A 57,671-nucleotide genomic window follows, 5' to 3' on the forward strand; every position below is an offset into this window, starting at 1 on the left:
AGCAGACCTGGCTGGCGGACCTGGCCAGCGGCCAGACCATCGGCTGCTTCTGCCTGACCGAGCCCCAGGCCGGTTCCGAAGCACACAACCTGCGCACCCGCGCCGAACTGCGCGACGGCCAGTGGGTGATCAACGGCGCCAAGCAATTCGTCAGCAATGGCAAACGGGCGAAACTGGCCATCGTGTTCGCCGTGACCGACCCGGACCTGGGCAAGCGCGGCATCTCGGCGTTCCTGGTACCCACCGACACCCCCGGCTTCATCGTCGACCGCACCGAACACAAGATGGGCATCCGCGCCTCGGACACCTGCGCCGTCACCCTGAACAACTGCACCATTGCCGAAGGCAACCTGCTGGGTGAGCGCGGCAAAGGCCTGGCCATCGCCCTGTCCAACCTTGAAGGCGGCCGTATCGGCATCGCCGCCCAGGCGCTGGGCATTGCCCGTGCGGCATTCGAAGCGGCACTGGCCTACTCCCGCGATCGCGTGCAGTTCGCCAAGCCGATCATCGAACACCAGAGCATCGCCAACCTGCTGGCGGACATGCACATGCAGATCAACGCCGCACGGCTGATGATCCTCCACGCCGCCCGCCTGCGCAGCGCCGGCAAGCCCTGCTTGTCGGAAGCGTCCCAGGCCAAGCTGTTTGCCTCGGAAATGGCGGAAAAGGTCTGCTCGTCGGCCATCCAGATTCATGGCGGCTATGGGTATCTGGAAGATTATCCGGTCGAGAAGTACTACCGGGATGCGCGGATCACACAGATCTATGAAGGGTCGAGCGAGATTCAGCGGATGGTGATTGCCCGCGAACTGAAAAACTATTTGGTGTGAACCTCTAAAAAATCGCGAGCAGGCTCGCTCCCACAATGAATCTCGTGAACTCCAGAGATCCACTGTGGGAGCGAGCCTGCTCGCGATGGCGTATTCAAGAGCGCTACATCACCTCCTGAAATACTCAATTCTGCCCCGACCGCTTCACCGCTCTCACCCCCAGCGCCGCCAGATCACTCTCACCCTCCCCCAACGCCACCGCATCCAGCAGGTTATCGCGCAGCACGCTGGCAAACGGCAGCGGCACGTGGTTCGGTTCGCCAGCCTTCAACGCCAGTCCCACGTCCTTCAAACCCAGGCGCAAGGTGAACCCCGCACCTTCGGTTTCACGCCGGGCGATCTTCGGCCCGTAGACCTTGTAGGCCGGCGCCGCGAAAAGGGTGCTGGTGATGAAGTCGACAAAGTCGTGGTTGGCCACGCCATAGCTTTGCGTCAGCGCCATCGCTTCGCCCGTGGCCTCAATGGCGCTGACCAGCATCATGTTGGTAGCGATTTTCAGGATGCTGGCATTGACCGGGTCGTCGCCCATCGGCCAGGTTTTCTGCCCCAGCACGTCGAGCAGCGGCTGCACCCTGGCAATGGCCGCTTGCGGGCCGGCCACGGCGATGTTGAGCATGCCGGATTCGGCCAGGTCATTGCGTCCGAACACGGGCGCGGCGATCAACGCCACCCCGGCACTGGCGTGCAGTTCGGCCATTTCACGGACGAACGCCACTGACAGGGTCGCCATGCTCAGGTGAATCAATCCCGGTTTGCTCGACGCCAGGGCCCCGCTGTCGATGAGGATGCTGCGGGTCACGGCGTCATCGGCGAGCATGCTGATCACCACCTCGGCATCGAAAGCCTCACCCGGATGGCTCGCTGCGACGGCTCCCTGCTTGACCAGTGCCTCGACCGCGCCCGGGCTGCGGTTCCACACCCGCACCTGATGCCCGGCCTTGAGGAGGTTGGCGGCCATGCCTTTGCCCATGGAACCTAGCCCGATAAACCCTATGCGCATAACGATCCCCCGCGGATTTCAACAATTTAAAAATGCTTCGCGGACAAGTCCGATCAACATCTCCTTCGTCTGATCCATCGCAATCGCGAGCAGGCTCGCTCCCACAGTGGATCTCCAGTGTTCTTGAGATTCATTGTGGGAGCGAGCCTGCTCGCGATGAAAACCACGCGGTGTCGGATCAGCCCTCCGGACTCAACATCAGCACCGCCAGCGGCGGCAGGTTCAGTACCAGCGACAAGGACTGGCCGTGACTGGGCGATGCTTCGGCATCCGCGCCGCCGCTGTTGCCATAGTTGGAGCCGGCGTAGGTCGCCGAATCGCTGTTGAACAGCTCTTTCCAGCGCCCGGCGAACGGTACCCCGACGCGATAAGCCTCGCGGGGTACCGGGGTGAAGTTGGCCACCACCAGCACCGGCTTGCCGTCCTTGCTCCAGCGCAACCAGGCGTAGACGCTGTTGATCGCATCGTCGCCGATCATCCACTGGAAGCCTTGTGGCACATCGTCCTGTTCATGCAGCGCCGGTATGTCGCGGTACAGTCGGTTGAGGTCGCCGACCAGCTTCTGCACGCCCTTGTGTTCCGAGTACTGCAACAAGTACCAGTCCAGTTGCTGATCGTGGTTCCACTCGCGCCACTGGCCGAACTCGCAACCCATGAACAACAGCTTCTTGCCCGGATGGGTCCACATGAAACTCAGGTAGGCCCGCAGGTTGGCGAATTTCTGCCAGCGGTCGCCGGGCATCTTGTCGATCAGCGAATGCTTGCCGTGGACCACTTCGTCATGGGAGATCGGCAGGATGAAACGCTCCGACCAGGCGTACACCAGGCCGAAACTCAGCTCGTTGTGATGGTGGGCGCGGTACACCGGATCCTGCTGGATGTAATGCAGCGAATCGTGCATCCAGCCCATGTTCCACTTGTAGGCGAACCCCAGGCCGCCCTGCTGCGTGCCCTGGCTGACGCCCGGCCAGGCGGTGGATTCCTCGGCAATCACCAGGGCGCCCGGCGCTTCCAGCGCCACCACGTCGTTCAGATGACGCAGGAAATCGATGGCTTCCAGGTTCTCCCGGCCGCCGTGGCGATTGGGCACCCATTCGCCGGCCTTGCGCGAGTAATCGCGGTACAACATCGACGCCACCGCATCGACCCGCAGGCCGTCGACGTGGAAATGCTTCAACCAGTGCAGCGCCGAAGCCAGCATGTAGCCGTGGACCTCTGTACGCCCCAGGTTGTAGATCAGCGTGTCCCAGTCCTGGTGAAAGCCTTCCAGCGGGTTGCCATATTCGTACAACGCGGTGCCGTCGAAATTGGCCAGGCCATGGGTATCGGTGGGGAAATGCGCCGGCACCCAATCGAGGATCACGCCGATTTCTGCCTGGTGGCAAGCATTGACGAAGGCGGCGAACTCATCGCCGCTGCCGTAGCGGGCGCTGCTGGCGAACTGCGAGAGCAACTGGTAGCCCCAGGAACCACCGAACGGGTGCTCCATGATCGGCATCAGCTCGATGTGCGTGAAGCCCAGTTCCTTGACATAGGGAATCAGCCGCTCGGCCAGCTCCGGCCAGGTGTACTGGCGCGACACTTCGCCCAGATCATCCAGCTCGCATTGCCAGGATCCAGCGTGCAATTCGTAAATCGACAGCGGCGCGGTGGGACGTTGACGCTCGCCACGGGACTGCATCCAGTCCTGATCCTGCCAGTCGATTTTCAGCGGTGACGCCACTTTCGAGGCCGTGTCCGGCGGCAGGCTGGTGGCCAGTGCCATGGGGTCGGCCTTCAGCGGCAAGATGCCTTCCTTGCCGAGGATTTCGTATTTATAGGCCTCACCCGCTTGCAGGCGCGGGATGAACACTTCCCAGACGCCGGTCGGGTAACGCACGCGCATGGGGTGGCGGCGTCCGTCCCAGTTGTTGAAGTCGCCGACCACCGATACACGGCGGGCATTGGGCGCCCACACGGCGAAGCGCACCCCATCGACGCCATCGACGGTTGTCAGCTGCGCGCCCAGGGCACTGCTCAGATCCCGGTGATTGCCTTCGGCGAACAGGTACAGATCCATTTCACCGAGCAACGGGCCGAAGCTGTACGTATCTTCCGTGACCTGCTCGCCACCGGCCCAGCGGGTGCGCAGAAGATAGGGCTGCGCCCGCTCGAAGTGGCCGACGAACAGTCCCGGCGTCTGCGTGCTCTCAAGATCGCCCAGCACCTCCCCGGAGTCCCTGGCCAGCACCTGAACGCTCAACGCGTCCGGCAGATAGGCCCGAATGTATTGCCCACCGGCACCGTCGCCGTGGGGGCCGAGAATGGCAAAGGGGTCGTGATGCTCGGCGCGCACCAGCGCATCGATATCCCGCGCCCTGGGCAGCATCGCTTCATTGTGATGATGACCCTGTTCCTTGTTCGAGAAACTCATGACTACTCTCCACCAAGATCGGAAAAGGGTTTAAGCCCACTCAATAATCCATATAAACCGTGCAATGGCACGGGCAGCCAGGTGGGGCGATTTTCTGCCTCATAGGCCACTTCGTACGCCGCCTTCTCCAGACCGAACAACGCCAGAGCGGCGTCCTCGCCCTCTGGATCTTGCCACGCATGGCCAAGCGTAGCTGCCGCCAGCCGATAAGCGTCGACAAATGCCTGTTTTGCTTCCCTTAAATATCGCTCGGCCACCCGTTGCCGAGCCGTCTGTGCTTCAACGCTGTTGTCGACGTTATGCACGTTGATGGTCATCGCCGCCGCGTAATCGAAGGATCGCAGCATGCCGCTGACGTCCTTGTACGGGCTGTGCTTGCCCCGGCGTTCGTGCAATGGCCGTGCCGGTTCGCCTTCGAAGTCGATCAGGTAGGCATCGCCCTTGATCACCAGTACCTGGCCCAGGTGCAGATCGCCGTGCACGCGAATGCGCAGGCCGCCGGCCGTCTGTTTGCCAAGTGCCTGTACGTGGCCGAGGATGGCCTTCCTGTTGTCCAGTAAATGGCTGACCAGGGTTTTGTCCGTCGGGTCCAGTTGGTTTTGATGCTGCTTGAGCAGGCTCAACGCATGCTCGACTTGCGCCGCCACATCCCTGGCCGAGGCCAGCGCATCCTTTTGCGTGGTGACCTGCGGATCAAAATCCGGGTTGTTGCTCGGTGCCGCCAGCACCTGGTGCATTTCACCCAGGCGCTGGCCCAGCATGCCGGCAAAATCTTTCAGTTCGCCGAGCGCGTTGTAATGCTGTTCCTGCTCGGACATGGCGTCCGCCAATTCATCGCGCAGCGCCCGTTCGAGGTTGTTCTGCGTCCACTCCCAGGCATCGCCCTGATTGCTCAGGTAACCCTGGGCGATCATCAGCAGGTTGTCTTCGCCCTTGGCATCCCGGCGCACCACGGAACCCAGCAGCGGCGAAATATGGTGGAAACCGGCGTTGGTGAGGTACGCGCTCATCTCCAGTTCCGGATGAACACCGGCCGCCACCTTGCGGATCAGCTTGAGTACCAGGCTGTTGCCGATCACCACCGAGCTGTTGGACTGCTCGGCCGACAAATAACGCACCTCCGACTCGGCGGTAAGGCCCAGCTTCGCCAGCTCGGCGGTGGGTTCGAAACGGATCTCGCCGCCGTCCGACGCGAGCACCCTGCCGTCCTGGATGCCCTGCAACACAAAGCGCACGTAACTTTCCAGGCTGAAGGCGTCGGTGATCAAACCGACCTGCGGCCCACGGCGCACCCGCGACAGCGCCAGTTGCTGCGGCAAGGCAGCGCCGACCTGATCTTCGGCAATGAAGCCGAATGGCAGCTGATAGCGACTGGTCTGGCCGGCACTGGTCACTTCGATTTCGCTGAGCAACACCGGATGCTGCGCATCGCCGAAGCGCACGCCGTAGGCCAGGTTGACCTGTTCGATGGCCGCGTCCTTGCCGGCGAACCAGCGACGGTTCTGCAGCCAGCTGGGCAGGATGTCCCGTTCCAGGGTGGTGCGTGCGGGGGCTTCGAGCAGTTCTTCCATGCGTTTTTTCAGCACCAGGGTGGTGAAGTCCGGCAAGCTCTGCGCCGGTTCCACGTGCCAGCTCGGCATCTGGTTCTCCGCCGCCAGGCCGAACCAGTAGAAGCCGTAAGGCGCCAGGGTCAGGAGAAAACTGAGCTGGCCGATGGGCGGGAACGCATTACCGCCGAGCATCTCCACCGGCACCATGCCGACGTATGCCGACAGGTCCAGTTCCACCGCCTGCGCGCTGCGCGAGACGTTGGCCACACACAGAATGATTTCGTGCTTGCCATCGGCGCTGGTGAATTCACGGGTATAGGCCAGCACCCGGCGGTTGGTCGGTGAAAGCATTTTCAGGGTGCCGCGACCGAACGCCTTGGACTGCTTGCGCACCGCCAGCATGCGTCGGGTCCAGTTGAGCAGCGAATGCGGGTCGCCGGCCTGGGTCTCGACGTTGACCGACAGGTAGCCGTATTGCGGGTCCATGATCGGCGGCAGCACCAGGCTGGCCGGGTCGGCGCGGGAGAAGCCGCCGTTGCGGTCGATCGACCATTGCATGGGGGTGCGCACGCCATCGCGGTCGCCCAGATAAATGTTGTCGCCCATGCCGATTTCATCGCCGTAATACAGGGTCGGCGTGCCGGGCATCGACAGCAGCAGGCTGTTGAGCAACTCGACCCGACGCCGGTCGCGCTCCATCAACGGCGCCAGGCGCCGGCGAATGCCGAGGTTGATCCGCGCTCGACGGTCGGCCGCGTAGTAATTCCACAGGTAGTCGCGTTCCTTGTCGGTGACCATTTCCAGGGTCAACTCATCGTGGTTGCGCAGGAAGATCGCCCACTGGCAATTGGCCGGGATCTCCGGGGTCTGGCGCAAAATGTCGGTGATCGGGAAGCGGTCCTCCTGAGCCAGCGCCATGTACATGCGCGGCATCAGCGGGAAGTGGAAGGCCATGTGGCATTCGTCGCCGTTCAGGCCTTTCTTGTCCGTGTCGCCGCTCTCTGTTTTACCAAAATACAACTGCGTATCCTCGGGCCACTGATTGGCCTCGGCCAGCAGCATCCGGTCCGGATAGTTGGCGTCGATTTCGGCACGGATCTGCTTGAGGACGTCGTGGGTCTCCGGCAGGTTTTCGTTGTTGGTGCCGTCTCGCTCGATCAGGTAGGGAATCGCGTCCAGGCGCAGGCCGTCGATGCCCATGTCGAGCCAGTAGCGCATCACCGACAGCACGGCCTTCATGACCTGCGGGTTGTCGAAATTCAGATCCGGCTGGTGGGAATAGAAACGGTGCCAGAAGTACTGGCCGGCCACCGGGTCCCAGGTCCAGTTGGACTTCTCGGTATCGAGAAAGATGATCCGGGTGCCGTCGTACTTTTGATCGTCATCGGACCACACATAGAAATCCCGCGCCGCCGAACCTTTCTTCGCCTTGCGCGCGCGCTGGAACCAGGGGTGCTGGTCGGAGGTGTGGTTGATCACCAGCTCGGTGATCACCCGCAAGCCGCGCTTGTGCGCCTCGGCGATGAAGCGCCTGGCGTCGGCCATGGTCCCGTAGTCGCTGTGCACGCCGCGATATTCGGCTATATCGTAGCCATCGTCGCGGCGTGGCGAGGGATAGAACGGCAGAAGCCAGATGGTGTTGACGCCCAGATCGGCGATGTAGTCGAGTTTGGCGATCAGGCCGGGAAAGTCGCCGATACCGTCGTTGTTGGAGTCGAAATAGGATTTGACGTGGACTTGATAGATCACCGCGTCCTTGTACCAGAGCGGGTCCTTGATGAACGTGGCTGCCTTGGGTTTCTTCGCCATGTGAAACTCCTGTCGAATACGATAGGCCGCTGAGCCGATCCCCCCCTGTAGGAGCGAGCCTGCTCGCGATAAAGGAGTGTCAGTCACCGTTGATGCTGACTGTCCTGCCGCCATCGCGAGCAGGCTCGCTCCTACAGGGGAGATCTGCGATCAGGCGGTAATCCGCCAAATCCCGAACGGCTGATACGCCGGGTCGATGCGCATGAACTGGTACTTGCCGTGCCAGGTCCAGCGATGACCGTTCATCAGGTCTTCGCCCTGGGTATTGGCATCATCGGGCAGGCCCATTTCCCACAGCGGCAATTCGAAGTTCGCCTCCTGCGGGTGATGCGGGTCGAGGCTGATCGCCACCAGAATGAAATTGCTGCCGTCGGCGCTGCACTTGCCGAAGTACAGAATGTTGTCGTTCCAGGCGTTGTAGATTTTCAGGCCCAGGTGCGTGTGCAGCGCCGGGTTTTGCCGGCGGATCCGGTTGAGCTGGGCGATTTCGGCAATGATGTTGCCCGGCGCCGTGAAATCCCGTGGGCGGATCTCGTATTTCTCCGAATCGAGATATTCCTCCTTGCCCGGCAATGGGGCCGACTCGCAGAGTTCGAAGCCCGAATACATGCCCCACAGGCCCGAACCCATGGCCGCCAACGCCGCCCGAATGAGAAAACCCGGACGCCCGGAATCATGCAGAAATCGCGGATTGATGTCCGGCGTATTGACGAAGAAATTCGGTCGATAGCACTCACGCAGCGGCGATTCGTTCAGCTCGGTGAAATAGGTCGCCAGTTCCTGCTTGGTGTTGCGCCAGGTGAAGTAGGTGTAGCTCTGGGAGTAACCGACCTTGCCCAGGCGCGCCATCATCGCCGGCGTGGTGAACGCCTCGGCGAGGAAGATCACATCCGGATACAGCGCCCGCACATCGGCGATCAGCCATTGCCAGAACGGAAGCGGCTTGGTGTGCGGGTTGTCGACGCGAAATAGCTTCACGCCCTCCAGCACCCAGCCCACGACGATATCGCGCAACTCGACCCACAGGCTGGGTATCGCCTCGGCCGCATAAAAGTCGACGTTGACGATGTCCTGGTATTTCTTCGGCGGATTTTCCGCGTATTTGATCGTGCCGTCCGGCCGCCAGTTGAACCAGCCCGGATGCTGCTGCAGCCAGGGGTGGTCCTGGGAGCACTGGATGGCAAAGTCGAGGGCGATTTCCAGACCATGGTCCCTGGCCGCCGCGACCAGTCGCCGAAAATCCTCGCGGCTGCCCAGTTGCGGGTGAATGGCTTCGTGCCCGCCTTCCGGGCTGCCGATGGCATAGGGGCTGCCCGGATCATCGGGGCCTGCGGTCAGGGAATTGTTCGGGCCCTTGCGAAAGCTGCGGCCAATGGGATGGATCGGCGGGAAGTACAGAACGTCGAAACCCATGTCCTGAATCATCGCCAGCCGCGAATGCACGTCGTTGAAGGTGCCGTGCCGCGCCGGGTCGTCGGTGATCGAACGGGGAAACAACTCATACCAGCTGGCGAACTGCGCCAACTGGCGTTCGACATCCACCGGGTACTCGGGGCTGAGGCTCAAAAAGGCGCGGTGATCGGCCTGGGCCATCAATTCGGCGCTACGTTGGTGCAGGAACAGCGCAACCTGCTCGGCTTCCAGCAACCCGACCAACTCATGGTGCAACGCCGCGAGATCCTCGCTCAGTTGCCCTTCCGTCCGTTCGGCGGCCTGTTGGACATGCAGGCGGCCTTCCTGCAATTCGAGGCTGACGGGAACGGCGGCACTGTGTTTTTTCTGCAGTTCGTAGCAAAAACTGGCGAACTGATCGATCCAGGCTTCGATACAGAACAGATGGCGACCCTGCTCGCGCACGCGAAAGCGGCCCAGCCAGCCGTTGTTGCCCTGGTCCGCCATGACCTCGCTGTGCCAGACCTCCTCGCCTTCCGCCCGCCAGCGTATGCGCACCGCCAGCTGGTCGTGGCCATCGGCAAATACCTTGGCCGAGACCACCACCTCCTCGCCCTCCACCGCCTTCACCGCGAACTGCCCGCCCTCCAGGGTCGGCATGGTGTCTTCGATCACGATACGCGGCAGCAACAAGGCCTGGGACAGCGGAATATGCGGGTTGTAGCTCAGTTCCGTCGGTTTTTCAGCAGTCATCGAGCATCTCTCCTTCACGCCCCGTGGACGCTCTTGTGTCTGGTTTTCATCCACATCGGTCGTCCCTCGCCGAATGAACTCACTTAGGTTCCGAGCGACGGCTGCCGGCAAAAGTTCATCGGTAATTGGCTTGAATCAAATCCTGCACCCGGTGGTCAATCCACTTAAGCACGACTCACGCCATGTGCCACTGGAGGCTTGAACAATGAACAATCCTTTTCCAGCCGAAACCCCGGATCCGAACATCGACAACCCGGTGATCCCGCCGACAGACCCGCAACCGGAACCGGAGCAGGACCCGCCTGGCACCAACCCGCCGCCGAGGGAAGAACCGCCGACGACCATGCCGCCGGTGATTGTCTCGCCCTGACACCGTACCCAACTGTATGAAGAATCAATGTAGGAGCGAGCAAGCTCGCGATGGACGTCCAGGCAACGCGGTCATTCAGACAGGACGCGTTATCGTTGACGCCCATCGCGGGCAGGCTCGCTCCTACAGGTGATCGTGATCCTTTTCGAGCATTTTCACGATACGGGGCATCACGCTGAAGATCGCCAGGGCCAGGAAGGTGCTGAACACCGCTGTCGACTCCCGGCCCAATCCGGCGGAAACACCGATGGCCGCCGTCATCCATAACCCGGCGGCAGTGGTCAGGCCCTTGACGTGGCCTTCGTCGCCATCCTGGTTCTTCAGGATGGTGCCGGCGCCGAGAAACCCGATCCCGGCAATCACCCCTTGCACCACGCGGCTCATGGCATCGGCCTGGGAACCGGACATCTGCGGCACCAGCACGAACAGCGCCGCGCCGAGCGCCACCAGCATATGGGTGCGCACGCCTGCGGCCTTGCCCTTGTGCTCGCGTTCGAAACCGAGAATCCCGCCCAGCACCGCCGCAATCACCAGGCGCACGGTGATGCGCGTCAACTGCGAGGCGTCGCCGATGTCGGCGAACTCCGCCTGCAGGGTCACCCAGACTTCATGCCACCAGGCGTTCATGGGGCTGTCCTTTTGTGGGGTCATGGAGGATGGACCGCGCCGACCATTAATCGGTTGCACAGAACGATGGCCGGTGACGAGGCCCTAACGATTAACCCGCCCCAAAAAAGGATCACGTCATGACCGTGCGAATCGAGAACCAGACCTGCTTCTTTACCATCGAAAACGGCGAGGAAATTCGCCTGGCCCCCGATGTGACCATCGTCACGGACGGCGCCAAGGCCATGTCGGCGGTGGACATCAATGGCCAGCGCATCTACATCACCGAAGCAGAAGCCGACGCATTGACCGTAGCAGGCGCCGTCGACGGTCGCCGGCACCTGAAGGCCACTAACAGTGATTCGGTGATTTGACTGATCTGTATCAATCTTGCCCGCCAGCGCCTGATATAGGCGCTGGCGCCCAGCCGCCGCAGGTGCTTCAACTTGTCGCACGCTGTGCTTGAATTGCCATCTGATACGGTTTTTTAACAGATACCTGAGTCTGTTATGCAAACAGATCGCCGCGCATAGTGCTCATGCCTGATGGAGGCTGATGAGCGAAAGACCATGAGCGAGCTAATCCCCGTCCGAACCGTAGAAAGCACCACGCCAGTCAAGATTCACGAACCTTCACGCCCGAAGATGAAGGTCAAGACCAGCGACAACCTGATCCATACCCGTAGCTTCACCGGCCTGTTCCGCACCCTGCGCATCAGCGGCGCGGGGTTTCTGTTCCTGCTGTTTTTCGGCACGGTCTGGTTGAACTGGGGTGGCCGCCAGGCAGTGCTCTGGGACCTTTCCGAAAGCAAATTCCACATCTTTGGCGCGACGTTCTGGCCACAGGATTTCATCCTGCTCTCGGCGCTGCTGATCATCGCCGCGTTCGGCCTGTTCGCGATCACCGTGTTCGCAGGTCGGGTCTGGTGCGGCTACACCTGCCCGCAGAGTTCATGGACCTGGATCTTCATGTGGTGCGAGAAGATCACCGAAGGCGAACGCAACCAACGGATCAAGCTGCAAGCGGCGCCCTGGGGCCTGAACAAACTGATGCGTCGCTCGGCCAAGCACACCCTGTGGCTGGCGATCAGCCTGCTGACCGGCTTGACCTTCGTCGGCTACTTCACGCCGATCCGGCCCCTGGCCGAAGAACTGCTGACCTTGCAAATGAGCGGCATCAGCCTGTTCTGGGTGCTGTTTTTCACCGGCGCCACCTACATCAATGCTGGCTGGCTACGTGAAGCGGTGTGCATGCACATGTGCCCCTATGCGCGTTTCCAGAGCGTGATGTTCGACAAGGACACCCTGACCATTTCCTACGACGCCGCGCGTGGCGAAAACCGTGGGCCGCGCAAGCGTGAGGTCAAGCCGGCCGAGGTCGGGCTGGGGGATTGCATCGATTGCCAGGTCTGCGTGCAGGTCTGCCCAACCGGCATCGACATCCGCGACGGCTTGCAGATGGAATGCATCGGCTGTGCGGCGTGCATCGACGCCTGTGATTCGATCATGGACAAGATGGGCTATGAGCGCGGGCTGATCAGCTATACCTCCGAACGCCAGTTGCAGGGCGGCAAGACGCATTTGTTGCGACCACGGCTGGTCGGCTACACCGCCGTCTTGCTGGTGATGATCGCCGCGCTGGTGGTGGCGTTGATCGAGCGGCCGATGGTGTCGCTGGACGTCAGCAAGGACCGCGGCCTGTTCCGCGAGAACAGCCAGGGGCAGATCGAAAACATCTACAGCCTCAAGGTCATCAACAAGACCCAGCAACGCCAGGAGTACCGCCTGAGCCTGGTCGACGGCGACGGCTTCCAGCTGCAAGGCAAGACCGACCTGAGCCTGGCGCCCGGGGAGATCGTCGATGTGCCGGTGTCGGTGGCGATGACGACGGAACGGGCGAGCAGCAGTTCGCAGAGCATCGGTTTCAAGGTCGTCGACAGCGATGAGCCGGGCATCTATAGCGTGGCCAAGAGCCGGTTTGTTGCGCCGATGAATCGTTGATCCCTTAGACTGCGGCGCTCTGTGGCGAGGGAGCTTGCTCCCGCTGGGGTGCGAAGCGCCCCAAAAAAATTGCGACTGCTACGCAGCCGAGCGGGAGCAAGCTCCCTCGCCACAAAAAACGCGCTAACCACAACAGCTATCGAAACAATTCCATTGCGGGATGCCGATGAAACGCTACGAAAAATTCGCCGACGACATCGCTGAACTGATCCGCTCCGGCGTCCTCGGCCCCGGCCAGCGCGTGCCATCGGTGCGCTATGCCAGCCAGACCTACGGGGTCAGCCCGTCCACGGTGTTCCAGGCCTATTACCTGCTCGAACGGCGCGGCCTGATCCGCGCCCGGCCGCGCTCCGGCTACTTCGTCAACGCCCACGCGCCACGGCCGTTTTCCGAGCCGGTGATCAGCAGCCAGGTCAACGAGTCCACCGAAGTCGACGTCAGCGAACTGGTGTTCTCGGTGCTCGACTCGATCAAGGACCCGAACACCGTGCCCTTCGGCTCGGCCTTCCCCAGCCCGACGCTGTTTCCCCTGCAACGCCTGTCGCGCTCGCTGGCCAGCGCCAGCCGCGAGATGGACCCGCGCATGGTCGTCACCGACATGTCACCGGGCAACCCGCAGCTGCGGCGGCAAATTGCCCTGCGCTACATGGTTGGCGGGCTGATGCTGCCGATGGAAGAGCTGCTGATCACCAACGGTGCCCTGGAAGCGCTGAACCTGTGCCTGCAAGCCGTGACCCAACCTGGCGACCTGGTGGCCATCGAAGCCCCGGCGTTCTATGCCTGTCTGCAAATTCTCGAGCGACTGAAGCTCAAGGCCGTGGAAATCCCGGTGCACCCGCGCGACGGCATCGACCTTGGCGTGCTGGCGCAAACCCTGGAGCGCCACCCGATCAAGGCCTGCTGGTGCATGACCAGTTTCCAGAACCCCATGGGCTCGACCATGCCCGAAGCGAAGAAACAGGAGCTTGTCGAGCTGCTGCGCCAGCATCAGGTTCCGTTGATCGAGGACGATGTCTACGCCGAGCTGTATTACGGCCAGCAGGCACCGAAGCCGGCCAAGGCGTTTGATACCGAAGGGCTGGTGATGCATTGCGGTTCGTTCGCCAAGAGCCTGGCCCCTGGCTACCGCGTCGGCTGGGTGGCCGCCGGGCGCTATGCGCAGAAAATCGAGCGCCTGAAACTGATGACCTCGCTCTGTGCCTCGATGCCGGCCCAGGCCGCCATCGCCGACTACCTGCAACATGGCGGCTACGACCGGCACCTGCGCAAATTGCGTTACGCCCTGGAAGAGCAGCAAAGCGCGATGCTGGCAGCCATTGCCCGCTATTTCCCGGCAGAAACCCGGGTCAGCCAACCGGCAGGCGGCTACTTCCTGTGGCTGGAGCTTCCCGCGCAGATGGATTCGTTGAAGTTGTTTCAGATGGCGCTGGCCCAGGGCATCAGCATTGCGCCGGGGCCGATTTTTTCGCCGGCCCAGCGCTTTCGCAATTGCATTCGCCTGAACTATGGCAGCCCGTGGAATGAAGCGGCGGAAAAGGCCATGGAGACGTTGGGGCGGATTGTGCGGTCGTTCTGATGATTTGATGTTGTTTGGGCTGGCGCTTTCGCGAGCAGGCTCGCTCCCACAGTTGATCGTGTATTCCCTGTGGGAGCGAGCCTGCTCGCGAAGGCGTCGGCTCAGGCAAGCACCGTCTAAAGCCTAGCGCCCGCCGCCCAGATCAACAAAAGTCCCGGTCGCATAGGACGCCTTATCCGACAGCAACCACACAATCGCCTCGGCCACTTCATCCGGTCGCCCGCCACGGGCCATCGGGATTGCCGACTCCAGTTTGCTGACCCGATCCGGATCGCCGCTCAAGGCATGGAAATCGGTGTAGATGTAACCCGGCCGCACCGCATTGACGCGAATCCCCTCGCCCGCCACTTCCTTGGACAGGCCGATGGTGAAGGTGTCGAGCGCGCCTTTTGAAGCCGCGTAGTCGACGTACTCGTTGGGCGAGCCCAGGCGAGCGGCGACCGACGAGACGTTGACGATGCTGCCCCCCTGCCCGCCGTGCTTGGGTGACATGCGCAGGATCGCATGCTTGGCGCACAGCACCGGTGCCAGCACATTGGTCTTGAGGATTCTGAGAATGCGGAACTCGGACATTTCGTCGACCCGGGACTTGTGCCCCACGGTGCCGGCGTTATTGACCAGAGCCGTGACCCGGCCCAATTCGCTGTCCACCCGGTTGAACAGGGCGATCACTTCGTCTTCGATGCTGACATCGGCGCGCACCGCGATGGCTTGCGCCCCCAGGGCACGGACCTGCTCAAGCACGGCTTGCGCGGCTGCTTCATCGGCATGGTAATTGATGCAGATCCGGTAGCCTTGTTCGGCGGCCAACAGGGCCGTGGCAGCGCCAATACCGCGACTGCCGCCAGTGATGACGATGACTTTATCCATGCAGCTTTCCCCGTTTCAAAGCGTAAGCGGTCGGGGCCAAGAATAACCGGGGTTTTCGGTTTTTGCATGAAACGGGTGGTGTTTGCTCGGACGCCACCCCTGTAGGAGCGAGCATGCTCGCGATGCAGGCTCAGGCAACGCACGCATCCAGATAGCCCGCGTTTTCGTTAACGACCATCGCGAGCATGCTCGCTCCTACAGTGCAGAATGTTGGTGCGGTCAGGCCAGCGCCAACTGCTCGGAGCGGTGAATTTCCACCATGAAACGCTCAGCCGGCAACGGATGCCCGAGCAGATAGCCCTGCAACGAATCACAACCGAGCTGGGTCAGGAAGTCCTGCTGCACGCCGGTTTCCACGCCCTCGGCGACGATTCTCAGGCCCAGCGCCTGACCCAGGGCGACGATGGCCGAAACGATGGCCGCGTCATCACTGTCACGTTCCAGGTCGCGCACGAAGCCACGGTCGATTTTCAGTTCGTTGGCCGGCAGCCGCTTGAGGTACATCAGGCTGGAATAGCCGGTACCAAAGTCATCGATGGACAGGTCCACGCCCATTTCCGACAGTTCCTGCAGCACCGTCATGCTCGCATCGGCGTCGTTCATGGCGGTGGTTTCGGTGATTTCCAGGGTCAGGTTGTTGGCCGGCAAGTGGTGCGTGGCCAATGCCTTGGCAACGCTCTGTACGAGGCCGGTGTGGCAGAACTGCAAGGCCGACAGGTTCACCGCGATGCGCCAGTCGGTGTAGCCCAGCACATACCATTCACGCATCTGCCGGCATGCTTCGTTGAGGACCCAGTCGCCAATCGGGATGATCAGCCCGGTCTTCTCCGCCAGCTCGATGAATTTGTCCGGCAGCATCATGCCCTGGGTCGGGTGTTCCCAGCGGAGCAACGCCTCAGCGCCGACCGGTCGACCGTTGTTGGCATCGAACTTGGGCTGGTAATACAGGCTGAACTGTTCTTCTTCAACGGCGGTGCGCAGGTCTTGCAGCAGCTGCAATTGCTTGCGTGCGTTGCCGTTCATCGAGGCATCGAAGAACCTGTAGCCGTTCTTGCCGGCGTTCTTGGCGTGATACATCGCTGCGTCGGCGTTCATCAGCAGTTCATGGGCGCTCTGGCCGTTGCCCGGATAGAGCGCAATGCCGACGCTGGCGGAAATCTGCAAATCATGTTCGGCGACCCGGAACGATCGCGAGATCAGGGCGACCTGGCGGCCCGCGAGGTTCATCGCGTCATTCTGCTCGCCGAGTTGCACCAGCAACACGAACTCGTCGCCGCCGATGCGCGCCAGGGTGTCCTGGCTGCGCAAATCCTCGCGCAACCGCAGACTGACTTCGCGCAGCAACTGGTCACCCATGTGATGGCCGAAAGCATCGTTGACCGGCTTGAAACCGTCCAGATCGATGAACATCAGCGCAAAGCAGCCGCCCTCGCCGTCCACCCGGGACATCGCCTGGTCGATGCGGTCGGCCAGCAGCACCCGATTCGGCAGGCCGGTCAGCGTGTCGTGCAAGGCCAGTTGGGTCAGTTCGCGGTTGGCCTCGGTCAGCGAATGGGCAAGGCTGGCGGTACGCTCTTCCAGGCGCGCATCGAGGATCGAGGTCAGCAAGGCGATGCTCAGCACCGCCAGCGTGGTGATCAACACCAGGTTGTCCAGGCCGCCATTCAAACCGGACGCCGCCGCCCCGCAAAAGCTGCCGTCGGCAAACTGTGCGGCGGCCATGCCGGTGTAGTGCATGCCGACAATGGCGATGCCCATGATCACCGCCGCCCCGCTGCGGATCAGGCGCACATAAGGGCCTTTGCGACGCAGGCGGAAGGCAATCCACAACGCCGCACCCGAGGCCCCGACCGCAATCAACAGCGAAGTGCCGAACAGTGTCGGGTCGTAATCGATACCCGGCTGCATGCGCATGGCCGCCATGCCGGTGTAATGCATGGCGCTGATCCCCGCGCCCATCGCCACCGCGCCGAACCCCAGTTGCCAGGCCGGCAATTGCGGCTGGCTGACCAGCCACAGGGCGAAACCGCAGGACAGGATGCTGATCAACAGCGACAACAAGGTAATGCCCAGGTCGTAACCCAGGTCGATCGGCAGCTTGAACGCGAGCATGCCGATAAAGTGCATCGACCACACGCCGATGCCCATGGCGCAAGCACCACCCGCCGTCCATAGATGCACGGCCCGGCCCTTGGCGGTGGCAATGCGCCCGGTCAGGTCCAGTGCGGTATATGACGCAAGAATCGCTACACAAAGCGAAATGACGACCAGCGTGGGGGAGTAACTACCGATGAGCATGGAGAAGTCTCGAATTCACCCCCGTACTGCTTCCGTTCTCAGGGGCGCAAATTGAGCGATTGTACTGATTCCGCCATTGAACGCACTGAAAAAGTAATCATTTCGCCATCAGTCCGATGAAACGCTTGTTTGAGGGGCCGGCAACCCGCGAAAGCCCATTCCAGACACTGCGCAAACTCTGTAGGAGCGAGCCTGCTCGCGATGGTCGTTAACGAAAACGCGGACGGTCTGGATGCTTTGCGGTGTCTGGGCCTACATCGCGAGCAAGCTCGCTCCTACAGGGGGGCAGTGCGGTCAGTTGGGTTGTTCGAGCTGCCCATCCCACCCGCCGCCCAGCGCGGCGATCAACTGCACGCTGGCGATCAGGCGGCTCTGCAACAGGTCGAGCGCGGTCCGCTCGTTGTTCAGTGCGGTAGCCTGGACCACCACCACATCCAGATAGGCAATCACCCCGGCCTTGTACTGGTTCTGGGTCAGGCGCAGGGATTCGCGGGCGGCGTCCAGCGCCTGCTGGCGAACCACGGCTTCGTCTTCCAGGACCTTGAGTTGCACCATGAAGTCCTCGACTTCACGGAAGCCGTCGAGCACGGTCTGGCGGTACTTGGCCACGGTTTCATCGTAGGCCGCCTCGCTGCGGTCCACTTCCGCCGAGCGCTGGCCACCATCGAACAGGGTCATCGCCAGTTGCGGCCCCACCGACCAGAAACGGTTGGGCAGACTGAACAGGTTCTTCGAGGTACTGCTGCTGTAACCGCCGTTCATGCTCAGGGTCAGGTCAGGGTAATAAGCGGCCTTGGCCACGCCGATGTTGGCATTGGCGGCGATCACCGAACGTTCGGCCGAGGCAATGTCCGGACGCCGTTCCAGCAACTGGGAAGGCAAGCTCAGCGGCACGTCGGGCAATATCGGGATGTCATCGGTTTCGGCCAGCTTGAATTCGGCCGGCGGCAAGCCGATCAATACGGCGATGGCGTTTTCGAATTGGGCGCGTTGCCAGATCAGGTCGACCATGTCCGCTTCGGTGCTTTTGAGCTGGGTCTGCGCCTGGGCCACCGCATCCTTGCCGGAAACACCGGCGCGGTATTGGTTCTGGGTCATTTTCAGCGAGCGCTGGTAGGCCTCGACGGTGGCCTCCAGCAGGCGCTTCTGCTCATCGATGACCCGCAATTGCAGGTAGTTCTGCACCAGTTCCGATTGCTGGCTCAAGCGCATTGCCGCCAGATCGGCGTAGCTGGCCTGTGCGTTGGCGGTGTCGGCTTCCAGGCCACGGCGCAATTTGCCCCAGATATCCGCTTCCCAGCTGACACCGAGCTGCGCGGTGTAGGTGTTACGGATACCGCTGGAAGAACTGCTCAGGCTGGAACTGCTGCTACCGGTGCCCTGGCTGGAGCGGTTTTTCCCGGCGGTCAGGTCCACTGTCGGGAAAAACGCGCCACGGGCACTCTTCACCAAGGCCTGTGCCTGACGGTACTGGGCTTCGGACTGGGCAACGGTCTGGTTGGAACTGTTGAGTTTTTCAATCAGGCCATTGAGCTGTTGATCGCCATAAAGCTCCCACCAGGCGCCCCGGGCCAGGGAATCGCTCGGATTGGCCTGACGCCAGCCGTTCGCTTCCTTGTACTGCGCAGGTTCCGCGGTTTGCGGGCGCTGATAATCCGGGCCGATGGCGCAGGCACTGAGCATTGCCGCGCACAACGACAGGCTCAGCAACCGCGAGCCTCGGGCCTTGATCAACGATGTGGCCAGCGGTGTGGCGAGGTTGAACAGCGATGTGTCAGTCATAGCGGAGTTTCCAGAGCAGCATCGGTACGCACTCCACGCCATTTGTTGAAGCGATGGCGCAGTTTGTCGAGATAGAGGTAAACCACCGGGGTGGTGTAGAGGGTCAGCACCTGGCTGAAGATCAGCCCGCCGATGATGGTCAGGCCCAGCGGCTGGCGCATTTCCGCACCTTCGGCACGGCTGAGCAGCAAGGGCAAGGCGCCGAGGATCGCCGCCAGGGTGGTCATCAGGATCGGTCGCAGGCGCTGCAGGCAGGCATTGCGGATCGACTCCAGCGGGGCCATGCCCTGCTGGCGTTCAAGTTGCAGGGCAAGGTCGATCATCAAGATGGCGTTTTTCTTCACCACGCCGATCAGCAGGAACAGCCCCAGCAAGGAGATCAGGCTGAACTCGCCGCCCAGGGCATAGATCGACAGCAATGCCCCGACGCCCGCTGACGGTAGGGTCGAGAGAATGGTCAGCGGGTGAATGTAGCTTTCATAGAGCACCCCGAGCACCAGGTACACCGCCACCAGCGCGCCGAGGATCATGAACGGCTGGCTCTTCTGGGTCGCGGCGAAGGCATCGGCGGTGCCGGCCATTTTCGCGATCACGTCTTCCGGCAGGCCGACCGAGGCAATCGCCCGTTCGATGGCGGCGCTGCCCTGCTCTACCGTCACGCCTTCGGCCATGTCGAAGGCAATGCTTTCGGATGCGAACTGCCCTTCATGGCTGACCCGATCGTCTTCCAGGCTGTTTTCGTAATGGGCAATGGTCGACAGCGGAACCCGCGCGCCGTCAGCGGTGATCACCTGCACCTGATTCAGGGTGATAGGGTCCTGGGCGTATTTCTGATTGACCTCCATCACCACCTGATACTGGTTGAGGCTGTCATAGATGGTGGAAATCTGCCGCTGGCTGTAGGCGTTGTTCAGCACCGCCGTGACCATGTCCATGTCGATCCCCAGGCGCTTGGCCTGGTCGCGATCGACAATCAGCGTCACTTGCTGTGCGCCACGGCCTTCCCGGGCGTCAATCGCGGTCAGTTCCGGCAAGGCCTTGAGCGCGGTGACCACCTTCGGATACCACTCGCGCAACGCCCCCAGATCACCACTTTGCAGGATGTAGGAATACTGCGAAGTGGTCTGCTCGCGACCGCCGCCGAATTGCAGGTCCTGGTCGGCCATCAGCATCAGCTGCGCCCCGGGAACCTTGGGCATTTCCTTGCGCAGGCGTTCGATGACCTTTTGCGCGGAAATGTTGCGTTCCTTGATCGGTTTCAGGCGCACCAGCATGAAGGCGTTGTTGGTGCCGTTGGTACCACCGATGAAACCGGCCACGCTCTGCACCGCGTCATCCTTGAGCACGGCACGGCGGAAAGTCTCCATTTTCGGTTGCATGACACTGAACGACAGACCGTCGTCGCCACGCACGAATCCGATCAGCTGCCCTGTATCCTGCTGAGGTAAAAATGTTTTAGGAACAACAACATACAGAGCAATGTTAACCCCAACCGTCAAGAACAGACTGAACAAAGTCAGGCGCCGATGACGCAGCACCCAGTCGAGGCTGGTGGCGTACTTGCCGACCATCCACTCGTTGGCACGCTGGCTCCAGCGCTGCAAGCGGTTTTCCTGACCGGGGGTATGGGGCTTGAGCCAGCGCGCACAGAGCATTGGCGTCAGCGTCAGCGAGACCAGCAGCGAGACCACGATCGCCGCCGCCAGGGTGATGGAGAACTCGCGGAACAGGCTTTCGATGATCCCGCCCATGAACAGAATCGACAGGAACACCGCCACTAGCGAGACGTTCATCGACAGCAAGGTAAAGCCGACTTCCTGGGCGCCGAGGTAGGCGGCCTTCATCGGTTTGACGCCTGCGTCGATATGCCGGGAGATGTTCTCCAGCACCACGATGGCGTCGTCCACCACCAGGCCGGTGGCGAGGATCAGCGCCATCAGCGAAAGGTTGTTCAGGGAGAAGCCGTACAGATACATCACGGCAAAGGTGCCCACCAGCGACACCGGCACCGCCAGGGTCGGGATCAGCGAGGCGCGGAAATTGCCGAGGAACAGGAACACCACCAGTATCACCAGCGCCACGGCAATCAGCAGGGTCATTTCCGCTTCGTGCAACGTGGCCTTGATTACCGGCGAGCGGTCCATGGCCAGGTTCAGTTTGACGCTGGTCGGCAACACCGCCTGCAACGCTGGCAACTGCGCCTTGATCTCGTTGACCGTCTCGATGATGTTGGCGCCGGCCTGGCGGTTGATCACCAGCAGCACCGCCGAGTCATCGTTGAAGAAACCACTGTTGTAGCGGTCTTCGACGCCATCGCTGACCTTGGCCACGTCCTTGAGGCGCAGAGCCGCGCCATCGGCGTAGTGGATGATCAGCGACTCGTAATCCTTGGCCTTTTCCAGCTGATCGTTGGCCTGTACCTGCCACAGCCGTTGGCCGTCCTCCACTGAGCCCTTGGGCCGGCGCACGTTGGCGTTGGCAATGGTGTTGCGCACGTCATCCAGCGCCACGCCATACTGGTTCAGCGCCTGGGGCTCGAGCTCGATACGCACCGCCGGCAAGGAGCTGCCGCCGATCTGCACTTCACCGACGCCCTGCACCTGGGACAGGCTCTGGGACAGGATGGTCGAAGCCAGGTCATACAGCTGGCCCTTTTCCAGCACATCCGAGGTCAGAGACAGGACCATGATCGGCGCCTGGGACGGATTGACCTTCTTGTAGGTCGGCATGCTGCGCATCCCGCTGGGCAGCAGGTTGCGCGAGGCATTGATCGCTGCCTGCACCTCACGCGCGGCGCCGTTGATGTCGCGGTCCAGATCGAATTGCAGGATCACCCGGGTCGAGCCCTGGCTCGAACGGCTGCTCATGGTGTTGACCCCGGCAATGGCGCCGAAGGAGCGTTCCAGCGGCGTGGCCACGGTAGACGCCATGACCTCCGGGCTGGCGCCGGGCAGGCTGGCCTGGACCACGATCACCGGAAAATCCATTTGCGGCAGCGGCGACACGGGCAACAGGCCGAAGCTCACGCCGCCCAGCAGCATGATCGCCAGACTCAGCAGCATGGTCGCGACCGGGCGTTTGATGAAAGGACCGGAAAGATTCATCGACCGTCCCTCCTTGCATCAATCCCTGTGGGAGCGAGCTTGCTCGCGATGAGGCCCGCATATCCAACATGGAGGCTGGCTGATCCACCGCAATCGCGAGCAAGCTCGCTCCCACAAGGGCTTTGAATGCGCAGGATCACACCGCCACCTCTTCGTCTCGGGACTTGCCGAAGCGCCGACCCAGGCGGTCGAAATACAGGTAGATCACCGGCGTGGTGAACAGCGTCAGGATCTGGCTGAGCAACAGGCCCCCGACCATCACCAGACCCAGCGGCTGGCGCAGTTCCGCGCCAGACCCCGTGGCCAGCATCAGCGGCACCGCGCCGAACAAGGCAGCCAGGGTGGTCATCAGGATTGGCCGGAACCGCAGCAATGCCGCCTGGTAAATCGCGGTTTGCGGGTCCATGCCCTGATTGCGCTCTGCGTCGAGGGCGAAGTCGATCATCATGATCGCGTTCTTCTTCACGATACCGATCAGCAGGATGATGCCGATGATGGCGATCATCCCCAGGTCATTGCCGCTGAGGATCAACGCCAGCAAGGCGCCGACCGCCGCCGAGGGCAAGGTGGACAGGATGGTGATCGGGTGGATGTAGCTCTCGTACAAAACGCCCAGCACGATGTACATGGTCACCACCGCCGCCAGAATCAGCAGCAAGGTGCTCGACAGCGACGCCTGGAACGCCTCGGCGGCGCCCTGGAACTGGGTCTGCACGCCAATCGGCATGCCGATGTCCTTCTGCACCTGCTCGATGATCTGCACCGCGTGCCCCAGCGCCACGCCGGGAGCCAGGTTGAACGACATCATCACCGCCGGGAACTGGCCGATGTGAGTGATGGCCAGTTGTGCCTGACGCTCCTCGATATGGGCCAGGCTGGACAGGCGTACCTGACCGCCATCGGTGGTCTTGACGTGGATCTGGTCCAGCGCCTGCGGGCCGATCTTCTCGCCGGACTGCGATTGCAGCACCACGCGATACTGGCTGGCCTGGGTGTAGATCGTGGAAATCTGCCGCTGGCCGAAGGCGTCGTACAGGGCATCTGTGATATTCGACACCGACACGCCGACCCGTGACGCCGCATCGCGGTCAATCACCAGATAAACCTGCAAACCCTTGTCCTGCAGGTCGCTGGCGACGTCGGTCAGCTCCGGGCGCTCGGCCAGGGCTTCGACCAGACGTCCGCTCCACAGGCTGAGCAGCTCGGAGTCCGGCGAGGACATGCTGAACTGGTACTGCGTGCGGCTGACCCGGTCCTCGATGGTCAGGTCCTGCACCGGCTGCATGAACAGGCGGATCCCCACCAGTTTGTCCAGTTCCGGTTGCAGGCGGGCAATCACGCCGTTGGCGCTCAGGTCACGGTCACTGTGGGATTTGAGGTTGATCAGCAGCCGGCCGCTGTTGAGGGTCGAGTTGTCGCCGTCGACACCGATGTAGGACGACAGGCTCTCGACCGCCGGATCGGCCAGGATCACCTTGGCCAGTTCCTGCTGGCGCTCGCTCATCGCGGCAAAGGAAATCGATTGCGGCGCCTCGGAAATGCCCTGGATCACCCCGGTGTCCTGCACCGGGAAAAAGCCCTTGGGCACGACCATGTACAGGAACACGGTCAAGGCCAGGGTGCCGATGGCGACCAGCAGGGTCAGCGGCTGGTGCTTGAGCACCCACTGCAATTTGCGGCCGTAGGCGGCAATCATCCAGTCGATGAAGGCGCCGCTGGCGCGGTAGAAGCGGCCCTGTTCGTCTTCCTTGGGTTCGCGCTTGAGCAGCCGCGCGCACATCATTGGCGTCAGGGTCAGGGACACCACCAGGGAAATCAGGATCGCCACCGCCAGGGTGATCGCGAACTCGCGGAACAACCGACCGACCACATCGGCCATGAACAGCAGCGGAATCAATACCGCGATCAGCGACAGGGTCAGGGAAATCAGGGTGAAGCCGATCTGCTTGGCGCCCTTGAGCGCCGCATTCAGCGGGCTGTCGCCCTCTTCGATAAAACGGGAAATGTTCTCCAGCATCACAATCGCATCGTCCACCACGAAACCGGTGGCGATGGTCAGGGCCATCAGGGTCAGGTTGTTGACCGAGAAACCGGCGAGGTACATCACGCCGAAGGTCCCGATCAGCGACAGCGGCACGGCCACCGACGGAATGATCGTGGCACTGGCCCGACGCAGGAACAGGAAGGTGACCATCACCACCAGGGCGATGGCGATCAGCAATTCGTGCTGCACATCCTTGACCGAGGCGCGGATGGTCTGGGTGCGGTCGGTCAGCACGACCACGTCGAGGCCGGCCGGCAGGTTGTCGGTGATGCTTGGCAGCAAGGCCTTGATCCGGTCCACCACCTCGATGACGTTGGCACCCGGCTGGCGCTGAATGTTCAGCAACACCGCCTGGTTTTCGTTGGCCCAGGCCGCCAGGCGTTCGTTTTCCGCGCCATCGGCGATCTCTGCCACGTCCTTGAGGCGCAACGGCGCGCCGTTGGCATAGGCCAGGATCAGGTTGGCGTAGTCCTGGGGCGAGGTCAGCTGATCGTTGGCATCGAGCATCGACACCCGGGTCGGGCCGTCAAAGTTGCCCTTGGGCTGGTTGACGTTGGAGGCACCGATCAGGGTGCGCACGTCCGACAGGTTCAGGCCGTTGGCAGCCAGGGCCTCGGGATTGACCTTGATCCGCACCGCCTGGCGCTGGCCGCCGGCAATGCTGACCATGCCGACGCCGCTGATCTGGGCGATTTTCTGCGCCATGCGGGTGTCGACCAGATCGTTGAGCTTGGGCAGCAACATGGTCTTGGAGGTGATGGCCAGGGTCAGCACCGGGGTATCGGCCGGGTTGACCTTGTTGTACACCGGCGGTGCCGGCAGGTCCTTGGGCAACAGGTTGGTGGCGGCGTTGATCGCGGCCTGCACCTGCTGCTCGGCGACATCCATGTTGATGTCGAGGCTGAACCGCAGCGTCAGCACCGAGGCGCCGCCGGAGCTGGTCGAGGCCATCTGGGTCAGGCCGGGCATCTGCCCGAACTGCCGTTCGAGCGGCGCGGTCACGGCGCTGGTCATGACGTCGGGGCTGGCGCCCGGATATAGGGTCATGACGCGAATGGTCGGGTAGTCGACCTGGGGCAATGCCGAAACCGGCAACAGGCGATAGGCGATCACACCGGCCAGCACAATGGCCAGCATGCTCAGGGTGGTCGCTACCGGGCGAAGGATGAACAGCCGCGAGAGATTCATGCGCCGCCCTTTTTCGCCTTGTCGGCAGGCGCCGGTTCAGCGGTGTTGGCTGCCGACTTGCCTTGCAGGTGGCCAGCCGGGCTCGTCGGCACCTGTTGCGGATCGTTGACCACTTCGACATCGCTGCCGTCTTTCAGGCGATCGGTGCCTTCGAGCACCACGCGATCACCGGCGACCAGGCCTTCGGTGACGACGGTGTTCTGACCGTCACTGGCGCCGATTTTCAACTGGCGGATCTTGACCTTCTTGTCGCCGTCCAGGGCATAGACGAATGTGCCATTGGTACCGAACTGGATCGCCGCGGAAGGCGCCAGGATCACATCTTTCAGGGTGTCGGCCAGCAGGCGCACATTGACGAACTGGTTGGGGAACAGGGACTGGTCGCGGTTTTCGTAGCGCGCCTTGAACTTCAGCGTACCGGTGGTGACGTCGATCTGGTTGTCCAGGCTCTGCAACACACCGGTGGCTTGCAGCTTGGTGTCACCGCGATCCCAGGCCTCCGCCGGCAACTTCGCGCCGCTGCGATAACGGGCGAGCACGGTGTCGAGGCTGTTTTCCGGGAGCGTGAAGGCCACGCTGATCGGTTGGGTCTGGGTAATGATCGCCAGCGCCGTAGTGTCGTTGGCCGCCACCAGGTTGCCGACGTCCAGCTGACGCAGGCCGACGCGTCCGGCGATAGGCGCACGGATCCTGGTGAATTCGAGATTGAGCTTGGCGTCGTTGACCGCCGCCTGATTGGTCTTGACCGTGCCCTGGAATTGGCCGACCAGCGCGACGGCGGTGTCCAGGGTCTGTTTGGCGATGCTGTCTTCCTTGTACAGGCCGGTATAACGCTCGACATCCACCTGGGCGTTTTTCAGCTGCGCCTGATTCTGCAGCAAGGTGCCTTCCGCCTGGAGCAAGGCGTTCTGGTACGGGCGCGGGTCGATTTCAGCCAGCAGGTCGCCGGCCTTGACCATCTGCCCTTCCTCGAAATAGATCTTGACCAGTTCGCCGCCGACGCGGCTGCGCACATTGATGGTGTTCAGCGCGGTGACGGTGCCCAGCGCCTTGTAATACAGAGGGAAATCACCCTTGACCGCCGGTGCCACACGCACCGGAACCGGGCCGGTGGCGCCGCCGAACCCCGGACGCATCCCGCCTGACCTGCCGGTATGCCCCGCTACGGCCTTGGGCTGTGCCGCCTCTTTCGGCGCAGCGCCACCGGGCCAGAATTTCCAGCAAAGGGCGGCGATGACCAACAGGACTAGCAGGCCAAACAGCCAGCGACGGGGACTACGGGAAGCGGAGGATTGCATTGGGAGATCAACCATTGGGCGCGTGGGCTTCTGTTACATAAGGCTGAACGATAAGCACTGATGACTTGTAAGCAAAGCGCCTTTACCGGCAATTTACCTTCGGCTTACGTAACAGGAAATTTGTGTAAGACACTGAAGCACAAATGAAAACGGCCTGGACAGGGCCAGGCCGTTAACAATTGTAATGCACTGTTACATCAGAACACTTATTTCAGAACGGCAAGCGCTGCTTCGTAGTTCGGCTCTTCAGCGATTTCCTTGACCAGTTCGCTGTGCAGCACGTTGTCGTTCTCGTCCAGAACAACCACGGCACGCGCGGTCAGGCCCTTGAGCGGGCCGTCGGCGATGGCCACGCCGTAGTTCTGGATGAACTCGGCACCGCGCAGGGTCGACAGGTTCTGCACGTTTTCCAGGCCTTCGGCGCCGCAGAAACGGGCCTGGGCGAATGGCAGGTCGGCGGAAATGCAAAGCACCACGGTGTTGGCGATGTCATTGGCCTGGGCGTTGAACTTGCGTACCGAAGTGGCGCAGGTCGGGGTGTCGATGCTTGGGAAAATGTTCAGCACTTTGCGCTTGCCGGCAAAGTCTTTCAGGGTGACGTCGGACAGATTGCCGGCAACCAGGGAAAAGGCTGGCGCCTTGGAACCGGCTTGTGGCAACTGGCCGTTGACTTGAACCGGGTTGCCTTTGAGAGTCACTTGAGCCATGAACGGAGTCCTTCTGAACGTTGTTGTGGAGAATGGTGAAGAGGCCGAAGTTAACCACGAAATTGATCGGCGACCTACTGCGAATACAAAACATGCAATCCCCCCCGATCCCTTGTGGGAACAAGACCTGTGGGAGCGAGCTTGCTCGCGATAGCGGTCTCACATTCAACGAATCAGGTGACTGCCAGTCCGCCATCGCGAGCAAGCTCGCTCCCACAAAGGATCCGATCGATATACAGCGTACCCCCCTCCTCCGCCGCCGCCCCGTGTTCATGACGAAAGGTGCGCATCGTTGTCGATTCGGCCGATGCCCGTTCGACTATAAGTGAGTCATCCAAATCCAACGGAGAACACACCATGCGATTCATGATCATCATCAAAGCCAGCCAGGACTCCGAAGCCGGCATCATGCCCAGTACCGAACTGCTGACCGCCATGGGCAATTACAACGAAGAACTGGCCAAGGCCGGTGTCCTTTTAGCCGGCGAAGGCCTGCACCCCAGCAGCAAAGGCGCCCGCGTGCGCTTCAGCGGTGACAAACGCACGGTCATCGACGGCCCCTTCGCCGAAACCAAGGAACTGATTGCCGGCTACTGGCTGTGGCAGGTGAAATCGAAGGAAGAAGCCATCGAATGGGTCAAACGCTGCCCCAACCCGATGCCGGGTACGGAGCCAGAGATCGAGATTCGGCAGGTGTTCGAGATGGAGGATTTCGGCGCTGAACTCACACCGGAACTGCGGGAGCAGGAAGAGCGCGCCTTTGGGCGCGGGGAAAAGTGCTGAGTAGTGCATTAAACAATCATCAGTCAGGCGATATCTCTTTCAAATACACAGCAGATATCGCCTTCAACCCGATGATCCGCATTAACTTTTTAGTACACAAAAAAATCAAAAAACTTGTACAAAAAACCAAAGAGTTAACACTTTCAACTGGCTAACCCCCATTTAGCTGCTAGCGTCAACAGACGTGTCCTACAGGCTTGAAAGCAAAAAGACTACGTCGTAACGGCCGTGTAAGTGCCGAGGCGTCCTGATGAGCCACCAGGGAATTGGGCAATCATGTTCGACAAAATGGGGATGCACGCTTGTCTTCTGGGGATGTCGCTAGCGCCTTTGTTGTGCGCCCACGCCGACAATGCCGAGACCGCCAACAAGAGCAACAACCCGTTGAACCTCGCGCCGGGGATGAACCTGCAGGATTACTACACCCCGAAATACTACGACTCCAATATCCATACCAATGACCTGCTGGTGCGCGGCACGTTGCCGATTGCGCCCAATGACTTCATTGGCGTGCCGCAGCTGTTGCGCGCCACCGCGCCGATCAGTACGCGCCCCGATCCGCACGGCGGCTACAGCACCGGCGAGGGCGACCTGAACCTGTTCGATATCTTCCTGCTCAAGACCGAAGGCGTGCAGTTGGGCATTGGCCCGATGATCACCGCGCCCTTCGCGGATCAGGACGAATTGGGCACCGGCAAATGGCAGGCAGGCCTGGCCGCCGTGGCTATCGACTCCTCCCCTCGCGGCCTGCTGGGCGCACTGGTGCAGTACCAGAGTTCATTCGCTGGCGATCACGACCGCCCGCACGTCGAAACCGCCACGATGCAGCCCTTCATCATTCATAACCTGGAAAAAGGCTGGTACCTGCGCTCCACCGGTATCTGGACCTACGACCTGAAGAACCACACCCACTACATCCCACTCGGTTTGGGTGGCGGCAAAGTCTGGAAATCCGGGTCCAATATCCTGAACGCCTTCATCGAACCGCAATGGACTGTCGACCACAAAGGCCCTGGCGTCCCCCAATTCACCCTGTTCGCCGGGCTCAATGTCACGTTTGAAAAGTGAGGACAACGCCATGCACATCGCCATTCGCGCAGCCGGCTTCAGCCTGATGACCATGTTCGTCAGCTGTGGGGTCGGTGCTCAGGATCTGTATACCCACCCCGCTGGCGTGACCATGCAGACAACTCCCCAGGTCAGCAGCGGCCAATGGATAAAGCCGATGCCGGCGCCCGTGAACCAACAAAATCAATAAGCGGAGCCCGCGATGGTCAGGCCATTTGCAATACATTCCTTGTTGGCCTTGTGCGTGGTCGGTGCCAGTCCGCTGGTGCTGGGGGCTGAAGGCGGCGGCGGTCGGCCAATGACCGGCCTGCAGGTATTCTCCAATGCCGGGATCGTGCCACCGGAACCGGGTTGGGTGATGTCGTTGAGCAGTTTCTGGTACGACGGCGAGCTCAAGGGCAATGCACAAGTGCCGATCGTGGGCGCCCTGAGTACCGGCCTGGACCTGAAGGTTTCCTACACCATGGCCAACTTCACCCATGTCTGGGATACCGGCAAGGCCAGCTGGAACTACGCCTCGGCCATCGGCGTACCGGTGCAATACACCGACATTACCGCGAGCATCACCGGCCCGCGTGGCAGGACCCTGGGTACCGAGGATAAAGCCACACAGTTTGCCGACATGCTGATCACGCCCATTGCCGCCGGCTACCACTTCGACGAGGTCAACCACCTGTCGCTGTCGCTGCCGATCTACGTGCCGACCGGTGCCTATAACGATGATCGCCTGGCCAACGCCGGGCAGAACACTTACACCTTCATGCCCACCGTGGCCTTCACCCACCTCGACGGCAAGGGCGGTGAGTTCACTGTGTCCGGGGGGCTGGAGTTCTACACCGAGAACGACGCCACCGATTACAAGAACGGCGACCTCTTCACCCTAGACGCGCTCTGGACCCACGGCTTCGGCAACGGCTGGAACGCCGGTGTGGCCGCCGGTTACATCCAGCAGCTCACCGATGACACCGGGTCGGGCGCCAACAGCGGCTTTCGCGGGCGCTCGGTGGGTGCCGGGCCGACCTTTGGCTGGCAGGGCAAGTTCGCCGACGCCCAGGCCAATTTCAACGCGCGCTGGATCCCGGAGTTCGACACCAAGAACCGCCCCGAAGGCAACGGTTTCAGCCTCAACCTGACCCTGGCGTTTTTCTAGGAGGTAGCCAGGGATGGCCATCAGTACCCGACTTACCCTGTGTAGCGTCCTGTTCAGCGGCCTGGCCAGTGCCAGCGGCGACTTGCCGGCCCTCGGCAACACGCCGAAACCGTCTGCAGCCAAGGGCGACCCCGAAACCTGCCATCGCCTGCAACAGAACTTCGACATCGACCTCAAGGAAGTGGTCAAGGCCGGCTGCGATCCGTCCACCGAACAAATCTCAAAACTGATGGATAACCCGGTGGGCAACCTGGTGCTGTTGTTCAACCAGTTCGACTACACCGCGCTCAAGGGCCCGAACAGCAACGGCACGCGCATGCTGGGCAAGTACAGCTTCATGCCGACCTTCCCGATCTCCCTCGGTGAAGACTGGAACCTGATCAACCGTCTGCCCATCAGCTACGTCAGCGCTCCGGTCAATCACCGGGCCGGCAACCTGATCGGCATGGGCCCTAACGAGATCCTCAGCGATCGCAGCGACTTCATCTCGGTGGTCCAGGACCCGTTCGACCGCACCAGCGGTTTCGGCGACCTGGCATACGTCGGCGTGTTCTCTCCAAAGGAGCCGATTCGTTTCGCTGGCGGCGGCAAGATGGTCTGGGGCTTCGGCCCGACCGCGATGTTCCCCACCGCCGAAGAAGACGTGCTGGGCACCGGCAAGTATTCCTTGGGCCCGGCGTTCGTCGCCGCCTACCTGGGCGAAGACTGGACGTTGGGTCTGTTCCCGCAACACTGGTGGTCGGTGGGCGGCGACAGCAAGCGCAAGGACGTGAGCCTGACCAACATTCAGTACTTCATCCAGCGCAGCATTCCTGGCCCCGAACAATGGCGCATCGGCATGACGCCCAACGTCACAGTCAACTGGAAGGCTGAAGGCGGCAACAAGGTGACCTTCCCCATCGGCCTCGGTGCCGGAAGGATCTTCAATTTCGGCAAGTTGCCGGTGCGGATTTCCGGGGAGATCCAGTATTCGGCGATTCATCCGGACGACCTGATCAGCAGTCGCTGGAATTTTCGTCTTTCCTTCATTCCGGTCATTCCGACCTTCATGTTTTGAGCGAGGAACCGTCCATGACCGTACTCAACGACCTCAACGCCCTGCAAGCCAGCATCGCCGAAGCGGTGTTGGGCCAGGATCAGGTGATCCGGCAAATCCTCCTTGGCCTGCTGGCCAACGGGCACTTGCTGCTGGAGAGCCTGCCCGGGCTGGCCAAGACCCGTACGGTCAAGGCGCTCTCCAAACACCTGGACGCGAAGATGAGCCGCATCCAGTTCACCCCCGACCTGTTGCCTTCGGACATTACCGGCGCCGAGGTGCTGCATCAGGTCGATGGCAAGAACGAGATCCGTTTCCAGCCGGGCCCCTTGTTCGGCAACCTGATCCTGGCCGACGAGATCAACCGCGCCCCGGCCAAGGTCCAGGCTGCGTTGCTCGAAGCGATGGAGGAACGGCAGATCACCGTGGCCGGCAACAGTCATGGGCTGCCGGATCTGTTCATCGTGATCGCCACCCAGAACCCCATCGAACAGGAAGGCACCTACCCGCTGCCTGAAGCGCAGATGGACCGTTTCCTGATGAAAGTGCTGCTCGATTACCCCAGCGCCGAGAACGAAAGCCAGGTACTGCGCCTGCTGCGTGAGGAAGAGCAGGCATTGGGTGCGAAAACCGCTGCGGTACAGGGTTTTGCACTGGCCCAGGACGTGATCTTCGCAGCGCGTCGCGAGGTCAGCGCAGTCCAGGTGTCCCCTGCTATCGACCGCTACCTGATCGATCTGATCAACGCCACGCGCCACCCCGCCGACTACGACGTCGACCTCGGCCGCTGGATCAACATCGGCGCCAGCCCCCGCGGCGGTATCGGCCTGGACCGTTGCGCCCGTGCCGATGCGTGGTTGCAGGGGCAGGACTTCGTCTCGCCGGACAACGTGCGCGCCGTGGTGCACCCGGTGCTGCGCCATCGCCTGCAATTGAGTTACGACGCGGTCGCCGATGGCGTAACGGCTGATCAGGTGCTCGACCGTTTGCTCGACAAAGTGGCGATTCCGGCATGAACATTGACGGTCTGGTCTACGTCTCTCTGGCGCAATTGATGGCGCTGGAGTTCAAGGCCCGTGACCTGAGTTTTCTCGCCCGCCAGCCCCAGGGCAGCATTCTCGCCGGCAACCATGCCTCGCGCCTGCGCGGCCGTGGCTTGAACTTCGATGAATTGCGCCGCTACCAACCCGGCGACGATTTGCGCCACCTCGACTGGCGCGCATCGCTGCGCACCGGCAAACCGGTGGTACGCACCTTCACCGAAGAGCGTGACCGCCCGGCGCTGATCCTGGTCGACCAGCGCATGAGCATGTTTTTCGGTTCGCAGCGCAGTTTCAAATCCGCCCTCGCCGCCGAACTCGGCGCGCTGGCGGCATGGATGGTGTTCAACGCCGGCGACCGGGTGGGCGGGCTGGTGTTCAATGACCAGCGCATCGACAGCGTCGCGCCGCTACGCAGCCGCAAACGGATCGAAGCGCTGTGCAGCCGAATCGTCCAGCAAAACCAGGAACTGAATGCCGCCAACCCCGACGCCGAAGGCGAGGATCAGCTCGATAAAGTGCTGCAACAGTGCCTGGCGCTGGCGGGACATGACCACCTGATCTGCATCGTCAGCGACTTTGCCGGCGCAGGCGAACGCACCTTGCAGTTGATGCGACAACTGGCGACCCACAACGATGTGATCGCCATGCAGGTCTATGACCCGCTGGCACTTAACCTGCCAAAAAACGGCCGCCTGTTGATCACCCAGGGCCAGTTGCAGGTGGAACTGGCGGTGGAGCGCAAACAGGTGCACCAGCCATTGGGCGATTTTCTCGGCGGGCGGCTCAAGGACGTGGCCACCCTGCTGCGACGCAGTCAGGTGCCGTTGATGATGTTCAGCACCGCCATCGACGCCCAGGAACAACTGCGCGCCGAACTGGGCAAGCTCGGGGGGCGGACGCGATGAATCCAAACGTACCGAGCATCGAGCAACTCAAGGAAATCGCCCTGCCGGCGCCGGTCAGTTATGCGCCGCAGACCTGGGGATGGTGGGCACTGCTGGGTTTGCTGGTGCTGAGCGCTCTGGCCATTGGTGCCCGGCGTTACTGGCAGTGGCGGCGTGATCGTTATCGGCGTGAGGCGCTGGTGCGGCTGGCGCAGTTGCAAAAGCGCAGTGATGACTTGAATGCGCTACGCGAGCTGCCAGAACTGCTCAAGCGAGTCGCCATATCTCTCCCGCCCCTACACCGTCCATGTAGGAGCTGCCGAAGGCTGCGATCTTTTGGCGACCTTGAACGCGCTGGAGAGCAAGATCAAAAGATCGCAGCCTTCGGCAGCTCCTACAGGGGACCTGCTGCGCTGCACAAAGAGGACTGGCAAGCCTTTTTGCAGCAACACATCAAGCAACCCCTCCCCTCCGACTTCACCCGGCAACTGGCACTCCTGGCCTACGCCCCCGACGCCACCCTGCGCGCCCTGCCCGCCGAACAACGCCAGCACCTGTTCGACACCTGCAAACTCTGGGTGGAGAAGCATCATGTGGCAGCTTGAGTATCCCTGGCTGTTAGTGCTGCTGCCCCTGCCGTGGTTCGGTTATCGCTACCTGCCCGATTACCGCGAGGCGCGCAGTGCAGTGCGGGTGCCGTTTTTCGCCGCGATGAGCCGTGCGGTCGGCCAGGCACCAAGCCAGGCCGGCACTCGCAGCAATCGCTGGCAGTTGTCGTTGAACCTGTTGGTGTGGGCCTTGTTGCTGCTGGCGACGGCCCGGCCGGTGTACGTGGAGAAACCCATCGAGCGCCAGCAACCGGTGCGCGACCTGATGCTGGCCATCGACCTGTCCCAGTCCATGGAAACCACCGATTTCACCGACGCCAGCGGCCAGAAAATCAATCGCCTGGCGGCGGTCAAGGAAGTGGTGCACGGCTTTATCGACAAGCGCAAGGAAGATCGCCTCGGCCTGATCGTGTTCGGCAGCGGCGCCTATCCGCAGGCGCCGTTGACCCTCGATCACGCCAGTCTGTCGCTGTTGCTGGACGACACCGGCATCGGTATGGCCGGGCCCAATACCGCCATTGGCGACGCCATCGGTTTGAGCCTGAAGCTGCTGGACCAGGCCCATGAACCGGAAAAGGTCGTGATCCTGCTCACCGACGGCAATGACACCAGCAGCGCCATCACCCCGGACCACGCGGCGCAGATGGCCGCCGCCAAAGGGGTGGTGATTCATACCATCGGCATCGGCGATCCGCAGGCTTCCGGTGAAGCCAGGGTCAACCTGGACAGCCTGCAGCAAATTGCCGAAGCCACCGGTGGCAAGTTCTTCCGCGCCGAAGACCGCAATGCGCTGAACGATGTCTACAGCACCCTCGACACACTGACCCCGCATCAGGTGAAAACCCTCAGTCACCAACCGAAAAAGGATCTGTTCTGGTGGCCCCTGGGGGCGGCGATTTTGCTGCTGGCGCTCTATCACCTGTTCGGCTGGCTACGCCCTCGGCTTGCCATTGCCCGCCAGCGGCAGGAGGCCTGAGATGGAGATCAATCTCAGCGATTTCCATTTCCTGCGACCGCTGTGGCTGTTGCTGCTGCCCTTCGCCACCTTGCTGCCACTTCTATGGCGTCGCAGTCGTGACCTGCAACGGCGCTTGCGCGGCAACATCGCCGAACATCTGCTGCCCCATCTACTGATCACCCCACAGGACCGCCAATGGCTGCGCCCGGTGCATCTGGCCAGCGCGTTGCTGGTACTTAGTGCGCTGGCTGCTGCGGGTCCGACCTGGGAGCAGGATCGACCGGACTTTCTGGAAAACCGTGCGCCATTGATCATCGCCATGGACCTGTCGCCGTCGATGGACGCCACCGATGTCCAGCCGACACGCCTGGAAGCGGCCAAGCACAAGATCCATGACCTGATCCAGCGCCGCGCCGGCGCGCGCAATGCCCTGATCGCCTACGCCGGCAGTGCGCATCTGGTGTTGCCAGCCACCGACGACCCGGCGTTGCTCGATACCTTTATCCAGGCCCTGGGTACCAACCTGATCGACAAACCCGGGAAGAATGTCGGCGCGGTCATCGAGCAGGCCAAGCGCCTGCTGGCCGCGGAAAAATCCCCCGGTACCCTGTTGCTGCTCACCGACGGCGCGGACACTTCGGCGCTGGCCGGTCTCGATAAACAACTGGACGACAGTGACCTGCAAGTGTTGATCCTGGCCGTCGGTAACGAGAATGGCGGGATCATCCGCGACGCCAGCGGGCAGCCGCGTACCGACAGCAACGGCCGACCGGAACTGGGCAGCTTCGATCAGGCCGCGCTCAAACAGTTGGCATCAACGCTGGACGCGCCGCTGGGCAGCCTGACGCTCAACGATGACGATCTGGATTGGGTCGATCTGCACGCCCAGCAGCATTTCCAGAGCGCCAGTGACGAGCAGCGCGAATTGCACTGGAAGGACGCGGGTTACTGGCTGTGCTGGCCGCTGCTGCTGATCGCCTTCTTCAGTGTGCGCAAGGGCTGGAGCATTAACTGGATGCCCGCTGTGCTGCTGGTGGTCGGCCTGGGCCTGCAACCGGCCCCGGCACAGGCCAATGCGCTGGTCGATGCCTTTTTCACCCCGGACCAGCAAGGGCGCTGGGCCTTTGAGCACGAGCATTTCCCGCAGGCCGCCGCGCATTTTGTCGACCCCTACTGGAAAGGTATCGCCGCCTACAACGCCGCCGATTTCGACTTGGCCCTGGCCAGCTTCGCGCGCCTGCAAACGCCCCAGGCGTATTTCTATCTGGGCAACATCTACGTGCGGCGCTTCAAGTTCGACGAAGCCATTGCCGCCTACACCCAGGCGCTGAAGTTGCAGCCACAATTCCCCGAAGCCACGGCCAACCTGGCCTTGGCCATTGCCTTGCAGAAAGACACCGAAAGCGCGGAGAAGAACGCCCCCGAGACCAAGCCCGACGAAATCAAAATGGACAAGGCACCGGGCAAGGGCCAAAGCAAATCCCTGGTCACCCAGCAGGCGGCGTCGGATGAGCAGTGGTTGCAGAACCTGAGCACTTCGCCGGCGAAATTCCTCAAGCAGAAGTTCAGCTTGCAGGATCGGGTGGGGGCCAAACCATGATCAGGCTGATAGACCGAGTCGCGGCCATCGCGAGCAGGCTCGCTCCCACAAAAAGCTTGAAGTGTACACAGGACCACTGTAGGAGCGAGCCTGCTCGCGATAGCGCCAGTACATTCACCACAATATTGCTGCTTTGCCTGTTCAGCACGGCAACCCTCGCCGCCGAACCCGAACTGCGAGTCCAGGCCCGCCTGCAACCCACCGCCCCCCTGGTCGGCAGCCTGGTCGAACTGCAACTCGACATCCTCACCGACACCTGGTTCACCGACGCCCCCACCCTGCCCGACCTGAAACTCTCGGGCGCGCTGGTGATGCCTCCGGACGGCCATGCCGAACACCTGAACCAGACCTTCGACGGCAAGTCCTTCAACGGCATGCGTTTGCGTTACCTGATCACGCCAAACGTGGCGCAGGACTTCGACATCCCGGCACTGACGGTCCGCGCCACACCGGGCCAGGCCACCACCGAGCTGAGCGCACAAAGCCAGCCGCTGCATTTCAGCGCAACGCTACCGCCGGGCTTCAAACCCGGCGAGCCGGTACTGGTGGCACAGGCGCTGCGTTTCACCCAGACCATCGTCAAGCCCGATACGCCGTTGAAAGTCGGCGATAGCCTCACCCGGCAATTGACCCTGCAAGCCGACGGCGCCCTGGCCATGTCGCTGCCGACGCCGGTATTGGGCGATGTCAGCGGCCTGAGTCGCTATCCGAAAAACCCGCAGGTCAGCACCCTGGACGACGGTCGCGGCAACTTCACCGGCGGCCAGCGCATCGACAGCGTGACCTATCGGATCGACCACCAAGGCCACTACAGCCTGCCGCCCATCGAAGTGAAATGGTGGGATGCCGGCACCGGACAAACCGGCACCACCCAGGTGCCCGCGGTGGAGTTCGAGGCCGCGGCCAATAGCGCTTTCAAGCCGGTGTTTTCCATCGCCGAAGACCTGAAAAAACTCGGCCGGCAACAACGCCTGCACCTGTCGGGATCGGTACTCGGCACGCTCGCGCTATTGCTTGGCGTAGGGCTGCTGGCCTGGTTTGCCCGACCATTTATCCAGCGCGCGCATCTGGGCTGGCAGGCCCGGCGCCGTGCTCGCCATGCGGCCTGGCTAGAGTCTGCCGACTACGCCTGGCGGCAGATCCCGCCACAGCTGGACGGCAAGCCGCCGCAGCTGAGCGCCCTCTACCTCTGGACCCGCCGCACCGGCAAAGGCCTGAAGCTGACCGGCCTCGGCCCGCGTCTGCAAGCTCTACTACGCGCCTTTTACGGCCGTGAGCCGACCAACGGTCAGGCATTGCAACAACTCAAGGATTCCTTGGCTACGCTGCATAGTCAGGCCGAACACAACAGGGAATCAGTCGCTCCTGCATTGCGCCCACTGAACCCTGTTCATGAGAGGGATGTTCCATGATGAAGGCGATATCAGTACGCCAGCTTCACGTATCCAGGTTCCTGCTGACGCTGGTCCTGAGCCTGCCATTGCTGGTCCAGGCTGCCGAGCCCCTGCCGTCCTGGAACGACGGGCCATCGAAAAAGAGCATCATCGAATTCGTCCAGGCCGTGACCGATCAGGGCAGCAAGGATTTCGTCAGGCCCGAGGAGCGCATCGCCGTGTTCGACAACGACGGCACGCTGTGGAGCGAGCAGCCGATGTACTTCGAGTTCCTGTTCGCCCTCGACGAAGTCAAGCGCACAGCGGCGCAACACCCGGAATGGCAAACCACCCAACCGTTCAAGGCGGTGCTGGAAAACGACCACCAGGCCCTGGCAGCGAGCGGCATGGACGGCCTGATGAAAATTTTCGCCGCCACCCACACCGGCATGACCACCGAAGCTTTCGACGACTACGCCAAGACCTGGCTGAGCCAGGCCCGCCACCCGAAAACCGGCAAGCCCTACACCGAAATGATCTTCCAGCCGATGCTGGAAATGCTCGACTACCTGCGCAGCCAGGACTTCAAGACCTACATCGTCTCCGGCGGCGAAACCGGCTTCATGCGTGCGTTCGCCGAGAAGGTCTATGGCGTTCCGCCCGAACAGGTGATCGGCACCACCTTTGTCACCACCTTCGATTACAAGGATGGCAAGGCCTCGATCCTGCGTACGCCGAAACTGGCCCACAACGATGACGGCCCGGGCAAACCGGTCAGCATCGAAACCGTGATCGGGCGGCGGCCGATTCTCGCATTCGGCAACTCCGACGGTGACCTGCAAATGCTCCAGTGGACCGCCGCAGGGACCGGCAAACGCTTCATGGGGCTGGTGCATCACACCGACGCCAAACGTGAATGGGCCTATGACCGCGAATCGAAGGTCGGTCGATTGGACAAGGCCCTGGACGAAGCGAACAAACGTGGCTGGACCGTCGTGGACATGGCTGCCGAATGGCGCCGGATCTACCCCTTCGATGCCATAACCGGGCAAGTGCAGTAAGCAAGCGTAAGGCAGGACCGCAATAAACGGTTGTCGCAACACGCGACGCAAGCGAGCAAAAGGAGCAAGTCCTATGACTGGCATACGCAAATGGTTACCGAAGGCGGCCCTGCTGGCGGCTTCGGTCATGGCGTTCTCGGCGACAGCCGGGGCCGCCGATAAGCCCAACATCCTTGTCATCTTCGGCGATGACATTGGCCAGACCAACATCAGTGCCTATTCCATGGGCGTGGTCGGCTACAAGACCCCCAACATCGACCGCATCGCCAAAGAAGGCATGATGTTCACCGACTATTACGCGGAGAACAGTTGCACGGCCGGGCGCTCGACCTTCATTACCGGCCAGTCCGCATTGCGCACAGGCCTGTCCAAAGTGGGCATGCCCGGCGTGCCGGTGGGCTTGCAGGCCCGGGACGTGACCATTGCCCAGGCGCTCAAGGCCAAGGGCTACGCAACGGGTCAGTTCGGTAAAAACCATTTGGGGGACAAGGACGAGTACCTGCCTACCAACCACGGCTTTGACGAGTTCTTCGGCAACCTCTACCACCTCAACGCCGAAGAGGAGCCGGAACGCCCCTACTGGCCCAAGGATGATGCCGAGTTCGTCAAGGCGGCCTCTCCCCGTGGCGTGATCCACAGCTTCGCCGATGGCAAGATCGAAGACACCGGCGCGCTGACCAAAAAACGCATGGAAACCATCGACGACGAAACCACGGCAGCCGCCCAGGCGTTCATCGAGAAACAGGCCAAGGCGGACAAACCGTTCTTCGTCTGGATGAACACCACCCGCATGCATGCCTTCACTCACGTGCGCGAATCCATGCAGGGCCAGAGCGGCATGCCCGGCAACGAGTATGCCGACGGCATGCTTGAGCATGACGGCGACGTCGGCAAGCTGCTCAAGACGCTGGATGACCTGAAGATCACCGACAACACCATCGTGGTCTACACCACCGACAACGGCCCGAACCAATGGTCATGGCCAGATGCGGCGACCACCCCGTTCCGCAACGAGAAAAACTCCAACTGGGAAGGTGCCTATCGGGTACCGGCGATGATTCGCTGGCCGGGCCACGTCAAGCCAGGCGAAGTGTCGACCCAGATGTTCTCCGGACTGGACTGGTTCCCGACCTTGCTGGCGGCTGTCGGCGATACCGACATCAAGGACCGCCTGCTCAAGGGCGCGGACGTTGGCGGGAAGAACTTCAAGGTGCACCTGGACGGTTACAACCAGTTGGATTATCTGACCGGCAAGACCGACAAGAGTGCGCGTAACGAGTTCTTCTACTTCAACGACGATGGCGTGCTGGTGAGCATGCGTTACAACGACTGGAAGTTCGTCTTCTGCGAGCAACGTGCGCCGGGGGGCTTCAAGGTCTGGAGCGAACCGTTCACCTGCCTGCGCGTGCCGAAGATTTTCAACTTGCGCATGGACCCCTACGAACGTGCCGACGTTGTATCTGACCAATACTTTGACTGGCTGGCGAAGAACGACTATCTGATCTTCCAGGGCATCTCGAAGTCCGCAGCCTTCCTGCAAACCTTTGTCGATTACCCGCCTAGCCAACGCCCGGCGAGCTTCAGCATCGACCAGGTACAAGAGGCTGTTGACAAGAAAATCGAAGAAAAAATGAAAGCTGGAGCCAAGTAAGACCGCTGGACCGCCGCTCGCCGTGATTGGCGAGCGGCCTTATTTTTCACTGGAGACCGCATTAACTTCATTCGCGAGCAGGCTCGCTCCCACAGGGATTTTCCGCGCAACAAAGATCTACTGTGGGAGCGAGCCTGCTCGCGATGGGGTCGGTGCAGCCACCTATGTTTTTTGAACCGGAACAAGGCAATCGGCAATGTCCTCACGCGTCGCCAGCAAGTCGTCGGCCATACCCACCACCCACGCCACCTCCCCGGCGTTGCTGATCCCCACCCTGTTGCTGTTCGTCTCCGGCGCCGCGGCGCTGGTGTATCAGGTGTTGTGGATCAAGCAGCTGTCACTGGTGGTGGGTGTCGAGGTGTACGCGATCACCACCGGGATCAGCGCATTTTTTGCAGGCCTGGCCCTGGGCGGCCTGTGGTTGGGCCGCTGGGCCGACCGCCTGCAACAACCGGTGCTGTTGTATGCCGCACTGGAAGTGCTGGTGGCCCTGCTCGGTGTCGGCGCGACCTTCGCCATGAGCCTGGCGGCCAGTCCCTTTGCCTGGCTGGAAGAACAGGTGGGCCTGCTGGCCTGGATCCTGCCGTTTGCGCTGGTGGGCATTCCCGCCTTGTTGATGGGCGGGACCCTGCCGGTGCTGGTTCGCTCACTGGCCAGCGATCCGCAGCAGCTGGGCAAGGCCGGTGGTCAGTTGTATGCCGCGAACACCGCCGGGGCCATTGCCGGGACCCTGCTCGCCGCGTTCCTGTTGATCGCCACTTTAGGCGTGCGTGGCAGTGCGCTGTTTGCGGCGATGCTCAACCTGCTGGCCGCCGCCGGGGCCCTGTGGTACCAGCGCCAGCGTTCGTTTTCCAGCGCGGCGTCGGTCAAACACCACGCGGAAAAGGCGCCGGATCGCCTGGCGCTGTGGTTGTATGCGATTGCCGGCGGCGTGGCCCTGGGTTACGAGGTGGTCTGGTCGCAATCGATCGTGCAGTTCATGAGTACCCGTACCTATGCCTTCGCGGTGGTGCTGGCGTCCTACCTGACCGGGCTGTTTCTCGGTAGCGCCCTGCTCGCCCGCCGGGTCGATCGCCTGCGCGATCCCTGGGGCGTGTTCGGTTTGCTGATTGCCGGTGCCGGGCTGATCGCGCTGCTGGAAATCGCCTTGCTCGGGCGCTGGCTGGTGCTCGCGCAAAGCGTCTTCGAAGCCTGGGTGCTGTCGCTTGGTGGCAGTGAGTTGCTGGGTATGAGCGCGCGCTTTGCGGTGGCCGCCCTGTGCATCGTGTTCGTGCCGACCCTGCTGCTCGGCGCGGCGTTTCCCGTGGCCCTGCGCCTGAGCGTCGGCCGCGAGCACGTGGGACGCAATGTCGGCGAAGTGGTGGCGTTCAACACCCTGGGCGGGATCATCGGCGTGATGCTTTGCGGGTTTGTTTTGATCCCGCTGCTGGGGCTGGTGCGGACCCTTGGTTTGCTGGCGATCATCGCTGCGGCCATTGGCTACCTTGCCGTGCGCAAGGGTCATGGGGTCAAGAAAGGCCGGCGCCAGGCCGTGGTCGCCATCGGCCTGGTGGCGCTGGTTGCCGCGGTTTTTACCCCGACGGGCAAGCTGGCCAGCCTGTTGCCCGGCGCGCGTAACGGCTCGATCACCTTCTATGAAGAAGGACGTGGCGGCACCGTCGCCGTGGTGAGCCAGGGCAAGGGGGCGAAGACATTCCAGCGTTTGTACATCCAGGGTGTTTCGAATACCGGCGACGCCATGCCATCCCTGCGCTACATGCGGATTCAGGCACTGCTGCCGCTGTTGATCCATAACGGCGAGCCACGTTCGGCGCTGGTGATCGGCTTCGGCACCGGCATCACCGCCGGCGCCCTGACCCGCTATCCGGGCCTGGAGCATCGCGTCGTCGCCGAACTGCTGCCATCGGTGGTCAAGGCCGCGCCATTGTTCAAGGGCAACTTCAATGCCGCTGCCGAGCCTGGCGTCGAGGTGCGCCTGCGCGACGGTCGCCAGGAGTTGCTGCGCAATCCCCAGCGCTATGACCTGATCACCCTCGAACCGCCACCGCCCTCGGCGGCCGGGGTGGTCAACCTGTATTCCCGGGATTTCTACCAACTGGCTGCCAGTCGCCTGCAAAAACAGGGTCTGGTCGCCCAGTGGCTGCCTCTGCCGACGCAGAACATCGACGATTCGCGATCGCTGGTGCGCAGCTTCCTCGACGTGTTCCCCTACGCCACCCTCTGGACCAGCGAGTTCCACGAGATGCTGCTGGTGGGTTCGCTGGAACCGATCGAACTGGACGCCACGAAGATCGGCGCACGGTTCCAGCAGGAAAGCGTACGCAGCACCTTGCAGGATGTCGGCATCGGTTCGGCGCCGGCCCTGCTCGCCACCTGGGTGACGGATCGCGCCGGCCTGGAACGCTTTGCCGCCGATGCGCCAGCGGTGACCGACGATCAACCTCGCATCGAATACGCGCCATGGGTGCGATCCGGGGAGATCACCCGGGTACTGCCCGCTTTGCTGGATCTGCACACCGAGCCGCCGCTGCACAATGCCGACGCCGGTTTCAATGAACGCATGGACACCCATCGGCAACGCCTGATGCAGTTCTATCGCGCGAGCCTGCATGCCTATGACGGCGACCGCGACGCCTGGGCCCGGGATATACGCGAGGTGATGCGCGGGGATGGGGGCAATCCGTATTACCGCTGGTTTGTCGGGGAGTAAATGTTATTTGTAGGAGCGAGCATGCTCGCGATGGACTCATGAACACCGCGGGGTGTCAGGTTTCCCGCATCATCGTTGACGTCCATCGCGAGCATGCTCGCTCCTACAGAGGAGGTGCCGGCATTTGACAGGTGTGTAACATCCGACAAAGCTGCATTGAGCATGAACGCGTACCTTGACTACGGAAGTCGTAATGCCGACACATAAAAACAAAGCGCCAACCGCAACGCCTGATTCCCGAGCAACCCTGATCAACCGCTACCTGTTTCCCGTCACCATCGGCGTCCTGCTGCTGGCCGTCGCGGGCATCGGCTGGTTTCTGTTCGGCAGCCAACCGGCACCTGTGCCCCTCGCCCCCGTCAGCAAACCCGCCGTGCAACCGGTCAAGCCGCAACCGGTGGCCGCCGCACCTGAGACAGCACCCGCAACCATGGTCGACGAACAGCAATGCCAGGGCTGCCACAGCGCCCAGGTCAAGGACTGGCAAGGTTCCCATCACCAGTTGGCGATGCAGGCGGCCAGCGCCGACACCATGCTCGGTGACTTCAACGACGTCACGTTCAAGGCGGAAAACGAAACCACCCGCTTCTCGCGCAAGGACGACGGTTTCTGGGTCAACACCCCCGGTATCGATGGCAAGAACGCCGACTTCAAGGTCGCCTACACCTTCGGCATCGCGCCGTTGCAGCAATACCTGATTGAAGTCGGCGATGGCCGCCTGCAGGCCCTGGGCGTGGCCTGGGATACCGAGAAGCAGCGCTGGTTTCATCTCTATCCGGGCCAGGGCGTGACCTTCAAGGACCCGTTGCACTGGAGCAAGCCGAGCCAGAACGCCAACTTCATGTGCGTCGAGTGCCACACCACCGGTTACAAGCGCAATTTCGATGCGGCGAAAAATACCTTCGACAGTCAGTGGAACAGCCTCGGTGTCGGTTGCCAGGCCTGCCACGGACCGGCGTCCAACCATCTGCAATGGACGGCGAAAAAGACTGACCTGATCCACGCAGGATTTGCCGTCGACCTCAAGGACAAGAACGCCACCGTCGAGATCGAAACCTGCGCCCGCTGCCACTCCCGCCGCGCGCCACTGGGCGATGGCTACACCGTCGGCAAGCGCCTGATGGATGACTATCTGCCGAGTACCCTGACCCGCGAGTTGTACGCCCTGGACGGCAAGATCAAGGATGAGGTGTTCGAACACGGCTCCTTCGCCCAAAGTAAAATGTTCGACAAGGGCGTGCGTTGCAGCAATTGCCACAACCCCCACAGCACCCAACTCAAGGCGCCCGGCAACGGCGTCTGCCTGCAATGCCACAACACGGCGGGCAAGACCACGGTCGAAGGCGTCGACGGCAAGGGCCTGCAAGCGAAGAACTACGACTCCATCGAACACACCCGCCACACCATGGGGCAACCGGGTTCGCAGTGCGTGGATTGCCACATGCCCGGCAAGTTCTACATGGGCAACGACTTCCGTCACGACCACAGCTTCAGCATCCCCAACCCCGAACGCGCGCAAAAGCTCGGCACGCCGGACGCTTGCCTGACCTGTCACCAGGGCAAGGCCGGGGACGATGCCGGTGAAAAAATCACCGAGCAATTCAAACTGTGGAGCGCCGAAAGTGCGGCGCAGGCCCCGCGTTACGATGAAAGCCTGTGGCTGATTCGCAACGGCCAGGCGGGTGCGGCACAAGCCTTGTACGAGCAATTGCAGCGCAGCAACCTGCCGGCGATCCAGCGGGCGACCTTGCTCAACGAGCTGCCTGCCTACCCCAGTGAACAGGCGCTGAAACTGGCAACCAAAGACCTGAACAACCCGGCACCACAGGTGCGTGAAAGCGCCGTGCATGCGCTCAGCGCGTTCCTGCCGCCACCGGAACGCGCGCCGCTGCTGACGCCGTTGCTGAACGATCCGGTGAAAGCCGTGCGCATTGCGGCGGCGCGGGACTTGCTCAGCGTGGCACGCAGTGGCCTGGGCACGGCGCAGGAAAGCTGGAACAGCGCCATCGCCGAGTACGAGGCGGTGCAACGGAGCCTGCTCGAACGCGCCGAAGCCAACCTCAACCTGGCGCTGCTGTATCAGGCCAGTGGTCGCAATGGGGAGGTTGAAGCGCTGCTGCGCACCGCACTCCAGCGTGATCCGGACTTCTACCCGGCGCTGGTGACACTGGTGCAGTGGCTGGAGGCCAATGGCCGCAGCCAGGAGGCGCAGGCGCTGCTGGCGCAAGGCCTGAAAGAACACCCCGACGCCGCCCTGCTGCAACACACCCAGGGCCTGGCGCTGGTACGCGCCGGCCAATCGGCGCAGGCCATGTCGTACCTGCACAAGGCTGCGCAACTGGAGCCACAGACCGCGCAATACGGTTATGTGCTGGCAGTGGCGCTTCACGACAGCGGCAAGGTGGATCAAGCCTGTGAAGAGCTTGAGCGGTTGTTGAAGGTCGATCCCACCAACCGCAATGCGCGCCTGGCGCTGATCCAGTACTACCTCAACAACGGGCAGGAGCCCAAGGCGCAGGTGCTGTTGCAGGGCTGGAAGAAAATGAACATGGGCGATCCGGCGCTGAAATGAGCCCCCTTCAACTGTAGGAGCGAGCATGCTCGCGATGGACGAAAGAGTGCCGCGGGGTATCAGGCAGCCAGCGTCATCGTTAACGAACATCGCGAGCATGCTCGCTCCTACAGATCACTCCTGATTCCATTCGATTTTGCGTGATATCACTACGCCACTAGTGATAGAGTTCGCGTCGCTGCAAATACCCCCTTTTTTACTTCGAGGCCTGCATGAAGCCTGCCTCGGCCAATGACGGCAAAACCCAGTCTCAAGGATCTACCATGCAAACCCTGCGCAAGCTGATCACCCTCTCGGCCCTGACCACTACCCTCCTGATGTCGGGCTGCGCAAGCATCGTTGGCGACAGCAAATACCCGGTAAACGTATCGAGCACCCCAAGCGGCGCCAACTTCATCATCACCAACAAGGCCGGCGTTGTCGTGCATAACGGCGCCACACCCAACACCGTGACCCTGCCTTCGGGTCGTGGCTACTTCAAGGGTGAGACCTACACCATCACCTTCAAGAAGGAAGGTTTTGCCGACACCAGCACCACGCTGGATACCAGCATGAGCGGCTGGTACTGGGGCAACATCCTGCTCGGCGGCGTGATTGGCATGCTGATCGTCGATCCGATGACCGGCGCCATGTACAAACTGCCTGAGAACGCAGCCGGTAACCTCGGCAACCCAGTGGCTGGCGAAGCGCCGAAAAGCCTGACCCTGCTGGAAATCGATCAGCTGTCGCCAGCCGATCGCGCGGCGCTGGTTCGCATCAACTGATCAAATCGAGAGATCGCAGCCAATAGCAGCTCCCTCAGGAACTGCCGCTGGCTGCGATCTTTTGCTTTCTGGCGTTTACCGCCGCCGAAACAACGGCCTGGGTTCAATCACCGAACGCCCATACAACACGCTCATCCCCGCCAGCCCTTTCAGCGCATCCTCCGCGGATTTGTCTTCGCGCACGGCGAAACTGTCGAAACCGCACTGGCGCATATGGCTCAGCTGATCACGCAGTACATCGCCGATGGCGCGCAACTCGCCGGTCCAGCCCAATCGGGTACGCAGCAGATAGGCCTGGCTGTAGGCACGGCCGTCGCGAAAGCTGGGGAAGTCCAGCGCAATCAACGGCAGTTGGGTGAACCAGGGCTTGAGAGCTTCCAGCTCATCGTCCGGCCCCAGCCACACCGCCTGTTGCTGCGGGTTTTCCAGCCACTTGGCCAGCGGCAGAATCAATGCCCCCATCGGCAATGGCGCCTCCACGTCCCTGACCAGCGTCCACGAATCTTCGTCGTCGATACGCGCCACGCCCTCTTCCAGCCGCAACAGATTGTTCATGCCGACACCTCCAGCGCTTTGGGGTAAACCGACTCCTTGAACGGTTCAAGGCCAATGCGTTGCACGGTGTCGACGAACAGTTCTTCGCTTTCGCGGTAACGCACGAAGGTCTCGACGATGCGCTCGATGACGTCGGGTACTTCACTGGCGCTGAAGGATGGGCCGATGACTTTGCCCAGTGCGCTGTTCTTGCCCTGGGCGCCGCCGAGGGTGATCTGGTACCACTCGCTCCCGTTCTTGTCGACGCCGAGAATGCCGATATTGCCGATGTGGTGGTGACCGCAGGCATTCATGCAGCCGGAGATGTTGAGGCTGATATCGCCCAGGTCGTGCAGGTAGTCGAGGTCTTCGAAGCGCGCGGCAATGCCCTGGGCGATGGGGATCGACTTGGCGTTGGCCAGCGCGCAGAAATCGCCACCGGGGCAGGCAATCATGTCCGTGAGCAAACCGACGTTGGCGCTGCCCAGATCGTGCTCGCAGGCCAGGCGCCACAGCGCGAACAGGTCAGCCTTGGGCACGTCCGGCAGGACCACGTTCTGTTCGTGGGCGATGCGGATTTCGCCGAAACCGAAGCGCTCGGACCAGTCGGCAATCGCTTCCATCTGCGCCGTGGTGACATCGCCCGGTGGCGCGCTGATGCCGGGTTTGGTCGACAGCACCACGCTGACATAGCCCGGTACCTTGTGCGCCTGCACGTTGCGCAACACCCAGCGCGCGAACGCCGGGTTCTGCGCCATGTGGGTACCGAACTGCAGATCGGTGCCGGCCAGTTCACGATAGTCCGGCGCGACGAAGGCACTGGCGACGCGTTCGAACTCATCGAGGGTCAGTTGTGCCGGGCCGTCCTTGAGGTACTGCCACTCCTCCTCCACTTCCCGGGCGAAGGCTTCGATGCCCAATGCCTTGACCAGGATCTTGATCCGCGCCTTGTACTTGTTGTCACGCCGGCCATGGCGGTTGTACACCCGCAGTACCGCTTCGACGTAGGACAGCAAGTGTTGCCACGGCAAGTCTTCGCGGATCTGCAAACCAAGGATCGGCGTGCGCCCCAGACCGCCACCGACGATCACCCGCAGCAGCATTTGCCCGTCTTCACCGGGATAAAGATACAAGCCGATGTCATGCATCATGATCGCCGCCCGGTCCTGCTCGGCGGAGCAGATAGCGATCTTGAACTTGCGCGGCAGAAACAGGAACTCCGGGTTGATGGTCGACCATTGGCGCAGGATTTCGGCCAGCGGACGCGGGTCGATCATTTCGTCCGCCGCGACCCCGGCGAAGGCTTCGGTGGTGATGTTGCGCACGCAGTTGCCGGAGGTCTGGATCGCATGCATCTGCACCTCGGCCAGGCGCTCGAGGATCTCCGGCACCTGGGCCAGTTCGATCCAGTTGAACTGCATGTTCTGGCGGGTGGTGAAATGGCCGTAACCGCGATCGTAATCCCGGGCGATGCTCGCCAGCGTGCGCATCTGCCGGGCGCTCAACGTGCCATAGGGAATCGCCACCCGCAGCATGTAGGCGTGTTTTTGCAGGTACAGGCCGTTTTGCAGGCGCAGCGGCAGGAACTCTTCCTCGCTCAATTCACCGGCCATGTAGCGCTCGACCTGATCGCGAAACTGCACAACCCGCTCGAACACCAGCGCCCGGTCATAGTCGTCGTACTGATACATCTGGCTACCTCATCAGGGTTAGGCACAATCTCCTGTAGGAGCGAGCCTGCTCGCGATGGAGTCAAAGGCAACGCGTTTTTCCAGGATGTTCGTGTTTTCGTTGACGTCCATCGCGAGCAGGCTCGCTCCTACAGGGGTTGCGTCAGGAGTCGGGCTCTGCGGCTCGTTTCGAGGTAGCGACTATGGACCTGTGCTGATTTTCATTACAGATTCAGATATTCGTGAAAAAACCGTATCAGAGGTAGAGCAGTCCAGCTCGCCTCGCTGCTGATCTGATCCGCACAAATCAGTTTTCCCTGAGTCTGTTTTGAATTTGCCGGTGTTTTTACAGTTGCCCGACTTTGCAACCGTGGAAGCATTGAGCATGAGCACAGCAACTCTCGGACAGGCCTACAACTACAAGGTCGTCCGCCAATTCGTGGTGGCCACCGTTTTCTGGGGCGTCGTGGGGATGGCGATGGGGGTGTGGATCGCCTCGCAACTGGTATGGCCCGAAATGAACCTCGACCTGCCGTGGACCAGCTTTGGCCGCCTGCGACCGTTGCACACCAGCCTGGTGATTTTCGGATTCGCCGGCAGCGCACAATTCGCCGCCAGCTACTACGCACTGCAGCGTACCTGCCAGGTGCGACTGTTCTCGGACACCCTCGCCGCCTTCACGTTCTGGGGCTGGCAGTCGGTGATCGTGGTGATGCTGATCAGTCTGCCGCTGGGCTATACCACCACCAAGGAATACGCCGAGATCGAATTCTCCGGCGCGGTGTGGATGACCGTGGTCTGGGTGGCCTATGCCGTCGTGTTCTTCACCACGCTGGTGCGGCGCAAGACCAAACACATCTACGTCGGCAACTGGTTCTTCGGCGCCTTCATCGTGGTGATCGCGATGCTGCACGTGGTCAACCACCTCTCGATTCCGGTGAGCTGGTTCAAGTCCTACCCGGTGTATTCCGGCGCCACCGATGCCATGGTGCAGTGGTGGTACGGGCACAACGCCGTGGGCTTTTTCCTGACCACGGGTTTCCTGGGGATGATGTATTACTTCGTGCCGAAACAGGTGGGACGGCCGGTGTACTCGTATCGCTTGTCGATCGTGCATTTCTGGGCGCTGATCACCCTGTACATCTGGGCCGGCCCCCATCACCTGCACTACACCGCGCTGCCGGACTGGGCGCAGTCGCTGGGCATGGCCATGTCGCTGATCCTGCTGGCACCGAGCTGGGGCGGGATGATCAACGGCATGATGACCCTGTCGGGCGCCTGGCATAAATTGCGCACCGACCCGATCCTGCGCTTTCTGGTGCTATCGCTGGCCTTCTACGGCATGTCGACCTTCGAAGGGCCGATGATGGCGATCAAGACGGTCAACGCCCTCTCCCACTACACCGACTGGACCATCGGCCACGTGCACGCCGGGGCCCTGGGCTGGGTGGCGATGATCACCTTCGGCGCGACCTACCACATGGTGCCCAAGGTCTTTGGCCGTGAGCAGATGCACAGCACGCCACTGATCAACCTGCACTTCTGGCTGGCAACCATCGGCACCGTGCTGTACATCGCCTCGATGTGGGTCAATGGCATCACCCAAGGCCTGATGTGGCGCGCGATCAACGACGACGGCACGCTGACCTATTCCTTCGTCGAGGCTTTGCAGGCCAGCCATCCGGGGTTCGTGGTGCGTTTTGTCGGTGGCGTGTTCTTCCTCGGCGGCATGTTGCTGATGGCCTGGAACGTGTGGCGAACGGTGCGGGTAGCCGACGTGTCGATGGCCGAGCGGGAGGCGCGGATCGCCTGATGATCGAGATCGCACTGAATGTTCTGGGGGTCGTGGGTCTTTGGCTGGCGGTCGAATACTGCTTGAAGCACCACAGCGCCGAGAGTCTTGATGAGGCAAGCCTGATCCCCTTTGCGGATGATCCGGACGTGGCGCGGCGGGTGGAAGCGGCTACCGGCAAGACCATCAATGCGGTGGCGCCGGAAGTTGAGAAGCCAGGTTGGGGCAACCTGGAAATCTGAAGCACACCCCGTTCAATGTGGGACACCCATCCACTGTGGGAGCGAGCTTGCTCGCGATAGCGGTCTGTCAGTCAACACTGATGTTGCCTGTACCGCCGTCTTCGCGAGCAAGCTCGCTCCTACAGGGATAGGTGTAAGGTCAAAGTATTCAGCTGCGCTCGCGAGGAATCAGGCTCTGCAGCTGTTGGGCGAGAAAATCCGCATCGAATGCAAAAGTGTCCGGGTCCTTCAAGCCATTGGTCTTGCGCCACTGCCAGTCACTGGACGGTGGCACGCAGACCAACGAAACGCTGCCATAACGCGCGGCGGTAAAGCCCATGACCGCGAGCGAGATCTGCCCGCTGACACCCATCACATCCGGCACGAACTCCACCGGCTTGCCGGTAATTACAATGGACAGCTTCTCGGTCCTGAACGTCGACGTTTCGACCGGCACGCTCGGCCCGGACGCAATATACGGCTCGCGCCTTACCTCCAACAGGTTGGGCGCCAGCACCGGCTCCAGCCACTGCTGGATCTGATCGAACAACTCATCAATGCGTGTCGCCCACACGGCCGATTGCGACTCGAACACTTGCTTTTTGTGCGCTTCGCTTTCTGCGTAATGGCGAAGCATCTCGCCCAGTTGCTGTACGTCGTCCATTGCGATGTTCCTTAGGTTGAAGCGGTACTGCGGACTTTCAGCATGGCAGATGCGCACTGCTCGCGTACGACAAAACGCCGGGAGGTCGTTCAAGCGTGATCGGGCATCTGCCGAATGCGCGCCATGCTCAAGACGTCGACCCAACGGCCCTCGCGCAACCCGTAGTCGCGCAACAATCCTTCGGTCTCGAAACCGAATTTGCGATACAGGCCGATGGCGGGTTCATTGTCGACATACACCGTCAGTTCGACACGGCGCAGGTTCATCCAGTTGTCGGCAATATCGAGCGCCGCCGCCAGCAGTTTCGAACCCACGCCCTTGCCTTGCCAGGCCCGCGCAACGCCCATGCCGAAGCTGCCGGCGTGGCTGCGGCGAATGCGCGAAAACTGTTCCAGGGTCAGGTTGCCGATGACAGCGCCTTGATGCAGCGCTACCAGTTGCACGACCCGTTCGTCATACGCCGCCAGGCGCTTGCGCCAGATCTCGCTGGACAAAAACGGCATTTGCAGCGTTTGACGCAAAACCGCAGGTTCGTGGTAAAGCGCGGTAATGCCTTCGATGTGGGATTCGTTGAGGCGTTCAAGGGTGATGACGGGCTCGGTGACAGGCATGGGTGATTCATCCTTGATGCAGACATGGCCGGTCACTCTACCTTGCCGCTCTCCTGGCTGACGAGAGCCCCGCATTACCTTGTAGGAGCGAGCCTGCTCGCGATGGGCGTCAACGATAACGCTGGCAGCCTGACACCCCGTGGTGTTCTGACGTACATCGCGAGCAGGCTCGCTCCTACAGTTGATCTGAGTCAGCTTTGGAACCACTCCTGCCGCTCACGGAAGGTGCCATGGATCAACTCCACCAGCATCTGCACCTGCGCCTCGCTCTGGGACTCGGCATTTACCGCCATCCACACCTGGCGCTGCATCGGCTGGCTGAACAGCTCCGGCAGGCCGATCAACCCGCGGTCGAAGCGGCTCATGTACCCGGGCAACAGGCCAATGCAGGCACTGCAGCGGATCATCTCCAGCATCAACCCATAGGCGTGCAGCTGCACGACCCCGGCCAGTCGCTGATCGACCAGCGAATTCCACGGCCGGAAGCTGTCGATCTCGCGGTCCTGCTGCCATTGCACCAGGAGGAAGTCGGACAGGTCCTCCAGGTTGTCGGGACGCGAGGCCGCCCGTGAATAGCGCTTGGCGATGTGTGGCAGATAGTCCAGCCGCGCCAGGCATTCGGGCTCGGCGGTGGCGAAACTCGGCCCCGGCAGTGGCGCGTCGGTGCTCGCCAGCCACACCACCACATCGGCGCTCACCGCTCGCAGGGCCAACTCGCTGTCCAGGCTGATGATGTCAAGGCGAACGCTGGCATTGCGTCGCAGCAACGCCACCAGGTCGCGACCGAGAATGTCGTGCAGTATCGATTCGGCGACGGCCAGGCGTATCCGCGGCTGTTCGATGACCGGTAAATCACGTTCGTGGGCCAGCGCGATCAACTGTGCCTGCAACTGCAGCCCGTCGCGGCTGAGGGCTACGCCGTTGTCAGAAGAGCTGAATAACGTGCAATGCAGTTGCGACTCAAGCCGGGCCAATTGCTTGCGCAGCAGGGTCGACTTGATATTGAGGCGGCGAGCCGCCTGCATGTAGCAGCCGCAGCGGGCGGTGACGCTGAAGCACTGCGCCGACAGCGGATCAATCCCGGCCGCACGGGCGCGCCAGTCGGTGGAGGTGGTTTCGAGAGGCGCGCGGTATTGCGCGATGAATCGCTGGCCGGCCGGCTCCATGAATGACATTGATGACTCCCTGTCGATCGATCACTGGGAGCTCCATCCTGCGCATCGTTCATGAAGCAGATATGACAGCCGCTCAGGTGCTGGGGCTTTGCCGGAAGCTCACCGCCAGCCGGTTCCAGCTGTTGATGGTGGTGACGGCGATCGTCAGGTCCACCAGTTCGCCTTCGCTGAACTGCTCCCGCGCCTGTTCATAGACGTCATCTGGCACGTGGTTTTCCGACAGCAGCGTCACCGCTTCGGTCCAGGCCAGGGCGGCGCGCTCGCGCGGGTTGAAGAAGTTGCTGTCGCGCCAGACCACGATGGAATACAGGCGCCGGTCGCTTTCACCCAGGCGCCGGGCATCCACCGAGTGCATGTCGGTGCAGAACGCACAGCCGTTGAGCTGCGACGCGCGGATCTTGATCAGGTGCAGCAGCGGCGCTTCGATGCTCAAACTGCTGGTCAGGGCCTCCATGGCAATCATTGCCTTCATCGCCTTGGGGGAAGCGCTGTAATAGTCCAGTCGAGGGTTCATGGCAGGCCTACGCAATCGGGTGAGATATCTGAAGATTGGCACATGTACAGGGTGACGCCAGATCCAATAATGCGAAAAACCAGGGGACCACTTTATTAATGTGGCAACCAAACTAACAGCCGACTCCACGCCCGCCTTGAATTACCGCCTGCAATTTCCGGCAAGTTTACCAACTCAACTTCAAACCTATGTATTGGTCACCTCGATAACTGCGAAATTGGATATTTCTTAAGGCGTCATTCGCTACATAAACTGGCGCCGTCATCCAGACACTTCCAACTTCACTTCGAAGGAAAACATCATGAAAAACTTGGTTATCGTAGGCAGCTTGTTGTGCGCAGCGTTCAGCGGCCTGACTTTCGCCGAAGGTGGCAGCGATCGCCTGATCGAACGCGCAAACGCCCGTACTCAAGAGCTTGCCGCACAAAATGAACGCATCCGCAACGACAACCGCAGCACAGTTGAACGTGAGCAAACCCTGCCAGCCAAAGCCAGCTGAAGTGATTGATTGGCAATGGTCCGCACCCTGACTCATCCTTGCAGGATAAACCTCTTGCAGGGATGAGCATATAAAACGGAGTTGCCACAGATAGAAAAACAAGCATAAAAAAGCCCTGCAATAATCATTGCAAGGCTGATGGTGGAGATACCAAAACTTTAAATAATTTATAACTTTCTACGCATCCATTGATTAACTTTAACCTGGCACCAGCCTAATGGTTAATGTCCTGTTGACCAATAGCCAATTCGCCGAATTTCCCGCAGACCACCCTTCGCTAGTCCAATTCAGCGTTTTTTCCCTGCACAACTTCATTCCCGAAGGCCAATCCGGGTAATCTTGCGCAACGCACGCCGCGAACAAGATCACCGCAGGAGCCTGTCGGAATGGAACTACATGTTGTCATTAACGGCCGCAAGGATCTGGCGGGCCAGTTGTACAACCAACTGCGCAGCGCCATCGAGTCGGGCCGCCTGGCAGCAGGGACGCAGCTTCCACCCAGTCGCTTGCTGGCCGAACAACTGGGCATTTCGCGCAAGACCATTTCCGATACCTACGCCCAACTGACCTACGAAAACTTCCTCACCGGGGTCATCGGCAAGGGCACCTACGTCAATGCCCGGGCCTCGAAGGTCGAACGCAAGCAGAACCCTTCCGAGCTGGCCGGTTTCGAGGTGATCGAGTCCTGGCGCAGCTTGCCGGTGTTCCTGCGCCACCCGACGCTGGAAGGCTCGTTGCGTTACGACTTTATCGGTGGTGCCACGGGCAAGGGCCAGTTCCCCCAGGACGACTGGCGACGCTGCACGGCCCACGCCTTGCGCCAGATTGCCTCGTCCAAGGGCTTCTACAGCCTGGCTGAAGGCCTGCCGGCGCTGCGTAATGCCATTGCCCGGCACATCTCGTTTTCCCGAGGGGTCAATTGCCAGGATGAAGACGTGGTGGTGTGCAACGGCGCCCAGCAGGCCCTGGACCTGATTTCCCGCGTACTCACCCGCCCCGGCAGCATCGTGGCCATGGAAGACCCCGGATATCCGCCGGCACGCCTGCTGTTCGGCACCCACGGCGCCACGGTGATTGGCGTACCGGTGGACGCCGAGGGCATCCAGGTGGACAAGATTCCCCTGGGCACGCGGTTGATTTACGTCACCCCTTCGCACCAGTTCCCCCTTGGCATGCCCATGAGCCAGGAACGCCGGGTGGCGCTGCTGGCCAAGGCCCATGAGCTGGGTGCGATCATCATCGAGGACGATTACGACAGCGAATTTCGCTACGAAGGCCGCCCCACGGACTCCCTGCAGAGCATGGATGAGCGCGGGATCGTCGCCTACGTCGGGACTTTCTCGAAAACCCTGCTGCCGGAACTGCGCCTGGGTTACGCGATCCTGCCGCCGGCGATCCTCGAAGCGGTGGTGCGCGCCAAGCAGCTCACCGACCTGCACACCTCGACCCTGCCCCAGTGGGCGCTGGCCAAGTTCATCGCCGAAGGCTGCCTGCTCAAGCACATTCGGCGCTGTCACACCATTTATGCAGGCAGACGCGAGCGAATCCTGGCACGCATGGCCGATGATCTCTCGCCATGGCTCGAAGCAGTGCCGACCAGGGCCGGTTTCCATATGGTGGTGCTGTGCAAGGTGCCAATCGACGTGCCACTGGTGATCGAACTGGCGAAAAAAGTCGAAGTCGGGCTCTATGCCATCGACAGCTTCTACTACCAGCAACCGCCCCAGAACGGGCTTTTCCTGGGCTTTGGCTCCATCGAGACCCTGGACATCGACATCGCACTGGATCGGCTGCGGGACATATTGCAACAGGTCGCCTGATGGATTGGTCTGCCGCTTTATCCGGCGATTGGCTATTGGTTGTCCGGGGGTGCAGGCCTATCCTGCAAGGGTGTCATCCTTCAATGAGCAGGATTCGTCCGGCCTGATCCAGGAGTGTGAGCCAATGTCCTACAAAGTGATCAATACCGTAAAGGTGCAGGCCGTCGCCGGCCGCTCGGAAGAACTGGGTAAGCAACTGCAAAAGATTGTCGACACCCTGCGCGAAACACCGGGCTGTGATTCCTATATGGTCGACCGCTGCCCCGAGGACAGTAACCGCTGGACCGTCAGCGCCCACTGGCAATCGGAAGCGGCAATGCAATCGCATTTCAACAGTCCCGAAGTACAAGGCTTCATCGATCTGATCGATTGCCAACTGGCCAATGCCGTGGACTTCAACAGCTTTCCGATTCGCTAAAAAGCACCCTGTAGGAGCGAGCCTGCTCGCGATGGAAGCCGACGCACCGCGGGCATTCTGGCAACCCGCGTTATCGTTGACGACCATCGCGAGCAGGCTCGCTCCTACAGGTTTCTCGAAAAAATTGGTCCCCTTGCCTTCCTGAATATTGGCTGTTTGTTTACCACCCGCGGCGGACTAGATTTGTTCCTGACAACTCATCCCACGCAGGTATTGAACATGAACGTTTTGCGCTTCTGTGCCACTTCTCTGGTTGCCCTGACCCTGACTGTTTCCGCCTCGGCCTTTGCCCATGACCCGTCGGAAAAGGTCACGATCCTGCAGGACCAAATGCTGAAAAACGTACCGGGCAAAAAAGCACTGATGATTGAAGTCGATTACAAGCCAGGCCAATCGTCCATTGCTCACAAGCACGACGGTACCGCCATGGCCTACGTCCTCGAAGGCAACATCACTTCTCAAGTCAAGGGCGAGAAGGAAGTGACTTACAAGGCCGGTGAGTTCTGGTACGAAGCGGCGGGCTCCGAACATCTGGTCTCGAAAAACGCCAGCAAGACCAAGCCTGCGAAGTTGCTGGTCTTCATGGTTTTGTCGCCGGACGAGCAAGTACTTGTCCCATTGAAAAACTGATCGCTGAGCGAACAGCCATAAATAAAAAGGCCCGAATCGCTGATTCGGGCCTTTTTATATCCGGTGGCAATTACCCCGTCTTCTTTAAATCAAACAAAAACTACCGTCACCCTGACAACCATACACAAGGGTTATTTCATTAAATAATTACCGGTTTAGTCTTTAGTGACCGCCGACGAACTCGGCACCCCCACTATGCGACTGGTACTTTTCCTCTGGAGGTACACCATGAAACTTGCCCTTGTCAGTACGTTGGCAATGACGGCTCTGTT

At 61.5% G+C, this 57,671-nt stretch carries 46 protein-coding genes (2 of these 46 cut by a window edge); 28 read left to right on the forward strand and 18 right to left on the reverse strand.

All coding sequences use genetic code 11. The features are described 5' to 3' along the window. Nucleotides 1-830, forward strand: the 3' portion of a protein-coding gene (locus tag ABTV29_RS16805) for an acyl-CoA dehydrogenase family protein (RefSeq protein ID WP_433765598.1). The gene continues 322 nt to the left of window position 1, outside the view; 830 of the gene's 1,152 nt are visible here — the last part of the coding sequence; the start codon falls outside the window, past its left edge; its stop codon occupies nt 828-830. Between the two features lie 124 nt (nt 831-954). Here the strand turns inward: ABTV29_RS16805 and ABTV29_RS16810 are convergent, their stop codons facing one another. The 4 genes from ABTV29_RS16810 to ABTV29_RS16825 all read right to left on the reverse strand — a co-directional run bounded on the left by ABTV29_RS16810 (nt 955) and on the right by ABTV29_RS16825 (nt 9,747). Beyond that, nucleotides 955-1,830 (reverse strand): NAD(P)-dependent oxidoreductase, encoded by an 876-nt coding sequence (locus ABTV29_RS16810; protein ID WP_433765599.1) that lies wholly within the window; start codon nt 1,828-1,830, stop codon nt 955-957. A gap of 178 nt (nt 1,831-2,008) precedes the next feature. Continuing rightward, a complete protein-coding gene (glgB, locus tag ABTV29_RS16815; RefSeq protein WP_433765601.1) occupies nt 2,009-4,243 on the reverse strand; it encodes a 1,4-alpha-glucan branching protein GlgB in 2,235 nt (744 codons plus the stop codon). 2 nt (nt 4,244-4,245) lie between these two features. Continuing rightward, the gene (gene treS / locus ABTV29_RS16820) at nt 4,246-7,602 is read right to left on the reverse strand and encodes a maltose alpha-D-glucosyltransferase (RefSeq protein ID WP_433765602.1); all 3,357 of its coding nucleotides are present in this window, start codon (nt 7,600-7,602) and stop codon (nt 4,246-4,248) included. A gap of 150 nt (nt 7,603-7,752) precedes the next feature. Further along, a complete protein-coding gene (locus tag ABTV29_RS16825) occupies nt 7,753-9,747 on the reverse strand; it encodes an alpha-1,4-glucan--maltose-1-phosphate maltosyltransferase (RefSeq protein ID WP_433765603.1) in 1,995 nt (664 codons plus the stop codon). Nucleotides 9,748-9,952: 205 nt separating this feature from the next. Here ABTV29_RS16825 and ABTV29_RS16830 point away from each other — a divergent pair, with 205 nt between their 5' ends. Then, nucleotides 9,953-10,117, forward strand: coding sequence for a hypothetical protein (locus ABTV29_RS16830; RefSeq protein ID WP_433765604.1), 165 nt, complete (start codon nt 9,953-9,955; stop codon nt 10,115-10,117). Nucleotides 10,118-10,240: 123 nt separating this feature from the next. On the opposite strand, the gene ABTV29_RS16835 is transcribed toward ABTV29_RS16830, so the two are convergent. Further along, a complete protein-coding gene (locus ABTV29_RS16835) occupies nt 10,241-10,744 on the reverse strand; it encodes an MgtC/SapB family protein (protein ID WP_433765605.1) in 504 nt (167 codons plus the stop codon). A gap of 119 nt (nt 10,745-10,863) precedes the next feature. On the opposite strand from ABTV29_RS16835, the gene ABTV29_RS16840 reads away from it, so the two are divergent. From ABTV29_RS16840 to mapR, 3 genes are all read left to right on the forward strand, one after another. After that, nucleotides 10,864-11,097 (forward strand): DUF3203 family protein, encoded by a 234-nt coding sequence (locus tag ABTV29_RS16840; RefSeq protein WP_433765606.1) that lies wholly within the window; start codon nt 10,864-10,866, stop codon nt 11,095-11,097. Nucleotides 11,098-11,292: 195 nt separating this feature from the next. Further along, nucleotides 11,293-12,723: a cytochrome c oxidase accessory protein CcoG gene (ccoG, locus tag ABTV29_RS16845; RefSeq protein WP_433765608.1), complete on the forward strand. Its 1,431-nt coding sequence runs from the start codon at nt 11,293-11,295 to the stop codon at nt 12,721-12,723. 166 nt (nt 12,724-12,889) lie between these two features. Further along, nucleotides 12,890-14,299: a GntR family transcriptional regulator MpaR gene (gene mapR, locus ABTV29_RS16850; protein WP_433765610.1), complete on the forward strand. Its 1,410-nt coding sequence runs from the start codon at nt 12,890-12,892 to the stop codon at nt 14,297-14,299. Nucleotides 14,300-14,422: 123 nt separating this feature from the next. Here mapR and ABTV29_RS16855 read toward each other — a convergent pair whose 3' ends face one another. The 7 genes from ABTV29_RS16855 to tpx all read right to left on the reverse strand — a co-directional run bounded on the left by ABTV29_RS16855 (nt 14,423) and on the right by tpx (nt 27,590). Further along, nucleotides 14,423-15,169, reverse strand: coding sequence for an SDR family oxidoreductase (locus ABTV29_RS16855; protein WP_433765612.1), 747 nt, complete (start codon nt 15,167-15,169; stop codon nt 14,423-14,425). 219 nt (nt 15,170-15,388) lie between these two features. Further along, the gene (locus tag ABTV29_RS16860) at nt 15,389-17,467 is read right to left on the reverse strand and encodes a bifunctional diguanylate cyclase/phosphodiesterase (protein ID WP_433765614.1); all 2,079 of its coding nucleotides are present in this window, start codon (nt 17,465-17,467) and stop codon (nt 15,389-15,391) included. Between the two features lie 294 nt (nt 17,468-17,761). Next, on the reverse strand, nt 17,762-19,249 hold the full coding sequence (locus ABTV29_RS16865) for an efflux transporter outer membrane subunit (protein ID WP_433765615.1): 1,488 nt from the start codon (nt 19,247-19,249) through the stop codon (nt 17,762-17,764). After that, the gene (locus ABTV29_RS16870) at nt 19,246-22,353 is read right to left on the reverse strand and encodes an efflux RND transporter permease subunit (RefSeq protein ID WP_433765617.1); all 3,108 of its coding nucleotides are present in this window, start codon (nt 22,351-22,353) and stop codon (nt 19,246-19,248) included. Before ABTV29_RS16870 ends, ABTV29_RS16865 begins: the two co-directional genes overlap by 4 nt. 136 nt (nt 22,354-22,489) lie before the next feature. After that, the gene (locus ABTV29_RS16875) at nt 22,490-25,585 is read right to left on the reverse strand and encodes an MdtB/MuxB family multidrug efflux RND transporter permease subunit (RefSeq protein WP_433765619.1); all 3,096 of its coding nucleotides are present in this window, start codon (nt 25,583-25,585) and stop codon (nt 22,490-22,492) included. After that, complete coding sequence (locus tag ABTV29_RS16880) at nt 25,582-26,898, reverse strand: MdtA/MuxA family multidrug efflux RND transporter periplasmic adaptor subunit (protein ID WP_433765621.1); 1,317 nt, start codon at nt 26,896-26,898, stop codon at nt 25,582-25,584. Before ABTV29_RS16880 ends, ABTV29_RS16875 begins: the two co-directional genes overlap by 4 nt. A gap of 191 nt (nt 26,899-27,089) precedes the next feature. Beyond that, nucleotides 27,090-27,590 (reverse strand): thiol peroxidase, encoded by a 501-nt coding sequence (gene tpx / locus ABTV29_RS16885; RefSeq protein WP_110962635.1) that lies wholly within the window; start codon nt 27,588-27,590, stop codon nt 27,090-27,092. 357 nt (nt 27,591-27,947) lie between these two features. Between tpx and ABTV29_RS16890 the strand changes: the two genes are divergently transcribed. From ABTV29_RS16890 to ABTV29_RS16965, 16 genes are all read left to right on the forward strand, one after another. Continuing rightward, entirely contained in the window at nt 27,948-28,373 is a 426-nt protein-coding gene (locus tag ABTV29_RS16890) for a YciI family protein (protein ID WP_433765623.1), read from the forward strand. Between the two features lie 276 nt (nt 28,374-28,649). Then, nucleotides 28,650-29,441 carry a hypothetical protein gene (locus ABTV29_RS16895; protein ID WP_433765625.1) on the forward strand — a complete coding sequence of 264 codons (792 nt, stop codon included), beginning with the start codon at nt 28,650-28,652 and terminating at the stop codon, nt 29,439-29,441. A gap of 10 nt (nt 29,442-29,451) precedes the next feature. Then, nucleotides 29,452-29,631 carry a hypothetical protein gene (locus ABTV29_RS16900; protein ID WP_433765627.1) on the forward strand — a complete coding sequence of 60 codons (180 nt, stop codon included), beginning with the start codon at nt 29,452-29,454 and terminating at the stop codon, nt 29,629-29,631. A 12-nt stretch (nt 29,632-29,643) separates the two neighbouring features. Continuing rightward, nucleotides 29,644-30,591 (forward strand): SphA family protein, encoded by a 948-nt coding sequence (locus tag ABTV29_RS16905; protein WP_433765629.1) that lies wholly within the window; start codon nt 29,644-29,646, stop codon nt 30,589-30,591. 13 nt (nt 30,592-30,604) lie between these two features. Continuing rightward, nucleotides 30,605-31,648: a hypothetical protein gene (locus ABTV29_RS16910; RefSeq protein WP_433765630.1), complete on the forward strand. Its 1,044-nt coding sequence runs from the start codon at nt 30,605-30,607 to the stop codon at nt 31,646-31,648. Nucleotides 31,649-31,662: 14 nt separating this feature from the next. Next, nucleotides 31,663-32,643 (forward strand): AAA family ATPase, encoded by a 981-nt coding sequence (locus ABTV29_RS16915; RefSeq protein WP_433765631.1) that lies wholly within the window; start codon nt 31,663-31,665, stop codon nt 32,641-32,643. Beyond that, a complete protein-coding gene (locus ABTV29_RS16920; RefSeq protein ID WP_433765633.1) occupies nt 32,640-33,575 on the forward strand; it encodes a DUF58 domain-containing protein in 936 nt (311 codons plus the stop codon). The genes ABTV29_RS16915 and ABTV29_RS16920 overlap by 4 nt, the downstream gene beginning before the upstream one ends. Then, the gene (locus tag ABTV29_RS16925) at nt 33,572-34,159 is read left to right on the forward strand and encodes a DUF4381 domain-containing protein (RefSeq protein WP_433765634.1); all 588 of its coding nucleotides are present in this window, start codon (nt 33,572-33,574) and stop codon (nt 34,157-34,159) included. The genes ABTV29_RS16920 and ABTV29_RS16925 overlap by 4 nt, the downstream gene beginning before the upstream one ends. After that, entirely contained in the window at nt 34,146-35,138 is a 993-nt protein-coding gene (locus tag ABTV29_RS16930; protein ID WP_433765636.1) for a vWA domain-containing protein, read from the forward strand. Before ABTV29_RS16925 ends, ABTV29_RS16930 begins: the two co-directional genes overlap by 14 nt. Nucleotide 35,139: 1 nt before the next feature. Beyond that, nucleotides 35,140-36,720 (forward strand): VWA domain-containing protein, encoded by a 1,581-nt coding sequence (locus tag ABTV29_RS16935; protein ID WP_433765638.1) that lies wholly within the window; start codon nt 35,140-35,142, stop codon nt 36,718-36,720. Beyond that, nucleotides 36,717-38,132: a hypothetical protein gene (locus tag ABTV29_RS16940; protein ID WP_433765639.1), complete on the forward strand. Its 1,416-nt coding sequence runs from the start codon at nt 36,717-36,719 to the stop codon at nt 38,130-38,132. The genes ABTV29_RS16935 and ABTV29_RS16940 overlap by 4 nt, the downstream gene beginning before the upstream one ends. Next, nucleotides 38,129-39,154 carry an HAD family hydrolase gene (locus tag ABTV29_RS16945; protein WP_433765641.1) on the forward strand — a complete coding sequence of 342 codons (1,026 nt, stop codon included), beginning with the start codon at nt 38,129-38,131 and terminating at the stop codon, nt 39,152-39,154. The genes ABTV29_RS16940 and ABTV29_RS16945 overlap by 4 nt, the downstream gene beginning before the upstream one ends. Before the next feature lie 73 nt (nt 39,155-39,227). After that, nucleotides 39,228-40,805, forward strand: coding sequence for an arylsulfatase (locus ABTV29_RS16950; RefSeq protein WP_433765642.1), 1,578 nt, complete (start codon nt 39,228-39,230; stop codon nt 40,803-40,805). 196 nt (nt 40,806-41,001) lie between these two features. Next, the gene (locus ABTV29_RS16955; protein WP_433765643.1) at nt 41,002-43,515 is read left to right on the forward strand and encodes a fused MFS/spermidine synthase; all 2,514 of its coding nucleotides are present in this window, start codon (nt 41,002-41,004) and stop codon (nt 43,513-43,515) included. 193 nt (nt 43,516-43,708) lie between these two features. Further along, on the forward strand, nt 43,709-46,087 hold the full coding sequence (locus ABTV29_RS16960) for a tetratricopeptide repeat protein (protein WP_433765644.1): 2,379 nt from the start codon (nt 43,709-43,711) through the stop codon (nt 46,085-46,087). Nucleotides 46,088-46,350: 263 nt separating this feature from the next. Beyond that, nucleotides 46,351-46,851: a hypothetical protein gene (locus tag ABTV29_RS16965; protein ID WP_433765645.1), complete on the forward strand. Its 501-nt coding sequence runs from the start codon at nt 46,351-46,353 to the stop codon at nt 46,849-46,851. A 75-nt stretch (nt 46,852-46,926) separates the two neighbouring features. Here the strand turns inward: ABTV29_RS16965 and ABTV29_RS16970 are convergent, their stop codons facing one another. Further along, nucleotides 46,927-47,406, reverse strand: coding sequence for a DUF934 domain-containing protein (locus tag ABTV29_RS16970; RefSeq protein ID WP_433765646.1), 480 nt, complete (start codon nt 47,404-47,406; stop codon nt 46,927-46,929). Further along, complete coding sequence (locus tag ABTV29_RS16975; protein ID WP_433765647.1) at nt 47,403-49,076, reverse strand: nitrite/sulfite reductase; 1,674 nt, start codon at nt 49,074-49,076, stop codon at nt 47,403-47,405. Before ABTV29_RS16975 ends, ABTV29_RS16970 begins: the two co-directional genes overlap by 4 nt. A gap of 364 nt (nt 49,077-49,440) precedes the next feature. On the opposite strand from ABTV29_RS16975, the gene ccoN reads away from it, so the two are divergent. Together ccoN and ABTV29_RS16985 are read left to right on the forward strand one after the other, a co-directional pair. Then, nucleotides 49,441-50,868: a cytochrome-c oxidase, cbb3-type subunit I gene (gene ccoN, locus ABTV29_RS16980; RefSeq protein ID WP_433765648.1), complete on the forward strand. Its 1,428-nt coding sequence runs from the start codon at nt 49,441-49,443 to the stop codon at nt 50,866-50,868. After that, nucleotides 50,868-51,089: a cbb3-type cytochrome c oxidase subunit 3 gene (locus tag ABTV29_RS16985; RefSeq protein ID WP_433765650.1), complete on the forward strand. Its 222-nt coding sequence runs from the start codon at nt 50,868-50,870 to the stop codon at nt 51,087-51,089. The genes ccoN and ABTV29_RS16985 overlap by 1 nt, the downstream gene beginning before the upstream one ends. Before the next feature lie 148 nt (nt 51,090-51,237). On the opposite strand, the gene ABTV29_RS16990 is transcribed toward ABTV29_RS16985, so the two are convergent. The 4 genes from ABTV29_RS16990 to ABTV29_RS17005 all read right to left on the reverse strand — a co-directional run bounded on the left by ABTV29_RS16990 (nt 51,238) and on the right by ABTV29_RS17005 (nt 54,032). After that, the gene (locus tag ABTV29_RS16990; protein WP_433765651.1) at nt 51,238-51,732 is read right to left on the reverse strand and encodes a hypothetical protein; all 495 of its coding nucleotides are present in this window, start codon (nt 51,730-51,732) and stop codon (nt 51,238-51,240) included. An 89-nt stretch (nt 51,733-51,821) separates the two neighbouring features. Continuing rightward, complete coding sequence (locus tag ABTV29_RS16995; RefSeq protein ID WP_433765653.1) at nt 51,822-52,343, reverse strand: GNAT family N-acetyltransferase; 522 nt, start codon at nt 52,341-52,343, stop codon at nt 51,822-51,824. A gap of 191 nt (nt 52,344-52,534) precedes the next feature. Beyond that, on the reverse strand, nt 52,535-53,518 hold the full coding sequence (locus ABTV29_RS17000; RefSeq protein ID WP_433765655.1) for a LysR substrate-binding domain-containing protein: 984 nt from the start codon (nt 53,516-53,518) through the stop codon (nt 52,535-52,537). 73 nt (nt 53,519-53,591) lie between these two features. After that, the gene (locus ABTV29_RS17005) at nt 53,592-54,032 is read right to left on the reverse strand and encodes a carboxymuconolactone decarboxylase family protein (RefSeq protein WP_433765657.1); all 441 of its coding nucleotides are present in this window, start codon (nt 54,030-54,032) and stop codon (nt 53,592-53,594) included. 301 nt (nt 54,033-54,333) lie between these two features. On the opposite strand from ABTV29_RS17005, the gene ABTV29_RS17010 reads away from it, so the two are divergent. The 5 genes from ABTV29_RS17010 to ABTV29_RS17030 all read left to right on the forward strand — a co-directional run. Next, nucleotides 54,334-54,531, forward strand: a complete 198-nt coding sequence (locus ABTV29_RS17010; RefSeq protein WP_433765659.1) for a hypothetical protein — start codon at nt 54,334-54,336, stop codon at nt 54,529-54,531. 386 nt (nt 54,532-54,917) lie between these two features. Further along, entirely contained in the window at nt 54,918-56,351 is a 1,434-nt protein-coding gene (locus ABTV29_RS17015) for a PLP-dependent aminotransferase family protein (protein ID WP_433765661.1), read from the forward strand. 124 nt (nt 56,352-56,475) lie between these two features. Further along, the gene (locus tag ABTV29_RS17020) at nt 56,476-56,769 is read left to right on the forward strand and encodes an antibiotic biosynthesis monooxygenase family protein (RefSeq protein WP_110962613.1); all 294 of its coding nucleotides are present in this window, start codon (nt 56,476-56,478) and stop codon (nt 56,767-56,769) included. 219 nt (nt 56,770-56,988) lie between these two features. Further along, complete coding sequence (locus ABTV29_RS17025) at nt 56,989-57,399, forward strand: cupin domain-containing protein (RefSeq protein WP_433765662.1); 411 nt, start codon at nt 56,989-56,991, stop codon at nt 57,397-57,399. A 228-nt stretch (nt 57,400-57,627) separates the two neighbouring features. Further along, nucleotides 57,628-57,671 carry the 5' portion of an ATPase gene (locus tag ABTV29_RS17030; RefSeq protein ID WP_433765663.1) on the forward strand. It continues 667 nt past the right edge of the window, so the window shows 44 of its 711 coding nt (coding positions 1-44); the start codon lies at nt 57,628-57,630; its stop codon lies off the right edge, out of view.

Origin of the sequence: Pseudomonas putida (assembly GCF_050989985.1) — a bacterium.
GTDB lineage: Bacteria > Pseudomonadota > Gammaproteobacteria > Pseudomonadales > Pseudomonadaceae > Aquipseudomonas > Aquipseudomonas putida_AI.

Excerpts from the sequence above, each read along its gene's own strand:
- ABTV29_RS16865 (WP_433765615.1), bottom strand. The coding sequence starts at position 19,249 with ATGACTGACACATCGCTGTTCAACCTCGCCACACCGCTGGCCACATCG.
- ABTV29_RS16960 (WP_433765644.1), top strand. The coding sequence starts at position 43,709 with ATGCCGACACATAAAAACAAAGCGCCAACCGCAACGCCTGATTCCCGA.
- ABTV29_RS16855 (WP_433765612.1), bottom strand. The coding sequence starts at position 15,169 with ATGGATAAAGTCATCGTCATCACTGGCGGCAGTCGCGGTATTGGCGCT.
- ABTV29_RS16900 (WP_433765627.1), top strand. The coding sequence starts at position 29,452 with ATGCACATCGCCATTCGCGCAGCCGGCTTCAGCCTGATGACCATGTTC.
- ABTV29_RS16880 (WP_433765621.1), bottom strand. The coding sequence starts at position 26,898 with ATGGTTGATCTCCCAATGCAATCCTCCGCTTCCCGTAGTCCCCGTCGC.
- ABTV29_RS16870 (WP_433765617.1), bottom strand. The coding sequence starts at position 22,353 with ATGAATCTTTCCGGTCCTTTCATCAAACGCCCGGTCGCGACCATGCTG.
- ABTV29_RS16995 (WP_433765653.1), bottom strand. The coding sequence starts at position 52,343 with ATGCCTGTCACCGAGCCCGTCATCACCCTTGAACGCCTCAACGAATCC.
- ABTV29_RS17020 (WP_110962613.1), top strand. The coding sequence starts at position 56,476 with ATGTCCTACAAAGTGATCAATACCGTAAAGGTGCAGGCCGTCGCCGGC.
- ABTV29_RS16920 (WP_433765633.1), top strand. The coding sequence starts at position 32,640 with ATGAACATTGACGGTCTGGTCTACGTCTCTCTGGCGCAATTGATGGCG.
- ABTV29_RS16985 (WP_433765650.1), top strand. The coding sequence starts at position 50,868 with ATGATCGAGATCGCACTGAATGTTCTGGGGGTCGTGGGTCTTTGGCTG.
- ABTV29_RS16825 (WP_433765603.1), bottom strand. The coding sequence starts at position 9,747 with ATGACTGCTGAAAAACCGACGGAACTGAGCTACAACCCGCATATTCCG.
- ABTV29_RS16955 (WP_433765643.1), top strand. The coding sequence starts at position 41,002 with ATGTCCTCACGCGTCGCCAGCAAGTCGTCGGCCATACCCACCACCCAC.
- ABTV29_RS16835 (WP_433765605.1), bottom strand. The coding sequence starts at position 10,744 with ATGAACGCCTGGTGGCATGAAGTCTGGGTGACCCTGCAGGCGGAGTTC.
- ABTV29_RS16810 (WP_433765599.1), bottom strand. The coding sequence starts at position 1,830 with ATGCGCATAGGGTTTATCGGGCTAGGTTCCATGGGCAAAGGCATGGCC.
- mapR (WP_433765610.1), top strand. The coding sequence starts at position 12,890 with ATGAAACGCTACGAAAAATTCGCCGACGACATCGCTGAACTGATCCGC.
- ABTV29_RS16915 (WP_433765631.1), top strand. The coding sequence starts at position 31,663 with ATGACCGTACTCAACGACCTCAACGCCCTGCAAGCCAGCATCGCCGAA.
- tpx (WP_110962635.1), bottom strand. The coding sequence starts at position 27,590 with ATGGCTCAAGTGACTCTCAAAGGCAACCCGGTTCAAGTCAACGGCCAG.
- ccoG (WP_433765608.1), top strand. The coding sequence starts at position 11,293 with ATGAGCGAGCTAATCCCCGTCCGAACCGTAGAAAGCACCACGCCAGTC.
- glgB (WP_433765601.1), bottom strand. The coding sequence starts at position 4,243 with ATGAGTTTCTCGAACAAGGAACAGGGTCATCATCACAATGAAGCGATG.
- ABTV29_RS16950 (WP_433765642.1), top strand. The coding sequence starts at position 39,228 with ATGACTGGCATACGCAAATGGTTACCGAAGGCGGCCCTGCTGGCGGCT.
- ABTV29_RS16935 (WP_433765638.1), top strand. The coding sequence starts at position 35,140 with ATGGAGATCAATCTCAGCGATTTCCATTTCCTGCGACCGCTGTGGCTG.
- ccoN (WP_433765648.1), top strand. The coding sequence starts at position 49,441 with ATGAGCACAGCAACTCTCGGACAGGCCTACAACTACAAGGTCGTCCGC.
- ABTV29_RS16875 (WP_433765619.1), bottom strand. The coding sequence starts at position 25,585 with ATGAATCTCTCGCGGCTGTTCATCCTTCGCCCGGTAGCGACCACCCTG.
- treS (WP_433765602.1), bottom strand. The coding sequence starts at position 7,602 with ATGGCGAAGAAACCCAAGGCAGCCACGTTCATCAAGGACCCGCTCTGG.
- ABTV29_RS16990 (WP_433765651.1), bottom strand. The coding sequence starts at position 51,732 with ATGGACGACGTACAGCAACTGGGCGAGATGCTTCGCCATTACGCAGAA.
- ABTV29_RS17000 (WP_433765655.1), bottom strand. The coding sequence starts at position 53,518 with ATGTCATTCATGGAGCCGGCCGGCCAGCGATTCATCGCGCAATACCGC.
- ABTV29_RS16895 (WP_433765625.1), top strand. The coding sequence starts at position 28,650 with ATGTTCGACAAAATGGGGATGCACGCTTGTCTTCTGGGGATGTCGCTA.
- ABTV29_RS17005 (WP_433765657.1), bottom strand. The coding sequence starts at position 54,032 with ATGAACCCTCGACTGGACTATTACAGCGCTTCCCCCAAGGCGATGAAG.
- ABTV29_RS16965 (WP_433765645.1), top strand. The coding sequence starts at position 46,351 with ATGCAAACCCTGCGCAAGCTGATCACCCTCTCGGCCCTGACCACTACC.
- ABTV29_RS16830 (WP_433765604.1), top strand. The coding sequence starts at position 9,953 with ATGAACAATCCTTTTCCAGCCGAAACCCCGGATCCGAACATCGACAAC.
- ABTV29_RS17010 (WP_433765659.1), top strand. The coding sequence starts at position 54,334 with ATGAAAAACTTGGTTATCGTAGGCAGCTTGTTGTGCGCAGCGTTCAGC.
- ABTV29_RS16925 (WP_433765634.1), top strand. The coding sequence starts at position 33,572 with ATGAATCCAAACGTACCGAGCATCGAGCAACTCAAGGAAATCGCCCTG.
- ABTV29_RS16940 (WP_433765639.1), top strand. The coding sequence starts at position 36,717 with ATGATCAGGCTGATAGACCGAGTCGCGGCCATCGCGAGCAGGCTCGCT.
- ABTV29_RS16970 (WP_433765646.1), bottom strand. The coding sequence starts at position 47,406 with ATGAACAATCTGTTGCGGCTGGAAGAGGGCGTGGCGCGTATCGACGAC.
- ABTV29_RS16975 (WP_433765647.1), bottom strand. The coding sequence starts at position 49,076 with ATGTATCAGTACGACGACTATGACCGGGCGCTGGTGTTCGAGCGGGTT.
- ABTV29_RS16840 (WP_433765606.1), top strand. The coding sequence starts at position 10,864 with ATGACCGTGCGAATCGAGAACCAGACCTGCTTCTTTACCATCGAAAAC.
- ABTV29_RS16860 (WP_433765614.1), bottom strand. The coding sequence starts at position 17,467 with ATGCTCATCGGTAGTTACTCCCCCACGCTGGTCGTCATTTCGCTTTGT.
- ABTV29_RS16890 (WP_433765623.1), top strand. The coding sequence starts at position 27,948 with ATGCGATTCATGATCATCATCAAAGCCAGCCAGGACTCCGAAGCCGGC.
- ABTV29_RS16930 (WP_433765636.1), top strand. The coding sequence starts at position 34,146 with ATGTGGCAGCTTGAGTATCCCTGGCTGTTAGTGCTGCTGCCCCTGCCG.
- ABTV29_RS16945 (WP_433765641.1), top strand. The coding sequence starts at position 38,129 with ATGATGAAGGCGATATCAGTACGCCAGCTTCACGTATCCAGGTTCCTG.
- ABTV29_RS16905 (WP_433765629.1), top strand. The coding sequence starts at position 29,644 with ATGGTCAGGCCATTTGCAATACATTCCTTGTTGGCCTTGTGCGTGGTC.
- ABTV29_RS16910 (WP_433765630.1), top strand. The coding sequence starts at position 30,605 with ATGGCCATCAGTACCCGACTTACCCTGTGTAGCGTCCTGTTCAGCGGC.
- ABTV29_RS17025 (WP_433765662.1), top strand. The coding sequence starts at position 56,989 with ATGAACGTTTTGCGCTTCTGTGCCACTTCTCTGGTTGCCCTGACCCTG.
- ABTV29_RS17015 (WP_433765661.1), top strand. The coding sequence starts at position 54,918 with ATGGAACTACATGTTGTCATTAACGGCCGCAAGGATCTGGCGGGCCAG.